The 57,671-nt window shown below is 64.3% G+C and carries 50 protein-coding genes (1 of these 50 running past the window's edge); 21 read left to right on the plus strand and 29 right to left on the minus strand.

Annotation, left to right across the window (positions count from 1 at the left end; translation table 11 throughout):
• Nucleotides 1-51: 51 nt before the first annotated feature.
• On the minus strand, nucleotides 52-528 hold the full coding sequence (locus FM113_RS04955; RefSeq protein WP_087012118.1) for a RidA family protein: 477 nt from the start codon (nucleotides 526-528) through the stop codon (nucleotides 52-54).
• Nucleotides 529-533: 5 nt separating this feature from the next.
• On the minus strand, nucleotides 534-704 hold the full coding sequence (locus tag FM113_RS17860; protein WP_254908873.1) for a DUF4177 domain-containing protein: 171 nt from the start codon (nucleotides 702-704) through the stop codon (nucleotides 534-536).
• A 110-nt stretch (nucleotides 705-814) separates the two neighbouring features.
• Between FM113_RS17860 and FM113_RS04960 the strand changes: the two genes are divergently transcribed.
• The 3 genes from FM113_RS04960 (at nucleotide 815) to FM113_RS04970 (ending at nucleotide 7,052) form a co-directional block, all read left to right on the plus strand.
• Nucleotides 815-3,436 (plus strand): transglycosylase domain-containing protein, encoded by a 2,622-nt coding sequence (locus tag FM113_RS04960; RefSeq protein WP_254908874.1) that lies wholly within the window; start codon nucleotides 815-817, stop codon nucleotides 3,434-3,436.
• 64 nt (nucleotides 3,437-3,500) lie between these two features.
• The gene (locus tag FM113_RS04965) at nucleotides 3,501-6,128 is read left to right on the plus strand and encodes a transglycosylase domain-containing protein (RefSeq protein ID WP_254908875.1); all 2,628 of its coding nucleotides are present in this window, start codon (nucleotides 3,501-3,503) and stop codon (nucleotides 6,126-6,128) included.
• 3 nt (nucleotides 6,129-6,131) lie between these two features.
• Nucleotides 6,132-7,052 (plus strand): metallophosphoesterase, encoded by a 921-nt coding sequence (locus FM113_RS04970; RefSeq protein ID WP_087012122.1) that lies wholly within the window; start codon nucleotides 6,132-6,134, stop codon nucleotides 7,050-7,052.
• 260 nt (nucleotides 7,053-7,312) lie between these two features.
• Here FM113_RS04970 and pgm read toward each other — a convergent pair whose 3' ends face one another.
• Nucleotides 7,313-8,953 carry a phosphoglucomutase (alpha-D-glucose-1,6-bisphosphate-dependent) gene (gene pgm / locus FM113_RS04975; protein WP_087012124.1) on the minus strand — a complete coding sequence of 547 codons (1,641 nt, stop codon included), beginning with the start codon at nucleotides 8,951-8,953 and terminating at the stop codon, nucleotides 7,313-7,315.
• Between the two features lie 75 nt (nucleotides 8,954-9,028).
• On the opposite strand from pgm, the gene FM113_RS04980 reads away from it, so the two are divergent.
• Nucleotides 9,029-9,820, plus strand: a complete 792-nt coding sequence (locus FM113_RS04980; protein WP_087012126.1) for an HAD-IIA family hydrolase — start codon at nucleotides 9,029-9,031, stop codon at nucleotides 9,818-9,820.
• Nucleotides 9,821-9,855: 35 nt separating this feature from the next.
• Here FM113_RS04980 and FM113_RS04985 read toward each other — a convergent pair whose 3' ends face one another.
• The gene (locus FM113_RS04985; protein ID WP_176387082.1) at nucleotides 9,856-10,863 is read right to left on the minus strand and encodes an Lrp/AsnC family transcriptional regulator; all 1,008 of its coding nucleotides are present in this window, start codon (nucleotides 10,861-10,863) and stop codon (nucleotides 9,856-9,858) included.
• Nucleotides 10,864-11,027: 164 nt separating this feature from the next.
• Between FM113_RS04985 and FM113_RS04990 the strand changes: the two genes are divergently transcribed.
• The 8 genes from FM113_RS04990 to FM113_RS05025 all read left to right on the plus strand — a co-directional run bounded on the left by FM113_RS04990 (nucleotide 11,028) and on the right by FM113_RS05025 (nucleotide 20,545).
• Nucleotides 11,028-12,494, plus strand: coding sequence for an amidase (locus FM113_RS04990; protein WP_217895956.1), 1,467 nt, complete (start codon nucleotides 11,028-11,030; stop codon nucleotides 12,492-12,494).
• Nucleotides 12,491-13,570 carry an ABC transporter ATP-binding protein gene (locus FM113_RS04995; RefSeq protein ID WP_087012130.1) on the plus strand — a complete coding sequence of 360 codons (1,080 nt, stop codon included), beginning with the start codon at nucleotides 12,491-12,493 and terminating at the stop codon, nucleotides 13,568-13,570. Before FM113_RS04990 ends, FM113_RS04995 begins: the two co-directional genes overlap by 4 nt.
• Nucleotides 13,567-14,532, plus strand: coding sequence for an ABC transporter permease (locus tag FM113_RS05000; protein WP_087012132.1), 966 nt, complete (start codon nucleotides 13,567-13,569; stop codon nucleotides 14,530-14,532). The genes FM113_RS04995 and FM113_RS05000 overlap by 4 nt, the downstream gene beginning before the upstream one ends.
• Nucleotides 14,529-15,323, plus strand: a complete 795-nt coding sequence (locus tag FM113_RS05005; RefSeq protein WP_087012134.1) for an ABC transporter permease — start codon at nucleotides 14,529-14,531, stop codon at nucleotides 15,321-15,323. The genes FM113_RS05000 and FM113_RS05005 overlap by 4 nt, the downstream gene beginning before the upstream one ends.
• 3 nt (nucleotides 15,324-15,326) lie before the next feature.
• Complete coding sequence (locus tag FM113_RS05010; protein ID WP_087012136.1) at nucleotides 15,327-16,448, plus strand: PotD/PotF family extracellular solute-binding protein; 1,122 nt, start codon at nucleotides 15,327-15,329, stop codon at nucleotides 16,446-16,448.
• Nucleotides 16,449-16,556: 108 nt separating this feature from the next.
• On the plus strand, nucleotides 16,557-17,681 hold the full coding sequence (locus FM113_RS05015) for a PotD/PotF family extracellular solute-binding protein (protein ID WP_087012139.1): 1,125 nt from the start codon (nucleotides 16,557-16,559) through the stop codon (nucleotides 17,679-17,681).
• 105 nt (nucleotides 17,682-17,786) lie between these two features.
• Nucleotides 17,787-18,968 carry a CaiB/BaiF CoA-transferase family protein gene (locus tag FM113_RS05020; protein WP_087012141.1) on the plus strand — a complete coding sequence of 394 codons (1,182 nt, stop codon included), beginning with the start codon at nucleotides 17,787-17,789 and terminating at the stop codon, nucleotides 18,966-18,968.
• 5 nt (nucleotides 18,969-18,973) lie between these two features.
• Nucleotides 18,974-20,545 carry a carboxyl transferase domain-containing protein gene (locus FM113_RS05025; protein ID WP_087012143.1) on the plus strand — a complete coding sequence of 524 codons (1,572 nt, stop codon included), beginning with the start codon at nucleotides 18,974-18,976 and terminating at the stop codon, nucleotides 20,543-20,545.
• Between the two features lie 11 nt (nucleotides 20,546-20,556).
• Here FM113_RS05025 and FM113_RS05030 read toward each other — a convergent pair whose 3' ends face one another.
• Nucleotides 20,557-20,832: a hypothetical protein gene (locus FM113_RS05030; RefSeq protein ID WP_087012144.1), complete on the minus strand. Its 276-nt coding sequence runs from the start codon at nucleotides 20,830-20,832 to the stop codon at nucleotides 20,557-20,559.
• 152 nt (nucleotides 20,833-20,984) lie between these two features.
• On the opposite strand from FM113_RS05030, the gene FM113_RS05035 reads away from it, so the two are divergent.
• Nucleotides 20,985-22,055: a hypothetical protein gene (locus FM113_RS05035; RefSeq protein ID WP_087012146.1), complete on the plus strand. Its 1,071-nt coding sequence runs from the start codon at nucleotides 20,985-20,987 to the stop codon at nucleotides 22,053-22,055.
• Between the two features lie 49 nt (nucleotides 22,056-22,104).
• Here the strand turns inward: FM113_RS05035 and FM113_RS05040 are convergent, their stop codons facing one another.
• From FM113_RS05040 to FM113_RS05060, 5 genes are read right to left on the minus strand one after another with little or no spacing between them, the layout of a single operon-like run.
• Nucleotides 22,105-23,538 carry an amidase gene (locus tag FM113_RS05040; protein ID WP_254908876.1) on the minus strand — a complete coding sequence of 478 codons (1,434 nt, stop codon included), beginning with the start codon at nucleotides 23,536-23,538 and terminating at the stop codon, nucleotides 22,105-22,107.
• Between the two features lie 15 nt (nucleotides 23,539-23,553).
• On the minus strand, nucleotides 23,554-24,351 hold the full coding sequence (locus tag FM113_RS05045; RefSeq protein ID WP_087012148.1) for an ABC transporter ATP-binding protein: 798 nt from the start codon (nucleotides 24,349-24,351) through the stop codon (nucleotides 23,554-23,556).
• A 54-nt stretch (nucleotides 24,352-24,405) separates the two neighbouring features.
• A complete protein-coding gene (locus FM113_RS05050; protein WP_087012150.1) occupies nucleotides 24,406-25,248 on the minus strand; it encodes an ABC transporter permease in 843 nt (280 codons plus the stop codon).
• Nucleotide 25,249: 1 nt separating this feature from the next.
• Entirely contained in the window at nucleotides 25,250-26,053 is an 804-nt protein-coding gene (locus FM113_RS05055) for an ABC transporter permease (protein ID WP_254908877.1), read from the minus strand.
• 26 nt (nucleotides 26,054-26,079) lie between these two features.
• Nucleotides 26,080-27,087 (minus strand): ABC transporter substrate-binding protein, encoded by a 1,008-nt coding sequence (locus FM113_RS05060; protein ID WP_176387083.1) that lies wholly within the window; start codon nucleotides 27,085-27,087, stop codon nucleotides 26,080-26,082.
• Nucleotides 27,088-27,250: 163 nt separating this feature from the next.
• On the opposite strand from FM113_RS05060, the gene FM113_RS05065 reads away from it, so the two are divergent.
• Complete coding sequence (locus FM113_RS05065) at nucleotides 27,251-28,228, plus strand: Lrp/AsnC family transcriptional regulator (protein ID WP_087012154.1); 978 nt, start codon at nucleotides 27,251-27,253, stop codon at nucleotides 28,226-28,228.
• A gap of 23 nt (nucleotides 28,229-28,251) precedes the next feature.
• On the opposite strand, the gene FM113_RS05070 is transcribed toward FM113_RS05065, so the two are convergent.
• The 11 genes from FM113_RS05070 to lysA form a co-directional block, all read right to left on the minus strand.
• Nucleotides 28,252-29,445 carry an amidohydrolase gene (locus FM113_RS05070; protein WP_087012262.1) on the minus strand — a complete coding sequence of 398 codons (1,194 nt, stop codon included), beginning with the start codon at nucleotides 29,443-29,445 and terminating at the stop codon, nucleotides 28,252-28,254.
• Nucleotides 29,446-29,616: 171 nt separating this feature from the next.
• Nucleotides 29,617-30,402 (minus strand): sulfite exporter TauE/SafE family protein, encoded by a 786-nt coding sequence (locus tag FM113_RS05075; protein ID WP_087012156.1) that lies wholly within the window; start codon nucleotides 30,400-30,402, stop codon nucleotides 29,617-29,619.
• A gap of 72 nt (nucleotides 30,403-30,474) precedes the next feature.
• The gene (locus tag FM113_RS05080; protein WP_254908878.1) at nucleotides 30,475-32,013 is read right to left on the minus strand and encodes a gamma-glutamyltransferase family protein; all 1,539 of its coding nucleotides are present in this window, start codon (nucleotides 32,011-32,013) and stop codon (nucleotides 30,475-30,477) included.
• Complete coding sequence (locus FM113_RS05085; RefSeq protein ID WP_254908879.1) at nucleotides 32,003-32,734, minus strand: FadR/GntR family transcriptional regulator; 732 nt, start codon at nucleotides 32,732-32,734, stop codon at nucleotides 32,003-32,005. Before FM113_RS05085 ends, FM113_RS05080 begins: the two co-directional genes overlap by 11 nt.
• An 80-nt stretch (nucleotides 32,735-32,814) precedes the next feature.
• On the minus strand, nucleotides 32,815-33,534 hold the full coding sequence (locus FM113_RS05090; protein ID WP_217895957.1) for an ABC transporter ATP-binding protein: 720 nt from the start codon (nucleotides 33,532-33,534) through the stop codon (nucleotides 32,815-32,817).
• On the minus strand, nucleotides 33,531-35,390 hold the full coding sequence (locus FM113_RS05095) for an ATP-binding cassette domain-containing protein (RefSeq protein WP_087012162.1): 1,860 nt from the start codon (nucleotides 35,388-35,390) through the stop codon (nucleotides 33,531-33,533). Before FM113_RS05095 ends, FM113_RS05090 begins: the two co-directional genes overlap by 4 nt.
• A gap of 3 nt (nucleotides 35,391-35,393) precedes the next feature.
• Nucleotides 35,394-36,299, minus strand: coding sequence for a branched-chain amino acid ABC transporter permease (locus FM113_RS05100; protein WP_087012164.1), 906 nt, complete (start codon nucleotides 36,297-36,299; stop codon nucleotides 35,394-35,396).
• Nucleotides 36,300-36,371: 72 nt separating this feature from the next.
• Entirely contained in the window at nucleotides 36,372-37,529 is a 1,158-nt protein-coding gene (locus tag FM113_RS05105; protein WP_140393288.1) for an ABC transporter substrate-binding protein, read from the minus strand.
• A gap of 25 nt (nucleotides 37,530-37,554) precedes the next feature.
• On the minus strand, nucleotides 37,555-38,052 hold the full coding sequence (locus FM113_RS05110) for a RidA family protein (protein WP_217895958.1): 498 nt from the start codon (nucleotides 38,050-38,052) through the stop codon (nucleotides 37,555-37,557).
• Between the two features lie 235 nt (nucleotides 38,053-38,287).
• A complete protein-coding gene (pyrE, locus tag FM113_RS05115; protein ID WP_087012170.1) occupies nucleotides 38,288-38,842 on the minus strand; it encodes an orotate phosphoribosyltransferase in 555 nt (184 codons plus the stop codon).
• A gap of 17 nt (nucleotides 38,843-38,859) precedes the next feature.
• Nucleotides 38,860-40,194, minus strand: a complete 1,335-nt coding sequence (gene lysA, locus FM113_RS05120) for a diaminopimelate decarboxylase (protein ID WP_087012172.1) — start codon at nucleotides 40,192-40,194, stop codon at nucleotides 38,860-38,862.
• A gap of 86 nt (nucleotides 40,195-40,280) precedes the next feature.
• On the opposite strand from lysA, the gene FM113_RS05125 reads away from it, so the two are divergent.
• A complete protein-coding gene (locus FM113_RS05125; RefSeq protein WP_087012174.1) occupies nucleotides 40,281-41,969 on the plus strand; it encodes a CdaR family transcriptional regulator in 1,689 nt (562 codons plus the stop codon).
• A gap of 28 nt (nucleotides 41,970-41,997) precedes the next feature.
• A complete protein-coding gene (locus tag FM113_RS05130) occupies nucleotides 41,998-42,810 on the plus strand; it encodes a Sir2 family NAD-dependent protein deacetylase (RefSeq protein ID WP_087012176.1) in 813 nt (270 codons plus the stop codon).
• A gap of 12 nt (nucleotides 42,811-42,822) precedes the next feature.
• On the opposite strand, the gene FM113_RS05135 is transcribed toward FM113_RS05130, so the two are convergent.
• On the minus strand, nucleotides 42,823-43,860 hold the full coding sequence (locus FM113_RS05135; RefSeq protein ID WP_087012178.1) for a YeiH family protein: 1,038 nt from the start codon (nucleotides 43,858-43,860) through the stop codon (nucleotides 42,823-42,825).
• 82 nt (nucleotides 43,861-43,942) lie between these two features.
• Here FM113_RS05135 and FM113_RS05140 point away from each other — a divergent pair, with 82 nt between their 5' ends.
• Nucleotides 43,943-44,866 (plus strand): LysR family transcriptional regulator, encoded by a 924-nt coding sequence (locus FM113_RS05140; protein ID WP_087012180.1) that lies wholly within the window; start codon nucleotides 43,943-43,945, stop codon nucleotides 44,864-44,866.
• A 160-nt stretch (nucleotides 44,867-45,026) separates the two neighbouring features.
• On the opposite strand, the gene FM113_RS05145 is transcribed toward FM113_RS05140, so the two are convergent.
• The gene (locus FM113_RS05145; protein ID WP_087012182.1) at nucleotides 45,027-46,403 is read right to left on the minus strand and encodes an NAD(P)/FAD-dependent oxidoreductase; all 1,377 of its coding nucleotides are present in this window, start codon (nucleotides 46,401-46,403) and stop codon (nucleotides 45,027-45,029) included.
• Nucleotides 46,404-46,601: 198 nt separating this feature from the next.
• Here FM113_RS05145 and FM113_RS05150 point away from each other — a divergent pair, with 198 nt between their 5' ends.
• Nucleotides 46,602-47,273 carry a TetR/AcrR family transcriptional regulator gene (locus FM113_RS05150; RefSeq protein ID WP_217895959.1) on the plus strand — a complete coding sequence of 224 codons (672 nt, stop codon included), beginning with the start codon at nucleotides 46,602-46,604 and terminating at the stop codon, nucleotides 47,271-47,273.
• Between the two features lie 78 nt (nucleotides 47,274-47,351).
• Here FM113_RS05150 and FM113_RS05155 read toward each other — a convergent pair whose 3' ends face one another.
• Genes FM113_RS05155 through FM113_RS05165 form a run of 3 tightly spaced genes read right to left on the minus strand, consistent with a single transcriptional unit; the run spans nucleotide 47,352 to nucleotide 50,064 of the window.
• The gene (locus FM113_RS05155) at nucleotides 47,352-48,155 is read right to left on the minus strand and encodes an amino acid ABC transporter ATP-binding protein (protein ID WP_087012184.1); all 804 of its coding nucleotides are present in this window, start codon (nucleotides 48,153-48,155) and stop codon (nucleotides 47,352-47,354) included.
• Nucleotides 48,152-49,132 (minus strand): amino acid ABC transporter permease, encoded by a 981-nt coding sequence (locus tag FM113_RS05160; RefSeq protein WP_087012186.1) that lies wholly within the window; start codon nucleotides 49,130-49,132, stop codon nucleotides 48,152-48,154. The genes FM113_RS05155 and FM113_RS05160 overlap by 4 nt, the downstream gene beginning before the upstream one ends.
• A gap of 2 nt (nucleotides 49,133-49,134) precedes the next feature.
• The gene (locus FM113_RS05165) at nucleotides 49,135-50,064 is read right to left on the minus strand and encodes a transporter substrate-binding domain-containing protein (RefSeq protein WP_087012188.1); all 930 of its coding nucleotides are present in this window, start codon (nucleotides 50,062-50,064) and stop codon (nucleotides 49,135-49,137) included.
• A gap of 164 nt (nucleotides 50,065-50,228) precedes the next feature.
• Here FM113_RS05165 and FM113_RS05170 point away from each other — a divergent pair, with 164 nt between their 5' ends.
• On the plus strand, nucleotides 50,229-51,779 hold the full coding sequence (locus tag FM113_RS05170; RefSeq protein ID WP_254908880.1) for a CdaR family transcriptional regulator: 1,551 nt from the start codon (nucleotides 50,229-50,231) through the stop codon (nucleotides 51,777-51,779).
• A 249-nt stretch (nucleotides 51,780-52,028) separates the two neighbouring features.
• Here the strand turns inward: FM113_RS05170 and FM113_RS05175 are convergent, their stop codons facing one another.
• The 3 genes from FM113_RS05175 to ubiE form a co-directional block, all read right to left on the minus strand.
• On the minus strand, nucleotides 52,029-53,402 hold the full coding sequence (locus FM113_RS05175; protein WP_087012193.1) for an FAD-dependent oxidoreductase: 1,374 nt from the start codon (nucleotides 53,400-53,402) through the stop codon (nucleotides 52,029-52,031).
• Between the two features lie 94 nt (nucleotides 53,403-53,496).
• Entirely contained in the window at nucleotides 53,497-54,507 is a 1,011-nt protein-coding gene (locus FM113_RS05180; RefSeq protein ID WP_087012269.1) for a polyprenyl synthetase family protein, read from the minus strand.
• A gap of 41 nt (nucleotides 54,508-54,548) precedes the next feature.
• The gene (gene ubiE, locus FM113_RS05185) at nucleotides 54,549-55,556 is read right to left on the minus strand and encodes a bifunctional demethylmenaquinone methyltransferase/2-methoxy-6-polyprenyl-1,4-benzoquinol methylase UbiE (protein WP_254908881.1); all 1,008 of its coding nucleotides are present in this window, start codon (nucleotides 55,554-55,556) and stop codon (nucleotides 54,549-54,551) included.
• 120 nt (nucleotides 55,557-55,676) lie between these two features.
• Between ubiE and FM113_RS05190 the strand changes: the two genes are divergently transcribed.
• A complete protein-coding gene (locus FM113_RS05190) occupies nucleotides 55,677-56,990 on the plus strand; it encodes an isochorismate synthase MenF (protein WP_087012195.1) in 1,314 nt (437 codons plus the stop codon).
• Between the two features lie 149 nt (nucleotides 56,991-57,139).
• Nucleotides 57,140-57,671: the 5' portion of an Abi family protein gene (locus FM113_RS05195; protein WP_176387085.1), read on the plus strand. The gene runs 107 nt beyond the window's last position; only the first 532 of its 639 coding nucleotides appear in the window; the start codon lies at nucleotides 57,140-57,142; the stop codon falls past the right edge of the window.

Raw genomic sequence — 57,671 nt, forward strand, 5'->3', positions numbered from 1 at the left:
CGGAGGACAAACCCCGTCAGAACGCGTTCACAACCTCACGGGGAACTACACCTAGTCCTCGATCTTGAAGACGAACTCGATCTCCACGGGGGCATCGAGCGGCAGCACGGCAACGCCAACGGCCGAGCGCACGTGAATGCCGAGGTCACCAAACACGCGGCCGAGGAACATCGACGCCCCATTGGCCACGGCGGGCTGCCCGGTGAACGACGGATCCGACGCCACAAACGCCGTCACCTTGACGACCTGCGCGATACGATCCAGCGAGCCGACCACACCGCGGACCGCGGCGAGAGCGTTCAGCGCGCAGAGCTGTGCGAGTTCCTCAGCGCGCTCCGGGCTTACGAGGCCCTCACCCACACCAACCTTGCCCGTCTCGGGCAGCGTCCCCTCGACGAAGGGCAGCTGCCCAGCCGTGTAGACGTAGTTCCCGTCGCGGAGCGCGGGGACGTAGGCGGCAACTGCCGCGGGTACCTCGGGGACGACAAGTCCGAGTTCGCTCAGGCGATCCTCAATCACAGACGACATATGGGTTAGGCCTTCTTTCGCTTCATGTATGCGACGTTCCCGCCGGCCGGTCCCTCGATGATCTGCACGAGCTCCCAGCCCTGCGCACCCCAGTTGTTCAGGATCTGCGCTTCACTGTGCAGCAGCAGCGGGGTCACGAAGTACTCCCACTGCGCCATATCGGACGTTTCACTCACGTACGGATCTCCCTCGGGATTCAGCCGGATTGGTCCGGTTCGGTCAGGTACGCGACAGATTTTTCCGCACAATACGCGGATTATCAGTAATGTCGCCTACGGTCGATTGTATGACTAGGACGTCTTCCGCGTACGAGCGCGTGCGCTCGGTCAAACCACGGAGCGCCGGCGGGGCCCTCGGCGGGATCCTTGGTGCCGTTGCCATGAGTGCGATCGCCGGTGTGCTTGTCACCGCAGCGGTCACGCCCGTCGTCGCGCTCAGCGGGACGGCAGCGAACTCCGCCATTGAGATTTTCGACAGTCTCCCGAACCACCTGGAACCGGGGCGACTCGCGGAACCCTCCACCCTCTGGGCTACCGCTCCGGACACGACTGTCTACAAGCTCGCGGAGTTCTACGATCAGGATCGCGAGATGGTGGGCTGGGATGAGATTTCCCAGTTCGTGAAGGATGCTGCGGTCGCGGAGGAGGATCCCAGGTTTTACACACACGGCGGCGTCGACATGCTCGCAACTGCGCGTGCGGTGTTGCAGAACGCGGCCGGCAAGGACCTCTCGGGTGCCTCGACGATCACGATGCAGTACGTCCGGAACGTTCTCATTCAGGAGGCCTATGCCATCCCGGATAAGGAGGCCCGCGATGCCGCGTATAAGGACGCGATGCGGCAGGACCTGGATCGCAAGTTGAAAGAGATGAAGCTTGCGATCAGTATCGAGAAGAAGTACCCGAAGGACGAGATCCTGCTCGGCTACCTCAACATCGCCCTGTTTGGCCGCACAATCTACGGCATCGAGTCCGCGGCGCAGTACTACTACAGCACCTCCGCGAAGGATCTCTCACTCGCGCAGGCCGCAAGCATTGTCGCGATCGTAAACAACCCCTCGATCTACCAGATCGATGTCCCCGAAAACATTCCCGCGAATGAGGAACGTCGCAACAAGATCCTCGGCAGCATGCTCGGCCATGGGAAGATCACACAGGCACAGTACGACGAAGCGAAGGCAACCCCCGTCGAACCCGTGATCAAGCCCCGCGTGGCTGGCTGTGTGGTCGCGGAGCAGAACTTCGGCGTAGGCCACTTCTGCGACTACGTGCAGCGATACATCAAGCTGGACCCGAACTTCGGCGAGACTCCCGCGGAGCGGGAGTTCAACTTCAGTCGCGGCGGCTATCAAATTTACACAACGATCGATCTCGATATGCAGGCCGCCGGCAACGAGGCGACCCGCAATAACGTCCCCGCGGTCATGGATGGAATCGACGTCGGATCCGCCTCCAGCAGTGTGCAAGTGGGGACCGGCCGCGTGCTCACGATGGTGCAGAACCGGCCCTTCAGCAACGTCCCCGAGGTACTCGAATCGGACCCCAGGTTCTCCGCGATCAATTACAACACCGACTACGAATATGGCGGATCCGGCGGCTTCCAGGTCGGTTCGACGTTCAAGGCGGTAACGCTCGCAAACTGGATCCAGGATGGTTTCTCCGTGCGCGACATAGTGAACGTCAACAGCCGCACAGTGCAGGAGAACTCTATTCGCGCCTCATGCATGACCGACGGCGTCTACGGCTTCGGTTCGTTCCCGTTCACGAACGATAACGAGGGAACCCGGGGCAACCAGACTGTGCTCACCGCGATTGCCAAGTCTGTCAACGGTGGCCTCGTGTCCATGCAGCAGAAGATGGATCTCTGCGCCACCTTCGAGACCGCGAAGAAGCTCGGCATCCACCGCGCCTCCGACCAGACCAACGAGGACCTGCCCACCTACGGCACTCGCGAACTCTCGATGGTCCCCTCGAACGTCTACGGCGGCATCGACGAGATCGCCCCGATCACCATGGCGGCCGCGTACGGCGCCTTTGCGGGGGACGGCACCGTCTGCACCCCGGTCCCGATCGACCAGATCGTCGGTCCCGACGGCGAGCAGGTACCGTTCACCGGCAGCACCTGCACGCAGGCACTCACCCCTGAGGTCGCTGCCGGAGTGGCCTATTCGCTTGAGTACACCGTCAACAACGGACTCGCGGGCCATGCCCGCTCCGCGTACGGCACCCCGCACCTCGCGAAGACCGGCACCACTGATTTCGTGCGCGACAACTGGACCGTGGGCGCGAGCAGCACGGTCGCCACGGCGACGTGGGTCGGCAACGCCGGTCCTGTGCAGCTGTGGGATGGCACGTGGGACCGCGTATCCACCCAGGGTTTTGGTGGCCTCATGTATGCCGACCAGCAGATCTGGCCTGCGATCATGAACACCGCCGATGGGAAGTATGGCGGTGAAGCTTTCGCGGAGCCTGTCGCGTCCTCGATTCAACAGAAGATGGTGACGGTCCCCGAGGTGAAGGGCAAGTCCTTTGAGGAGGCAGTCAGCATGCTCACGCAGGTCGGTTTCGACGTGGCTGAGGGCGGCGAAATCGACTCTTCGGTGCCACGCGGCCAGATCGCCGCGTCAGATCCGGTCGCGGGTGCGTCCGTTCCCCAGGGCTCCGCGATCACAATCTTCCGCAGCAACGGCGACGCCGCTCCCGTGCCTGCGGGCCTTATTGGAGCGACAGGCAATTCGGCGAAATCCACACTGAATGGTGCAGGATTCCCTTCCGTGGACTTCGTCTGTGAGGACGGGGGCAAGGCGGATCCGAAGAAACACAAGGTGGTTTCTTCGGTACCCGAGAGTGGGAGCGAAGCCCGGCTCAGTGGCACCGTGACGCTGAATCTCGACTGCGGAAAGCGCTAAACGGAAGCTGAACGAAGGCCCGCGCGGCAGTGATTTTCAGCTAGATCGCATACGCTTGGATGTTATGACCCGACAGACCCCCCAGTTCTCGCGCGTGCGCTCGCTGAAGCCGCGCAGCGCGGGTGGAGCCCTCGGAGGCATCCTCGGCGCCGTCGCAATGAGTGCGATCGCCGGCGTGCTTGTCACCGCAGCCGTTACCCCGGTCGTCGCGCTCAGCGGCACCGCCGCGAACTCCGCGATCGAGATTTTCGACAGTCTCCCGAACCACCTCGACCCCGGTCAGCTCGCCGAGCCCTCGACGCTGTGGGCAACCGGATCGGACGGTGTCGACTACAAGCTCGCCGAGTTCTACGACCAGGATCGCGAGACCGTCGCGTGGGATGACATTTCCCAGTTCGTGAAGGACGCCGCGGTCGCGGAGGAGGATCCCCGGTTCTACACGCACGGTGGCGTTGACATGCTCGCCACCGCGCGTGCGGTGTTGCAGAACGCGGCCGGCAAGGACCTCTCGGGGGCCTCAACGATCACGATGCAGTACGTCCGGAACGTCCTGGTCCAGGAGGCATACGCCATCCCCGACGAGGCCGAACGCAAGAAGGCGTACAAGGACGCCATGCGCCAGGACATGGACCGCAAGCTCAAAGAGATGAAGCTTGCGATCAGTATTGAGAAGAAGTACCCGAAGGACGAGATCCTGCTCGGCTACCTCAACATCGCCCTATTTGGCCGCACAATCTACGGCATCGAGTCCGCCGCACAGTACTACTACAGCACCTCCGCGAAGGATCTCTCGCTGGCACAGGCCGCAAGCCTCGTTGCGATCGTGAACAACCCCTCGGTGTACCAGATCGACGTGCCGGAGAACGTGCCCGCGAACGAAGAGCGTCGCAACAAGATTCTTGACAGCATGCTCGGCCACGGCAAGATCACGCAGGCGCAGCACGACGATGCAAAAGCGACCCCGGTGGAGCCTGCCATTAAGCCCCGCGTCGCCGGTTGCGTCGTCGCGGAGCAGAACTTTGGCGTAGGCCACTTCTGCGACTACGTGCAGCGCTACATCAAGCAGGACCCGAACTTCGGCGAGACTCCGCAAGAGCGCGAGTTCAACTTCAGCCGCGGCGGGTACCAGATCCACACCACAATCGATCTCGATATGCAGGCTGCCGGCAACGAGGCGACCCGCAACAACGTCCCCGCGGTCATGGAGGGCATCGACGCCGGATCGGCCTCGAGCAGCGTCGAGGTCGGCACTGGGCGTGTGCTCACGATGGTGCAGAACCGGCCGTTCAGCAACGTCCCCGAAGTACTCGAATCCGACCCCGCGTACTCTGCGATCAACTACAACACGGACTACGAATACGGCGGCTCGGCGGGCTTCCAGGTCGGCTCGACGTTTAAGGCCGTCACACTTGCCGAGTGGATCCGGACCGGCCACTCAGTGCGTGATGTGGTCAACGTCAACAGTCGTACCGTGCAGGAGAACTCGCTGCCTGCCAAGTGCATGACCGATGGCGTCTACGGCTTCGGATCCTTCCCGTTTACGAACGATAACGAGGGAACCAAGGGGAACCAGACCGTGCTCACGGCGATCGCGCGATCAGTCAACGGTGGTCTGATCTCGATGCAGCAGAAGATGGATCTCTGCGACACCTTCGAGACCGCGAAAAAGCTCGGCATCCACCGCGCCTCCGACCAGACCAACGAGGACCTGCCCACCTACGGCACCCGCGAACTCTCGATGGTCCCCTCGAACGTCTACGGCGGCATCGACGAGATCGCCCCGATCACCATGGCGGCCGCCTACGGCGCATTCGCCGGCGACGGCACCGTCTGCACCCCGGTCCCGATCGACCGCATCGAGGACACGAACGGCGAGGAAGTGCCGTTCACAAAGAGCACCTGCTCCGAGGGCCTTGCCCCGGAGGTCGCTGCCGGTGTTGCGTACGCGCTCGAATACACCGTGAACAACGGTCTCGCGAGCCACGCACGCTCGGCCTACGGCACCCCGCACCTCGCGAAGACCGGCACCACCGATGACGTTGTCGACAACTGGACCGTGGGTGCGAGCACCCGCGTCGCGACCGCGACATGGGTGGGCAACGCCGGCCCCGTGCAGAAATGGGACGGCACCTGGGGTCGCGTCTCCACGCAAGGCTTCGGGGGCCTCGACAAAGCCGATACCTATATCTGGCCCGCCATCATGAATACTGCCGACTCGAAGTACGGCGGAGAAGCATTCCCCGAACCCAACACGACCTCGACCCAGGCCACGATGGTGGCCGTACCCGAGGTGAAGGGGAAGACCTTCGAAGAGGCCTCCTCGCTGCTCGCGCAGCAGGGCTTCAACGTCAGCGACGGTGGCGAGATCGACTCCTCGGTCGCCAAGGGACTCATCGCGTCCTCCGACCCGGCATCCGGTTCGTCGATTGCTCAGGGTTCTGGCGTCACGCTGTATCGCAGCAACGGCGAAGCCTCCCCCATCCCGGACGGGCTCGTCGGAGCCACGGGCAACGCGGCCGAGTCCACGCTCAAGGGCGCAGGGTTCTCAAACGTTGACTTCACGTGTGAGGCCGGCGGCAAGGCCGACCCGAAGAAACACAAGGTCGTCTCGGTCAGCCCGGAGAGCGGCACGGAGGCCCGAGTGAGCGGCACCGTCACACTGACTCTCTCCTGCGGGAAAGACAAGGACTGACCTATGGCACGGTGCGGGGCACACCCCGCCGCGATCGCTCTCGGAGCGGCCGCGGCGGGTGTCGCCGTCTGGTCAACCCTGATCGAACGGCGCCTGTTTACGGTGCGCCGGCATACCCTGCCGGTGCTGCCCGAGGGGGCTGCCCCGATCCGGGTCCTGCAGCTCTCCGACCTGCACCTGGCACCGTGGCAGTCGAACAAGATCGATTGGGTGCGCTCGCTGGCCGAGCTGCGACCCGACCTCGTGGTCCTCACGGGCGATCAGATGGGGCACCTCGAGGCACGGCACGCGCTGCTTCACGCGCTGCGCCCCCTGCTGGAGCAGACCCCCACCGTGTTCGTGCACGGCTCGAACGACTACTACGGGCCGAAGTTCAAGAACCCGGTGAAGTACCTGCTCGAACCGAGCCGGCTCAGCACTCGGGTCCCTGATATCGACAACGTCGCACTCACCGCGGGCCTCGAATCCCTCGGGGCGATCAGCCTGAACAACACGGCCACGCGGCTCGAACTGCGCGGCACCACGGTCGAACTGCTGGGCCTCAACGACCCGCATATTCGCTATGACGATGCCGCCGCGATGCGGACGGCGCGGGCCGCGCTCGGGGACACCGACCCCGGCCTGCGGTTGGGCGTTGTCCACGCCCCCTATCAGGAGCCGCTCGGCGCGCTGCTGAGCGAGGGCAGCGACGTGATCCTGGCGGGGCACACGCACGGCGGTCAGGTGCGCGTGCCAGGTGTGGGCGCGCTCACGTCAAACTGCGATCTGCCGACCGGGCAGGCCCGCGGCCTCAGCGTCTGGTACGACGCACACCGCTCTGCGTTCCTCAACGTGAGCGCGGGCCTCGGCAACTCGATCTACGCGCCTGTGCGCTTCGCCTGCCGACCCGAGGCGTCCCTGCTCACCCTCGAGTCGCCCCGATAGCTCAGGCGAACTGGCTCCGGCAAGCCCCTTCGGCTCGGGTGGCCGGGGTTGACCCGGGAGAGTCCGGACTGTCTCGGTCTCCCCAGCGCTCAGCCGCCCCGCTCGCCGCCGCACAACCGGCAGGAGATTCACGAACTCGCAGGAGATTTTCGCCCGAATACGCGCAACTCGCGTGAATCTCCGTGGCGTTCGTGACTCGGCGGGGCCGCCCGGTGTGCGCCTGAGCAGGCTTCCAGATACGAGCCCCGCGAGCCGCGAGCCTAACCGAGCACGCGGGCGACGAGCGCCTGCGCGGCCTCCTGCACGAGAATGAGATGCTCGGCGCCGCGGAAGGACTCCGCGTAGATCTTCATCACGTCTTCGGTGCCCGAGGGGCGGGCAGCAAACCAGGCGTGATCGGTCTGCACCTTGAGCCCGCCGATGGCCGCGTCGTTGCCGGGCGCGCGGGTCAGGATCGCGGTGATCGGGTCCCCGGCAAGCTCGGTATCGGTGACGTCCTCCGGAGCGAGGGCCCCCAGGCGGGCCTTTTGTGCGGGAGTGGCTGGCGCGTCGATGCGAGCGTAGCTCGGCTCCCCGAAGCGGGCGACGAGCTCCCGGTACCGCGCCGCGGGCGATTGCCCGGTCACAGCCTGAATCTCGGCGGCGAGCAGTGCGAGCAGGATCCCGTCCTTGTCGGTGCTCCACGCGCTGCCGTCGAAGCGTTGGAACGAGGCCCCCGCGCTTTCTTCCCCGCCGAACACGACGGTGCCGTCGGCGAGGCCGGGCACGAACCATTTGAAGCCCACGGGAACCTCGAGCAGTTGCCGGCCGTGGGCGGCGACAACCCGATCGATGACCCCGGATGACACGAGCGTCTTCCCGATTCCTGCGGTGACCGGCCAGTCAGGGCGGTGCGTCAGCAGATAGTCGATCGCGACAGCAAGGTAGTGGTTCGGGTTCATCAGCCCGTCGGCGGTGACGATTCCGTGCCTGTCGGCGTCGGCGTCGTTGCCCGTGATCAGGTCGAACTCGCCGCGGAACGCGTCGACGGTGCTCATGACGTGTACGGAGGACGGATCCATTCGAATCTTCCCATCCCAGTCGAGGTGCATGAAGCCCCACTGCGGGTCGACGCCTTCTCCCAGCACTGTGACGTCGAGGCCAAGCCTGTTCCGGATCGCGGCCCAGTAGGCGACGCTCGCGCCGCCTAGCGGGTGGGCGGCGAAGCGGATCCCTGCTTCGCGGATCCCGGCCACATCAATCACTGAGACGAGGTCGTCCACGTAGCTTCCCAGGAAATCGTATGTGGCCGAGGCCATGACCGCCGCACCCGTGGCGCGCGGGATCGTACCGGCGCCCACCGCGAGCAGCTCGTTCGCGCGGGCGGCGATCCAGTTCGTCGCATCCGTATCGGCTGGGCCGCCGTGGGGCGGGTTGTACTTGAAGCCGCCGTCCGCGGGCGGGTTGTGGCTCGGCGTGACGACAATGCCGTCGGCGCGGGCCGAATCATCTCCTGCGAGCCCACGGTTGTGGCGCAGGATCGCGTGGCTCAGCGCCGGGGTCGGGACGAACCAAGCGTCCCCCTCTCCCGCCGCGCGCCGCACGTCGACATCTGCGGCGAGGAGCACCTCGACTGCGGTGCGTTCAGCCGGCGCGGAGAGTGGGTGGGTATCTGCCCCGATGAACAGCGGGCCGTTGATCCCCTGCGCGGCCCGGTACTCGGCGATCGCAGCACTGATCGCGGCGATGTGCGCGTCCGTGAACGCTCCGGTGAGTGCTGACCCGCGGTGCCCCGAAGTGCCGAACACCACCCGCTGGGTGGGATCATCGAGATCCGGCGTCGTTTCCGCGTATGCGCGCAGGAGCCCCGCGACGTCGATCAGGTCTTCAGGCAAAGCGGGAGTACCGGCGCGTTCGTGCATGCTCTCATCCTCCCATGACCGGGTGGGCGCGGCGCAGGCCACCCGCTGTTCATGCCTGCGGAGTACGCTAGGCATATGACCGAGAGTGTGATCCACGCCCGTCGCAACGACATTGAGTGCTGGTTGACCGACATGGACGGTGTGCTTGTCCACGAGAACCGCGCGATCCCGGGGGCCGCCGAGCTCCTGGAGTCGTGGCGCGACACGGAGACCCCGTACCTCGTCCTCACGAACAACTCGATCTTCACGGCGCGGGATCTGAGCGCCCGGTTGAAGAGCTCCGGGATCGATGTACCCGAGGATCGCATCTGGACAAGCGCCCTCGCCACGGCAGCGTTCCTGAAACAGCAGAAGCCTGGTGGTTCAGCGTTCGTGATCGGTGAAGCCGGGATCTTGACCGCGTTGCACGACGCGGGCTATGTGATGACGGAGTCGAACCCCGACTTTGTTGTGGTGGGCGAGACGCGCAACTACTCCTTCGACGCGATCACCAAGGCGATCCGGCTGATTAGCCAGGGGGCTCGCTTCATCTCGACGAACCCGGACGCGACGGGGCCGAGCCCCGAGGGTCCGCTGCCCGCCACGGGCGCGATCAATGCGTTGATCACGAAGGCCACCGGTATGGAACCCTACATCGTGGGCAAGCCGAACCCGATGATGTTCCGCTCGGCGCTCAACAAGATCGGCGCACACTCCCACAACACGGGCATGATCGGCGACCGGATGGACACCGACATTGTCGCGGGCATGGAGGCGGGGCTCCACACGGTGCTCGTGATGACCGGAATTGCGGACCGCAGCGAGATCGAGCGGTTCCCGTTCCGGCCGGACGAGGTGCTCGGCTCAGTGGCAGAGCTGCTGAACTAACCCACATCGACCGGGCCCCACCACCACACTCCAAGCTAGGCGACCACCGCGTTGTCCGCGGTCTGCAGCACAACGTCGCTGCGCTTGTAGTGAGTCAGGATCGGGCTCGCCGTGATGCGCGTCGCCACCGAGGCAAGCCGTTGGTCCAGGCGTCGCAGCGTCTCGTGCAATTCGAGGTGACTTTCCAGCGTGAGGAGTGCGTGCACCGTCCGGGTGCCGGGTGCTTCAGCGGCCCAGCGGGTGCGCCAGTCTTCCGCGAGCAGGGTCGCGACCTCGTCAAGCCGTGAGACGGGGGCTTCGACGGTGAGGCTCGCTTCGAGGGGGAAGCCCAGCAGCGCCGGATCGATCACCGCCCGGATGCTGAGGTAATCAGACTGCTGCAGCTGGAGCACGCGGCGCCGCGCCGTGGGCTTCGCGATGCCGACCTCTGCGGCGATTGCGTCGATGCTCAGGCGGCCGTCGATACTCAACAGCCGAACGATCTCACGGTCGACATGGTCCGGCAGCGAGATTGGTGCTGTTCCGATGTTTCGGGACGCGAAGAGCGCTTGGGCCTCGTTTTCTCCCAATTGCTCCAGTTGCTCGGCCGAGAGAATGTTCGGGTGCCACCCGCGTACCGTGCGCCGATAGCGGCCGAGAAAGGCGAAGGAGTAGTTGGTGATCGGCTGCTCCGCGAGCTCCTGCTCGATAAATGCGGCCCGCGCGTCGCTGCGCAAGTAGCACTCGGACACCACCGCGCTCTGATCGGCGAGCGTCGCTACCCAGAGCGTCTCCGGTCGGCGCGCAAACCAACTGGCCACGCTGGCAAGGTCCGACGGCGCACACTCGAGGCGAGCGAACTGTCCGATTCCGCGGTCCGACAGCGTCGGCTGGGAGAGCGCGCGCACGTGCACGAGCCCCTGCTCCAGAAGCCGCGCTCCGCGCCGCGCCACCGTGCGCTCCTGCATTCCGGTGACCTGGGCGATTTGACGCCAAGATGCGCGCCCGTTTCGGAGCAGTGCGGCGCAGATCTCCCGATCAGCGCTGTCCAGAGGTTCGTGCATAGCCATCCTTCCCTCGTACGGGGAGCCTATCCTGCGTCGGTGTAATTTCTGGACGCTAGCGTTTGGTTGGGTTGACAAAGTAGCCAAAGTTGACGATCATGAATTCCATAATAGGCAAGTCAGGACGCAAACGTTTCTGATTTTGCTCATTCAAGGAGGAATGGGTGACCGATTTGGACATGGACCTGTGCCGCGCCAGTGCGCGCGACCAGCTTGCCGCGATGCGGCGGGGCACGCTCTCAGCCGTCGAGCTGCTCCGCGAGACGCGAAGTCGCTACGACGAGGTGAACCCCCGGATCAATGCGGTGGTCACGACGGACTTCGCTGCGGCGGAACTCGCTGCCGCGAACTCGGACCGTCGGCGCGCGGCCGGACAGGCCCCGCGCCCGCTCGAGGGGCTGCCCGTCGCGGTGAAGGATCTGGAAGAAACTGCCGGAATGCGGACGACCTTTGGGTCGGCGCTGCACGCCGATTTCGTGCCCAGCCAGGACAGCCTGGTGGTCGAGCGGCTCCGTGCCGCGGGCGCTGTCATCTACGGGAAGACCAACACCCCCGAGTTCGGCACCGGATCACACACCTTTAACCGAGTTTTCGGCACCACAACAAACCCGTACGCCCCGGCCCATAGCGCGGGTGGCTCGAGCGGCGGCGCCGCTGCGGCGCTTGCCGCCGGGCTCGCCTCGGTTGCAGACGGCTCAGACATGGGCGGGTCACTCCGGAACCCAGCCTCATTCTGCAACGTCGTCGGGCTGCGCCCGTCCGCGGGACGTGTGCCGAACTGGCCCACGCGGGACGCCTGGGACACGCTCGCCACGAACGGGCCGATGGCACGCACTGTCGGCGACGCGGCACTCCTGCTCTCGGTGCTTTCGCCCGGTACGGAGCGCACCCCGATCAGTTTCCCCGCGCCCACGTCCGCCGAGATCGCACCACTCGACGCACCCCTTCGCGTGGGGTGGAGCCGCACGCTTGACGGCCTCGACATCGCGCCCGCGGTCACTCAGGTACTCGAAGACGCCGGACTGCCAACGTTGCAGGTCCTGGGCCATCACGTCACCGATACGGAGCCGGAGCTCGCCGCCGCAGACAGGGTCTTCCGTGTGATGCGTGGGATCGGCTTCGCCCATAACTACGCCCACCTCCTCGACAGCCACCGCGAAGAGCTGGGTGCCGAGCTCATCGCAAACACCGAGGCAGGCATGCAGTTAGGCCTCGACGACTATCTTGAGGCCCGCGATCAGCGCACGCGGATCTATGGCCGGATGGCCGCGCTCTTTGAACGTATCGATGTGCTTGCGGCACCCGTCGTCACTGTGCTGCCGTTCCCCGCGGAGCAGCGGTGGCCCAGTGAGATCAATGGCGTGCCCCAGCAGGACTACCTCGAGTGGATGCGGGCCAGCTGGCGGATCACGGTCACCGGGTTTACCGCGATCAGCGTGCCGTGCGGGTTCAGCCCGGAAGGGCTGCCCGTCGGAATCCAACTCATCGCCCCACCGCGGCACGAAGCCCGGCTCCTCGCATTGGCCGCACAATTCGAACGCGCGCGCCCAGCCTGGCGCGAGACTCCCCGGATTTTGACGTCACCCACCCCCACACTCTCCCCCCTCGAAGAAACGGAGGCGCTTCGATGAACACCCCTGCTGGCGCGACCCTGTCTGTCCACCAACTCACCAAGGAGTTCACCACCCCCGAGGGGACGAACTTCGTGGCCCTCGACGGGGTCAACCTCGACATCCGGCCCGGCGAATTCTTTGTGCTGCTCGGGCCATCCGGTTGCGGCAAAACCACACTGCTCCGATCCATCGCGGGGCTTGAGCAGCCCACCGAGGGCGAAATCTGGCTTGGTGAGAACCGCATCGATCAGCTTCCGCCCTACCGTCGGCGCGTCAACACGGTGTTCCAGGCGTATGCCCTCTTCCCCCATCTCACCGTGCGCGAGAACATCGCTTTCGGCCTCGAGATGGAGGGGAAGAAAGCGAAGTCGCCAGAAGTTGTGGCGCGTGTGGATGAGATGCTCTCCCTCGTCGGGCTGAGCGAGCACGGTTCCCGCAAGCCATCCCAGCTGTCGGGCGGCCAACAGCAGCGCGTGGCACTCGCCCGCGCACTCGCAAAGCAGCCCGATGTGCTGCTGCTCGACGAACCCCTTTCTGCGCTGGATCTGAAGCTCCGACGCGAGATGCAGACCGAGCTCAAGCGCATCCAGATCGAGTCCGGCATCACCTTCGTGTTTGTCACCCACGACCAGGAAGAGGCCATGAGCATGGGCGACCGAATCGCGGTGTTCAACCGCGGCGCGATCGCGCAGCTTGGCGAGCCCCGAGAACTGTACGCGGAACCCGCGAATCGATTCGTGGCCGAATTTATCGGGGAGATGAACTTCGTCGAGGTGTCCCCCACGGCTGAAGGGCTGCGCACCGCGGCCGGAGCGATTCTCCCGGAGCAGTCGCTCACCGCCCCGCTCACGGGTGCCGAGCCGGTGACCGTCGGGATCCGGCCGGAGCATCTCCGGGTCGCCGCAGGCGGGCCGCTCGCGGGCGAAATCGTGGCGTCCCAATACATCGGCACGGATCTCCGGCTTGGGGTTCGGGTCGGCGGTGCCGCAGACATCTGGGCGCGCGTCGACGCAAACTACGCCGGGCCGAGCCGGATCGGGGATCAGGTCGCTCTGGAGGTTCTTCCGGGAACCGCACGGGTGGTGCGGGCATGAGCGCGCCGACGCACCACACGGTGCCGGTCGACCTCAAGACCGCCGAGCAGTTCCGCAAGACCCAGTGGCGCCGCCCGGGCAGTGGGTCCACGGCGCTCGCGTGGCCGGGGCTCATCCTGGGGATCGTGTTCGTCGCGATCCCCGTGCTGCTCGTGATCGGTTACTCGTTCATGAGTAAGGCCCCCGGCGGCGTCGGAGTTGCCGGGCCGATCTCCTTCGATAGTTGGAGCAAGCTGCTTTTCGAGGAGGATTTCGCGGGGAACCGGAGCTTCAACCCCCAGTACCTCACGATCTTGTGGCGCTCCGTCTGGATGGCCGCGCTCACCACTGTGCTTGCGATGCTGCTCGCAATTCCCACCGCCGTGTGGATCGCGACGCGGCCCGCACGCATGCGGAATGCACTGGTACTCGCGGTCACCATTCCGTTCTGGACCAACACACTGATCCGGACCTACGCCTGGATGATCCTGCTGAATGATCAGGGCCTCATCAACAACGGCATCTCGGCGCTCGGGCTCACCCCGTTGCCACTGTTCCCCAGTCCCTTCGCCACCGTCGTCGGCCTGGTCTACGTGTTCGTTCCGTTCATGATCCTGCCCATTTACACAAGCGCAGCGAAGTTCGACTTCCGTCTTGCCGAGGCCGCCTATGACCTCGGGGCCACCCGGTGGCGCGTGATCACCCGCGTACTGATTCCGAGCCTTCGATCGGGAATGCTCGCGGGCAGCCTGCTCGTGTTCGTGCCCGCGCTCGGCGCCTTCATTCAGCCCATGCTGCTCGGAGGCGCGAAGCTCGACCTGATCGGCACCGTGATCCAACGGCAGTTCAAGGACTCAATGAACTGGCCCTTCGGCGCGGCGATATCCGTCGCCCTCCTGCTTCTCACACTGATCGCACTCCTGGGATTCGCGTTCGCTGCGAAACGGCTCTCGGCCCAGGGCGAGAAAGCGAGCCTGCTATGAAACAGCGCGCGTTCAAGGCGCTCAACGCCTTCCCCGGGTTTGCCGGGATCGGAATCGCCCTGCTGCTCTTCCTGTATCTCCCCCTCATTGTCGTGATCGGGTATTCCTTCAACGCCAACAACATCGTGATGGTGTGGGACGGCTTCAGCCTCGACTGGTACACGCGGGTATTCGAGTCCGAGCCGATCCGGCGCGCGTTCATGAACTCGCTCCTGATCGCCGTGTGGTCCACAGTGCTCGTGCTCATCCTCGCGATTCTCGCCGCGGTGGGGCTTGTGGGCATGAAACGACGAGGTGCCGCGTTTGTGAACGGCCTGCTCTCTGCGCCGTTGATCCTGCCCGAGATCGTGCTCGCGATCGCGATCCTCAGCCTGTTCGCTTTCGTGAAAGTTCCGCTCGGGATCCCCGCCATGATCGTGGGCCACGCGGTTGTCGGTCTACCCTTCGCGCTGATGACGATCCGGTCGCGGCTCTCGGAGGCTGACTGGAGTCAGTTCGAAGCCGCGGCGGATCTCGGCGCGAATGAGCGCCAGATCTTCCGTCGCATCACACTGCCCATGCTGACACCCGCAATCATTTCTGGCGGCATGCTCAGCTTCATCGTGTCGATGGACAACTTCATCATGTCCTTCTTCACTGCCGGTCCCGGCTCAACTACTCTTCCGCTCTACATCTGGGGGTCTCTCCGAGTGGGCCTCACTCCGGAGATCAACGCACTCTCGACAATGATCCTGGCCGTCTCGGTACTGGTCCTGATCCTGTCGCAAGTGGTCACCCGAAAGAAAGGCTGAACCATGAATTCTGTGAAAACCGGGGCCTCGCTGCGCACCACCCTGACGGCAGCCGCCGGGGTCGCGCTCCTCCTCGGGACGAGCGCCTGCAGCGCTTCCTCGGCACCCGCGGATTCCCCATCGGATACGGCCGGAGCTTTCCCGGAGTCCGGATCGGGCGAACTGAACTACTTCAACTTCACCAATCTGATCGATCCCGAGGTGCTTGAGAAGTTCACCGAAGACACCGGCATCACGGTCAACGTCGACACGTTCTCGTCTGCCGAGGAGATGGTCGCGAAGGTAAAAACAGGCTCGGCGACGTACGACGTCATCACCTTGACCGACTTCGTCTCAGAAGACTTAATCGCGAGCGGTGAAGTCATGCAGATCGACGCGACCGCCTGGCCCAACGGCGGGAACATCGAAGACGACGCCCTCGATCCCTACTACGACGAGGGCCGCAAATACACAATCCCGTTTAGCGAGGTGTACAACGGCATCGGCGTGAATACCGCCGAGGTCACCGAACCTGTCACGAGCTGGGCCGACTTCTTCGCTGCCCCTGCCTCCGCCCGCGGCAGCATCGGTATGCACGACGATCAGACCTTCATTATCGATGGAGCACTCCTCGCGACCGGTGGCGAGCCCTGCACGAGCGATGGGGAGGCATACCAACGCGCCTATGACCTGCTCGAATCTTTTAAACCCAACATCAAGATCATCAGCTCCGACGGCACCATCGACCGCCTCGCGGGCGAAGAGACCACGCTGTCGACAATGTGGAACGGATCGTTCACCCGTGCTCAGGCGCAGAACCCCGACCTTGCGTACGTGTTCCCGACCGAGGGCTACCTCTCCGGTGGGAACAGCCTCGCGATCTTGGAAAACGCGCAGAACCCCGACAACGCAAAGATCTTCCTGAACTGGATGCTCGACCCCGCCAACGCGGCACTGAACGCGAACTGGATCAAGTACTACGTGCCGCTCAAAGGCATCGAAGCCGAACTCGACAAGCTCGATGCCGAGGGGGCTGCCGTCATCGTTCCTACAGCCGAGGAGAAAGCTCGCGGCACGGTCCAGGTCCCCTGCTCCGCCGACGTCAAGGAGCAGTACGACAAGCTCTGGACGATGTTCAAGGGCTAACCGCTCGGCGTACTGGGGCCGCAGGGCCCCAGCACGCAACTCCCGTCTTCTCTCACAGTCTGACCCGCAGTATTCCCTCCCTCATGTTTGTCGCACGAAAGGTTTCTCATGTTGTTCTCACACACTCGCGCACCGTTGCGCGTCACCCTCACCGCAGCAGCTGGCATCGCCCTCCTCGTGGGAGCAAGCGCCTGCAGCGCGTCCACGCCCACGGACAGTTCCGGCACATCCACGGACGCCGCCGCGTTTCCCGAGTCCGGATCGGGCGAATTGAACCTCTTCAACTTCACGAACTACATCAACCCTGATGCGCTCACGAAGTTCACCGAGGACACGGGCATCACGGTCAACGTGGACACATTCTCGTCCGCCGAGGAGATGGTCGCAAAGGTGAAGACCGGATCCGCTACGTATGACGTGGTATCGGTGTCCGACTACGTGACCGAGGACCTCATTGCCAGCGGCCAGTTGCTTGAGATTGACGCCACCTCGTTCCCCAATGGGGGCAACATTGCAGAGGCCTTCGTGAATTCCTACTTCGACGAGGGACGCAAGTACACCACCCCGTACGCGGTGGTATACCAGGGGATCGGAGTCAACACTGACGCCGTGTCCGCCCCCGTCACGTCCTGGAAAGACTACTTCTCAGTGCCCGCGGGGTCCGAGGGCAAGATCAATCTGCATGACAGCCAGACCATGGTGATTGACGCGGCGCTGATGGCGACCGGGTCCGAGGCGTGCACCAGCGACGGCGAGGCCTACCAGAAGGCCTTTGACCTGCTCGAACAGTTTAAGCCGGACATCAAAATCATCAGTTCGGACGGCACGATCGACCGTCTCGCGGGCGGTGAGACTGTGCTCTCGACAATGTGGAACGGCTCGTTCGCCCGCGCCCAGGCGCAGAACCCGGCGCTCGAGTATGTGTTCCCCGAAGAGGGATTCATGATGGGTGCCGACAATCTCGCGATCCTCACGAACGCGAAGAACCCGGACAACGCCAAGATCTTCATGAACTGGCTCTTGGAACCAGAGAACGCGGCGCTGAACGCGGACTTCATCAAATACACCTCCCCGATCACCGGCATCGAGGAGTTCCTGGCCGAACCGGGCGAGGGTGACGCCGCCGTCGTCATTGCCGACGCAGCCACGATGGAGCGCGCGCACGACCAGAAGCCGTGCTCCGCCGAGGTCAAAGAACAGTACGACAAGCTCTGGACGATGTTCAAGGGCTAGAGCGTTCGAGGTGGCGGCGGCCCGAGCGCGCCTCGGCGCCACCGCCGCCACGGAGGGGCCGCCCGCCCCCTCCCGACACTGTCACTTTCGATGAGAGGATTCACCATGTCAGAGGGTTCGTTGGATGGTGTGGTCGTGATCGATCTCAGCCGAGCACTCGCAGGCCCGCACGCCGCGCAAATGCTCGGCGACCTCGGTGCTCGCGTCATCAAGATCGAGTCTCCCGGCAGCGGCGACGACACCCGCTCCTGGGGTCCCCCCTTCGTTACCGGAGCCGACGGCCACCCCTACTCCACCTATTTCTTGTCCTGCAACCGCAACAAAGAATCCATCGCACTGGATCTCAAAAGCCCGGACGGACAAGACACGCTCCGCCGGTTGATCGCCCGCGCCGACGTGGTGATCGAGAACTTCCGCACCGGAGTGATGGACCGCCTGGGCTTCAGCACCACGACGCTCGCATCGCTCAACCCTGGCCTCGTGCAGCTCTCCATCACCGGCTTCGGACACGACGGCCCCGAAAAGGATCGCGCCGGCTACGACCAGATCGTGCAGGGCGAAGCCGGGCTCATGTCACTCACTGGCCCCAGCCCCGAGAACCCTCAGCGCGTCGGCACCCCCATCGCAGATCTCCTCGGCGGTATTCACGGCGTGGTCGGCGTGCTCGCCGCGCTCGTGGAACGCGCTCGGACCGGGACCGGGCGTGTGGTCCGCACCTCGCTGCTGTCCTCGATCGTGGGCGTGCACGCCTTCCAAGGCACCCGGACCACCGTCGCGGGTCAGACCCCGCACGCGCAGGGCAACCATCACCCCTCAATCGCCCCATATGGGCTCTTCCCCTGCCGCGACGGGCAGGTGCAAATCAGCGTCGGCAGCGAACGCCTCTGGGCGGCACTGTGCGCCGAGTTCGGCCTCGACCCCGACACCGAGGGACTTGCCACCAACCCCGAACGAGTGGCGAACCATGCCCGCACCCTCGCGTTTGTCACTGCTGCCTTCGCAGACCACGACGCAGCCCCGCTCCTCGCCCGGCTTCGCGCCGCCGGAATCCCCGCCGGGAAAGTGCGCACCCTTCCCGAGGTGTACGCCTGGGATCAGGTCCAGTCCCAGGGGCTGCTCGTCGATGTCGACCATGCAGAGCTCGGCACGATCACTCTCCCTGGACCATCGATCCGGTTTTTCGACATTGATGACACCCACGAAACCGAGCGCTCCCGCACCAGCCACACCGCCCCACCCACCCTGAACCAACACGAGGCCCAGATCCGGGCCTGGCTCGAGGACTGACCACAATGACTACGCCCCCCACTCCAGCACAGCCTGCTCGCCGTCCGCGGCTGTCTGCTCACGAGCTCATCGACATCACTGCCGACCCGGGCAGCTACCTCAGCTGGGACACCGCGCCCGTGGAGCCGGATCTCGGCCCCGCCTATGCGGCAGAACTCGCCGCGGCCGCAGCACAGTCAGGGGTCGACGAGTCCCTCATCACCGGCGAGGCGCGCCTCGACGGGCGCCGCGTGGTATTGATCGCGAGCGAGTTCCGCTTCCTCGCCGGATCGGTCGGAGTCGCTTCCGCCGAGCGGTTTGTGCTCGCGATGGAACGTGCCACCGCCGAGCGACTCCCCGTGCTCGCCGCCGTCGCCTCGGGCGGCACCCGAATGCAGGAGGGGACGGTTGCGTTCGTGGCGATGGTGAAGATCGCCGCCGCGGTTGCCGCGCACCACGCTGAAGGACTGCCCTACCTCACGTATCTCCGTCACCCCTCGACCGGGGGCGCGCTCGCCTCGTTCGGATCGCTCGGCCAGGTCACGGTCGCGGAGCCCGACGCGCTCGTCGGCTTCCTCGGGCCGCGCGTGTACGAGGCACTGTACGGAGAACCGTTCCCCGCCGGGGTGCAATCCGCGGAAAACCTCGCGCAGCACGGCATTATTGACGGCGTCCTCCCGCCGGCAGAACTCCGCGAGGTGATCGTCCGCACCCTCCGGCTCTTGGAACGCCCCACCCACGCAGAACTTGTCGCCCGCGCTGGCAACCCCGGCACCGCGAGCACGGCCCCTCCGGGATCGACCGCCACCTGGCACTCCATCACCCGCACCCGCGACCGCGCACGTCCCGGACTCCGCGAGCTCCTCCGCCACGCCGCAACCGACGTAGTCCCGCTCTCCGGCACTGGCCAGGGCGAGCGTGATCCCGGGCTCTCCCTCTGTCTCGCCAGGTTCGGCGGCATCCCGTGCGTCGTGGTGGGCCAGGACCGCCGGGCCCAACGCTCGCACGCTCCCCTCGGCCCCGGAGCGCTCCGCGCGGCACGCCGCGCAATGCACCTCGCAGAGGAACTGCAGCTCCCACTTGTCACAGTCATCGACACTCCCGGTGCCGCGCTCTCACAAACCGCCGAGGAAGGCGGACTCGCCTCCGAGATCGCCCACTGCCTTGCCGACCTTGTCACCCATCACAGCCCCACGCTGTCGGTTCTGCTGGGAGAGGGCACCGGCGGCGGCGCGCTCGCGCTCCTCCCCGCCGACCGCACTCTCGCAGCGGAGCACGCCTGGCTTTCCCCGCTCCCACCCGAAGGGGCGTCCGCGATCGTCTACCGAGACACCAGCCATGCCCCGGAACTCGCCGAGCAACAGGGCGTCGCCTCCGCGAACCTCCGCGACCACGGAATCGTGGACCGCGTCATCGCCGAGTTTCCCGACGCCGCTGCCGAACCCCGAACGTTTTGCGCCCGCGCTGGCGACGCGATCGCTCAGGAGCTCGCCGCTCTCAGCATCCAACGCCCGGAGTACCGCCGCATCCTGCGGCACGAACGCTACCGGCACCTCGGGCTGGCCCCCCGCACGCCTCCCGCGGACGTCGAGAGGTGAGCCGGCCCCGGTCAGAACTCCGGCAGCTCTGTCAGCGTCGCAGCCCCGGCAGCGCTGCCACGAGCGCGCACGTACTTGGGTGAGGCCTGCACCACGTCAACGGATGACCTTGCGGCACCGTCACCAACAAACGCAGCACCCTTCTGGGATTCAAGCCACACGATGAGTGCGTGCTTGCCCATCTCACCTGAGGCGTTCGAGGCGGTATCGCGCCACTGCACCTGACTGATTGTTTGCTCGCTCTTCGGGGTGCTCCCGTAACGGACATGGGTGATTTCGATACTCATCACAGATACTCTCGTCTCGGCTACGTGCCCGGATCCGGGCGTCGTGATGAGTATCCCCGGGACCACCGACAAACTCGGCGAAACCAGCTGAGTTAGGCTCAATACCCGGCGAGTCGCGCCATTCGACGACTCTGCGATCCCCGGAGGTATCGATGCCCACTGCGAACGAAATGCTGAGCGAGGCAGACTTCGCGACCCTGATCCGTATCGTGACAGAGTCGACGGTGGTGAAGGCCGCACCCGAGATGCTGCGCACGCAGGGCACGCTTGCGCCCCTCGGGATCCACGGCAGGATCGACGCTATCGCGAACGCGCTCCTCGCTGACGCCGGCGCACGCTTCGACGATCTGTGCGCAGCGCTGCTCGTCGTACCCGAGTTCACGGGGTGGGCGACGCTCGCGGTGAGTGAGGCCGCGGCTCGGCGCAGCGACGGCGATCTGGATTTGGCGCTGGACCAGGTACGCCAGCTCACCCCGCTCATGACGAGCGAGTTTGCTGCCCGGACAATTCTGCTCAATCACCGCGACGCCGCGCTCCCGACAATCGTGGGATGGGCACACGACCCGGACGAGCATGTACGGCGGCTCGCTTCGGAATGCACGCGCCCACGTCTCCCGTGGGGCGCTCGCATGGATGAATTTGCCGCCGATGATGCGCCCACTCGACAGATGCTTGATCACCTCCATGACGACGAATCCGCGTACGTGCGCCGGTCAGTGGCAAACCATGTCAACGATGTGAGTCGTTTGAACCCGGAGCGCGCGATCGCCCAGACACGCTCCTGGGATGTTAGCCCTGCCGCTGCCCAGAGCGTTCGGCACGCACTCCGCACGCTGATCAAGCAGGGCCACCCCGACGCTTTGCGCTTGATCGGTGTCGACAGCGAGCGACGAATCTCGGTGACCGGACCTCTCGTGCAGCGCACCGCAATCGCGCTGGGGGAATCGCTCACCTTTGACTTTGAAATCCGCAACGATGAACCGGACACCACACGTGTGGTGGTCGACTACATCGTTCACTTTGCCAAGGCAAATGGGAGCACGCTGCCGAAAACGTTCAAACTTGCGGCGCGGACCCTTGCCCCTGGGGAGCGCTGGCATTGCACGCGCACCCATCCGATCGTTCCCATCAGCACCCGGAGGTACTACACCGGGCCGCACCAGATCCAGCTCCAGGTGAACGGACGGCTCGGAGACCTCACGGAGTTCACCCTCACTGTGTAAGCGGAGACATGCTCGGACTTGGCTCCGCTCGATCACCACCCAACGAATATCACCTCTGCACGGGTTCGATCGCCCCGAGCCGCGGAGGGACCCGAGCCCACCGCGTGCGCTGCTCGTAGGCGTAGGCGGCACGCAGGAGAAGCGCATCCCCTCCGTGCGGGGCGACCAACTGCACGCCGACCGGCAGCCCCGATCGGGAGAACCCTGCGGGGAGGGAGAGTGCGGGAACGCCCATCGCCGAGACGACACACACGGATCGCATCCAATCGAGGTAGTCTCCCATCGTCTGATCCGCCACCCGGGTGGGCCAGTTCTCCTCCGCCGGGAACGGGAGCGTCTGCGCGGTCGGCGTCAGCCACAGGTCAAAGCGTTCGAAGTACTCCCTGGTGCGTGCTTCGAGCCGAGTCCGGGCACGTGTGAGCTCGTGAATCTCTGCCCGCGTTTGACTGGTCCCCAGGGCGACGTTCTCCCGCACCTCGGGTTTCACCTGATCCGGGTGTGCACGAACCAGCTCCCCCCACCCGAATTCGTAGTCGAACGCCCGCGTCTGGCGGAAGACCGCATCCGCTTCCGACAGATCCGGAGCAGCCTCTTCCACTACCGCCCCAGCCTCCGCGAACACCGCGAGCGCCTGTCGTGCAACCCGCACCACTTCCGGCTCGACCGGGATCCCGAGCCCGAGATCGGGGGCCCACCCGATCCGCAGCCCCGCCACACCACCAGCGAGTCCGACACGGAAGTCGCGGCCTGACTCCGGAATGGAGGTCGGCACGCGTGGGTCCGGCCCGGAGAGCACCGTCATCATGAGGGCCAGATCCGTGACCTCGCGCGCCAGTGGTCCAGTGCGGCCTAGCCACATCCACGAATTCGCCCCGGGACTCGGAATCCGCCCTAGCGAGGGTCGGAGCCCCAGGAGATTACAGAACGCGGCGGGGATCCGGAGCGAGCCGCCCATGTCGGATCCGTCGCCAACAGCCTGAATCCCCGCTGCGATGGCCGCTGCGGCACCGCCGCTCGAGCCACCCGCGCTGCGCGAGGGGTCGTAAGGGTTGACCGTCGTTCCGAACAGCGAGTTGTAGGTGTGCGCGCCGGCTGCGAACTCGGGGACATTGCTTTTTCCCGTGAGTACCGCCCCGGCCGCACGCATCCGCCCCACAATCAGACTGTCCTCGGCGGGGACGACGTCTTGCAGTAGGGGCGAGCCCCAAGTGTTCGGCATCCCCGCGGTCTCGTTTGTGTCCTTGTTTGTGAGCGGAATCCCGTGCAGTAGCCCGAGTTCGCCGCCGGCGGCCTGTCGCTCGTCGGCTGCGAGCGCCTGCGCCCACGCAGAATCGCGGTCTTGAAAGATCACGGCGTTGAGCGTGGGGTTCACCTCGTCGATCCGATTCCAGTGCGCTTCGAGCGCCTCGCGTGCTGAGAGTTCACCCGCTCGGATCATGCGGGTCAATTCGGTTGCGGAGAGCCAGTTCAGTTCGACGGTCACGGTGCTCCTGGGTTTCTACGCGGTGGCCGGTGCCGCAGGGATGGCACCGGCACGGATCAATTCAAAAATCTCGGTGCGCAGCTCGGTGAATTCCGGTAGCGCGCGCGTCGTGATTTGGTCGCGCGGTGTGGGCAATGTCACGTCGATGCTGCGGGTGACCACCGCCGGTCTGTGCCCCAACACCACGACCCGATCAGATAGGTAGACGGCCTCGTCAATATCGTGGGTCACGAGCACAATCGTCATCCCGAATTCGTCCCGGATCTTTAGACACAGATCTTCGAGTTCGAATCGGGTCTGTGCGTCCACTGAGGCGAACGGTTCGTCCATCACGAGCACTTCGGGTCGGTACGCGAGGGCACGCGCGATCGCGACACGCTGCTGCATGCCCCCGGACAGCTGCCAGGGGAACCGATCGGCGGCCTGACTCAGGCCCACTGAGGCCAGCGCTGTGCGGACTCGCGTGTCTGCCTCAATCGCGGGAAGCCGCAGGTGGTGCAGCGGTAGGCGAACGTTCTTCTCGACGGTGAGCCAGGGCATCAGCGACCGCGTGTACTCCTGGAATACAAGCGCCATCTCTTCCGGTGGCCCTTCGATTGGCTTCCCGTGGATCTCCGCGGTCCCAGAGGTGATGCTCTGCAGGCCGGTCAAACACTTCAGCAGGGTGGTCTTTCCAATCCCAGAGGGGCCGACGATCGCGACGATCTCTCCGGCGTCGACGGAAAACGTGAGATCGGCGATGATCTGCACGTTGGATCCGGCAACGCTGTACGACTTTGACAGTTGCTCGACGACGAGCTGGGGGTGGGACATGGTGTTCTCCGATTTCACTACGGTCAGCGTGCAGAGGGGTGGTCGGCGGCCGCGCTAGTCCGCGGCGGCGGCTTTCTGGGAGCCGAGGTACCAGGCGAGGGCGCGCCGCCGCACAAGGGTGAAGCAGAGATTTGCAAGGAATCCGAGGATGCCGAGTAGCAGAATCCCGGCCCACATGCCGCGCACATCGAAGCTCTTTTGTGCAAGGAGTGTCAGCGCGCCGATCCCGCGCGCCGCCCCGAGCATCTCGCTCGTGATCATCACGATGAACGCCACTTGCAGGCTCACCAGCGCTCCGGCGAAGATCTGCGGTGAGGCCGCAGGCAAGTACACTCGGCACAGTCGCTCCCACGGGGTGAGCCGGTACACGCGTGCCGTTTCGAGGAGGAGCGGTTCGGTGCCGCGCACACCGTCGATCGTCGAAATCAAGATCGGGAACAGCGAGGCCAACGCAATCGCGAAGATCCGGACCTCGTTTCCGAACCCCATCGTGGCAACGAAGATGGGGAGCAACGCGACGGCGGGAATTGAACGCACGAACTGCACGATCGGATCGAGGATCCAAAACAGCGGCTGGATGAGGCCCAGCATGACTCCCAGGACGATCCCCACAAGACACGCGATCAGGTAGGCGGCGAGGAAGTTGCCGACGCTCGGGAGCACATCGCTCACGAACTTGTCGAACAGCCACAGCTGCTGGAACTCGCTGACGATGTCGCGCAGCGGGGGAAAGTACGGATTCGTCGATCCGAGTGATCCGAACCACCAGACAACAAGCAGGACGCTCGGGACGCCGATTTCAAGTGCCAAGAGAAGCGGGCGCTGGCTCCGCGCCTGCTTAACCCGAGCCTGGGTCCGAATCACAGTGGTTGAGGGGGCGAGCTCGCTGCGTGCCATCTCAGCTCTCCTTTCGGTACGAACTGTGCCAGTGCAACAGCCGGCGCTCGCCTCGGGCGGACACTGCCTGAACCAGCAGCCCCATTACGCCAAGCACCAGCACATAGGCAAAGATGTCTTCGTTACGCCCGGCGATCTGGGCGACAGTGAGGGAATTGCCGAGGCCGGGGGCCCCGCCCAGCATTCCCGCGACCACCGCCATGATCAGGGTGACCGGGGCCGCGACGCGCATCGCAGTCCCAATGTACGGTGAGGCCCCGGGAAGGATGACGCGCGCCAGTATTTCGCCACGCTGTAGCCCGAACGAGCGCGCCGTATTGATCATGACCGGGTCCACCGATTCCACACCGGCGGCTGTTTGCGCGGCGATCGGGAGCATCACACCAAAGATCACCAGAAACACCCCCATCTCTGCGGTGGGCCCGAGGACCAGCATGGCGAGCGGCAGAATCACGATCGCAGGAATGGGCCGGAGGAATTCGAGGATGACTCGAGTGGCGGCGTGTGCCACCCGAGACGTGCCTACGAGGACGCCGAGGGCAATACCCACGACCGCTGCGAGAATCCACCCCAGCAGGGCGATCCCGAGAGTGGTTCCGGCCTCTGCCCAGAACGACCCTTGGCTGAGGAGCATTCCGAGTGCCTGTGCCACAACCGGGACACCCGGCAGGGCGGATGCCGAGTCGATCTGCACGGCTCCCCACTGCCAGGCGGCGAGCAGGAGGACGATTCCGAGTACCCCGAGCAGCGCCGGGACGAGCACGCGTGTTCTCCCGCGCGCGACCTCTTGAGTGGGTGCCGACATGGCCATTCCTCTCCAGTTGCAGCGAACTAGTTGGCGGACGCGGTCAGCACCTCAGAGACGTCGATTGGGGCGTCAAAGAATCCGATGTCGACAAGCTTCTGGTCAACCTCCGCGAGCTGCTCCGGGTCGATCTCGCTGGGCCAGTAAGACTGGGGCATCTCGGCCGGCGTCAGCTTGAGCCCGGCGCGGTCGATCACGTGCTGTTTCGCTTTGTCCAGGTTGTCGCTCGCCCAGCCGGCCGACTTCGCGATCCCGCGCTGGAACGCCGCGACCGCCTCGGGGTTGTCTGTGGCCCAGGACGTTGAGGCAGCCCATCCGGTCGTGGCCGAACCGCGCGGAAAGAACTCCACACTCGGGTTCATTACCCGTGCCATGCCCGCAGCATCAGCCTCGAGTGAGAACGGGCTGACGAGGAAGGCCGCATCGATCTGATCGCTCTTGAGTGCCTCGAGTGCGGGAACGAAGCCCAAATTCATCCACTCGATATCGTCCGTTTCAACACCCGCCTCGTGTAGGACCGAAGTGATGGTACCGTCCGGCTGCCCTTTCAGCTCGGGAACCGCGATCTTCGCGCCGGCGAGGCCCTGGAGATCAGTGATGCCGCTGCCCGGACTCGTGTACACCCCCACAGAGGTGAAGTCGCGCTGCTCCTCCCGGCTCGCGTCTTGGGCGTCGGGGTTGATCCCGTCGGAAGCCGCGATCAGGGTAATGGGAACATTCTGGCGTGCCATTTGCAGTGCGGAGATCGTGGGTACGAACGCGAGTTCCAGCTTGCCTGCTTGGAGGGCGGCTGTTGCCGCGGCGATATCAGGCAGGTCTACGACCTCGACATTCAGCCCCTCATCTGCGAAGAACCCTTCCTCGATCCCCATGTACAGGGGTTCGGCGGCGATCGAGTTCTGGGCCTGGACCCGGATCGTGACGGGCTTATCGCCCGCGGCGCTCTCCTCCGCGGGTGCGGTGGAGGAACACGCCGCGAGGGTGAGGGCCGCTGCAGCGGCAAGGCCCCCCATGACAAACTTGCGAATCTTCATTGAGTGCAATCCTTCTGTGGGTGGCGGGCGGGGACGTGCACGCGCTGGCCTCCGGAAAACCCATTCGACCGACGCTGGTTGAATCAGCCTCCACAATATGCTCAGGTGACCCATCTCGTGTCTAGCTGTTGAGTTTCTGAAGGAATCAGCAGATAATGTTGCCATGAATGCCATGAAGGTGTTGGATCAGCTGGATCGCCAGATCGTCGCCGCACTCCAGGTCAACGGTCGGGCAGGATGGCGCCGGATCGCATCGGTTCTGGACGTTCCCGAGCGCACGGTGGCAGCGCACGGTGCCGAGCTCCTCCGCACGGGCCAGGTCCGCATCACCGGATTCACGCTGCTCCCGCAGGGCGGCGTCCTCGACAGCGCGATCGCGAGCGTCCGATGCCTGTCGGGAATGAACCGCATGACCGCGACCGCGGCGGCGGCTCGGGCCAACTCGGTATTCACCTATCTCACAACCGGCGACGCGGATTGCGTGTTCGAGCTCATCAACGAACGCTCCCGCTCACTGTCGGTGCTGCTCGACGAGCTTCCCGGCCTCCCGGGGGTCGCCGGAGTCGACACCGCGACGATCCTGCGCCTCTACAAGGGCATTCACCAGTGGCTCCCGGGGATCCTTGACGACGCTCAGGTCCGCGCGCTCACAGATCGAGAACAGCGCTGGGAGCCAACCGGTGCGGTCGAACTCGCCCCGCTCAGCCGCGAGGAGCAGGAGATCGCCCGTTTGCTTGCGCTCGACGGTCGGACCACCATTGAGGAGCTCGCCCGCGCGACCGCGCTCTCGCCGGCGTCAGCGCGCCGCCGGCTCGCGCACCTTCAGGCAAGCGGCCGAATATTCGACCGCGCGGTCATCGAGCCGGCCGCGCTCGGTTTCCCGGTCGAGGCGATCCTACGCATCCGAACCTTCCCGGGACGCACCGAGTCCGTGGCGAAGCGACTGACCCAGGTCCCCGAGGTTCGCTACCTTGCGTTCACCACCGGGCGTCATCAGCTCTTCGTCGACATCGCGTGTGTTGACCACGCCGCGCTCGCGGACTTCCTGATGCGCGCGGACTGGACCGAGGACGCCGTGGAAGTCGACACCTCGATCGTGCTGCAGGCGATGAAACGCAGCGGTCTCCGAATGGATGTGTAACGAGCGCCTCGGCACCCAGTGCCTCACTTCCCCAGCGCGCTCCGCAACACACTCACCGCGGCGCGCACCCCCGTACCGAGCGTTGGTTCCATGACCGGCAGGAAAAACGGTGAGTGATTGACTGGCGGGTTCTCGGTTCCGGCCGGGTAGGCCCCAAACACCCAGTACACGTTGGGGACGCCGGCCCCGGCTGCGAGCCAGCCAAAGTCCTCTGACCCCATCGCCGCGGGAAGTTCTGCCACTTGGCTCTCGCCGAGCTCTCCTCGCAATGCCGTGCGTACACCCTCGGTGGCGGTGGGGTCATTGAACAGCAGGGGGAAGCGGTACATTTCTTCAATTTCGGGGGCCGGTGCGCCGCTGGCCGCGGCCTCGGCGTCAAGAATCCGGGTAATCGCTGCCAGGACCTGGGCGCGGGTCTCGTCCGTGAGTGTGCGGATGTTCAGTGTGAACTCCGCCCGGTCCGGAATGATGTTCTCTTTGAGGCCAGCGTGAAACGTACCGCACGTCAGCACCGCAGGCTGCTGCGGCGCGAGCTCGCGCGACACAATCGTCTGCAGCCGCACCACCATGTGGGCCCCCAGCACGATGGGGTCGATGGCGTCCTGCGGCTGCGAGCCGTGGGATTGGCGTCCACGGACAGTCACCCGCAGTGAGTCCGCCATCGCCATCGCACTGCCCGAGGCGATCCCCACGGTTCCCGCGGGAATCTCGGAGACGACGTGCTGCCCAAAGACGATCTCCGGCACCGGGGCCCGATCCCACAGTCCATCGGCCACCATCGCCGCGGCCCCCTCGGCGGTCTCCTCACCGGGCTGGAAGATCCACACAATCGTGCCGCGCCATTGGGCATGCTCGCGCTGCATGATCCGCGCCGCGGTGAGCGCTGCGGCCACGTGCGTGTCGTGGCCGCAGCCGTGCATCACAGGAACAGCAGTGCCGTCGGGCAGGGTTCCGGTCGCCACTGATCGGTAGTCCGCCGGGGTGTCTTCCTGAATGGGCAGACCATCAGTGTCCGCCCGGAATGCAACTACGGGACCGGCCCCATTGCGCAGGATCGCGACCACACCGGTGCCCCCGCAGCGGAAGTGCTCGATGCCCAGCTCTTCGAGCTTGCCCTCGATGAATGCTGCCGTCTGGTGCTCCTGCATCGAGAGCTCTGGATGCTCGTGGAGGTGCCGATAGCTTGCGTGCAGCTCGGCCTGTTCGGATTCCAGCATGGTCGTGGCAGACACTGAACGCTCCTGGGGTGTCCGGACTGGCGGGATGCCCCGCACCGCACGGCCGCGCCAGTCCGGCCGCGGGGCCGCGACCTCGCTGGCACGGAAACACTCGGTGAATCCAGCCTATCCGGGGCGCTGATCTACACGCCAGGCCCTGACCCCGCGACGCTACTTCTTTTTCCGACCCTGCACGGTCTTGAAGAGCATCTGACCCAGCACAAACGCGAGCAGCAGCGAGAACGCCACGTTGGACCAGAACGGCGGAATATGCGTAGCGATCACCGAGCCCAGCGGTGAGAGCACGCTCGCTGCGATCCCCAAAATTGCGGCAGACCGCAGGTCGACATTGCGGCGCCGCGCGTTGCCGATGGTGCCCGAAATCGAGCCGGGAATCAGCATGATGAGGGAGGTGCCCTTGGCGATCAGATCGCTCGCCCCGAAGAAGAACATCAGGACGGGAACGACGACGACACCGCCACCCACGCCGAGTAGCCCCGAGAGCACGCCCGTGACGAGGCCGGTCACCACAAGCAGGGTGAGGATGAGTGCACTCTTCTCGATCTCCGCGTCACGCTGCGGGACAACAAACCACAGACTCACCACGACTACGGCAAGGAAGCCCATGAACAGCCAGCGCAGGAACCCGGTGGGCACGCGCGAGAGCAGATAACTCCCGATCTGAGCACCCACGATGACGCCAAGCGCGAGCGCGATCGCCGCGACCCAGTCCACATTGCCCTGGATCGCGTAGCCGATGCCGCCCACCACGGCGGCAGGCAGAATCGCCGCCACCGAGGTACCGGCGGCAAGCCGCTGCTGGAACCCGAGGAACATCACGAGCATGGGCACCAGTACAACTCCGCCACCGATCCCGAACACCCCGGAGAGGAGGCCGGTCAGTGCACCGAGGAGGGCAAGAACGAAAATACTGGAGCGGGGAGGGGTCTGAGTCATGGAACGTCGATTCTGCGAGTGCGTGCGTGGAGCGAGACTGGGGCGAGGCGGGCGCCGTGCGGCCCGCCTCGCTCAGCTCGGGGCCTGCACGACCACGGCAGAACCGTCGGAACGGGGGTCGCTTGCGGCTTCGTACCCTGCGGGGGTCACCCGGATGAGATTCGAGTGGCCAAGATCTTCGGTGAGGGGCGGCACCACGGTGACCGGGAATCCGGCGGCCGCGATGGCCCGTTGTGTCTCTGGGGGAACGTCAGCCTCGGCCATGACAGTCGCGGGACCGTCCCCCGGCCACTCCTCGACCATCCACCGGGGCGCGTGGGTCGCCTGCTGCGGTGTCGCACCGGCGAGCGAACGCAGGAGCAGCTGCGCGTGGATCTGTGGTTGAGCGGCCCCGCCCATGGTGGCGGGAACCCAAGCGATCTCGTCGTCGCGCAGGATCAGGACCGGCATCAGCGTGTGCCGGGGACGCTTGCCCGGCCCAAACGCATTCGGAGATACCGGATCAAGTGCGAAGGAGGTTCCCCGGTTCTGAAACAGGATCCCTGTCTCAGGCTCAAGGATGTGCGCACCGAAACTCCAGTACACGGAATTGATGAAGGACACGGCCCAACCGTCATCACTGATCGCAGCGAAGCCCACCGTGTCGCCACTGGCCTTCGCGGCACCAGCGACGGGCCACTCGGGCGCGGGAAGCTTCACGAGTTCTTGTCCCGTTGCGCCGCCGTGCCGCGGGTCGGCAAGGTGGCTGGCGCGCAAAGAGTTTGCGTGGTGGAACGCGAGCGCGAGTTCGCCCGCGCCCGCGCCCAACGGATCCGTGATACCCGTAGCAACGGCTTCCAGTGCGCGAAGCAGCATGAACCCGGATGTATTCGGCGGACCGGTGACTACCCGATGCCCCTCGAACTCGCCCTCGAGCGGCTCGGCCCAGTATCCCTGGTAGTCGCGCGCGTCCTGCTTCGTGATCTGTGAGCCCAGGGCTTGCAGGCCAGCGATCCACAGGTCCGCAGTCTCGCCCTCATAGAACTCGGCAGACCCGCCCGCGGCGATCCTGCGGAGCGTACGGGCGAGCGCTGGCTGGACGAGCGGAGCACCCTCCGAGATCGGTTCCCCTCCCGGGTAGAACACCTCACGAGCGCCCGGATCCTGCTCGAGCGATGCGCGGTCTTCGAGGAGCGCTGCGGCCACGGACTTCGAGTTCGGGAAGCCCTGTTCCGCGTGGCGGATCGCGTCGGTGAAATGCTCCGACCAGGGCCGCGTCGCCCCGAGTTCATGCAGCGAGTTCCAGCCGCAGATCCCACCCGGCACCGTCACCGTGTCGATTCCGCGAAGCGGGAGCGCCTCGCCGTGCTTTTCGCGGAGCGCGTCGAGCGTCTGCCCGGCAGGTGCGGCACCGGTGGCATTGAGAAAGCGAATCTCACCATCGGGGCTCCGCACAAGGGCGACGAGATCACCGCCGAGCGCCACGTTGTTCGGATACACAACGCACAGCGTCGCCGCCGCAGCGAGCGCGGCGTCGATCGCGTTTCCGCCGGCACGCAGCGCCGCGGCACCGGCCTCCGTTGCGAGGTGATGCGACGTCGAAATCGCGCCCCCGGTCACCTTACTGATCACTACCATTCGCCTTTACCCTCACCATCGAGTTGCTGACTGATGCTCGCGCGATCTCGCGACTAATGTCGTACACGTGTGCGCGCGCTTCTTCTTCCGCAAGCGCCCCATCTCCGGCGGCAATCGCCTCGTAGATACGCCGGTGCGCGACGCTTGAGGCCTGCCGCCGAGCCTTAGTCTGGTAGCGGCTAGCCCTGCTCGGCGCGATCTGATTCGCGATCTGCTCGTTGATCAAGGACAGCAAGGGGTTGTGGGTGTACTGCGCAATCGCCTGGTGGAACGCGCGGTCCAACTCGGCGTATCGCTCCTTAGTGACGTCGACTTCCATCGCCTTCACCAACTCTTCGAGTTGGATGACGTCCCGTGGCTGCGCCCGCGCAGCGGTGATTCGCGCGATGGGCGGTTCCACGATTGCGCGCAGTTCCATAATGTCGGTGAGTTCCGATCGCATTGACGAGAAGGCTTCAATGACGTCTTCCGACGCTCGTGATGTTTCACCCGGTGCCAAAATGATCGTGCCTCGACCCGGCCTACGGTCGATGAGCCCCCGGTTTTCGAGCTCGCGCAGCGCCTCACGAACCGATACACGAGACACGCTCAGTAGCTGGGCGAGCTCTCGTTCCGCTGGAAGCTTCTCTCCCGGAGTCAACTCACCCTCGAGAATTAACCGTTCAAGATCGACCGAAAGACGGTCGGGCACGGAGAGTGTTTCTCCCCGGCTCATCGAACCCCAGTCCATAGTGTTCACCCATTCTCAATCTGTTGCCTCGGCTCAACCCGCACCTGCACGCCTGGTTGACGCGGCTAACTTGCCGCTCCAGGACTTTTCCCGAAGTAGGCCTCGTGGAGACGCTCGTCGTCAAGCATCACACGTGCATCGCCACCGCCAGAGAGGGTCCCGGTTTCCATCAGGTACCCGCGGTGTGCAATTGATAGCGCCATCCTGGCGTTCTGTTCAATGAGCAGCACACTCGTTCCCGCGGCATTGATCTCACTAATGATCTCAAACATTTGAGCCACGATCTTCGGCGCGAGGCCCATTGAAGGCTCATCGAGCATCAGCAATCTAGGTTTCCTGATCAGCGCGCGTGAAAGCGCAAGCATCTGCTGTTCGCCGCCCGAAAGCGTTGCCGCCGTTTGATGCTTCCGTTCTTCCAACCTCGGAAACCGCGCGAAAGCATCTGAGATCTCCGACCCGAGGTCCGTAGTTGCACCCCAGTGCGCCACCTGCAGATTCTCAAGTACGCTCATCCGGCCAAAGATGTGCCGCCCTTCTGGGACCAGGGAGAGTCCCCGTTTCACCCGCTGCTCAGCGCGCAGATGTGCGACGGGAGATCCTGCAAGTTCGATATCGCCACGGTGCTTATTCAGTCCGGCAACGGCCCGGAGCAGACTACTTTTCCCAGCCCCGTTTGCACCGACCACCACAACGAGCTCGCCTTCGTCCACGTGCAGGCTGGCGTCCAGCACCGCACGAACCACTCCGTAGCGCACATTCAAGTCACGAACTTCAAGCATCTTCATGCTGCATCACTCCCCAAATAAGCCTCGAGCACGGCTGGGTTCGTACGAATCTGCGCGGGCGTGCCATCCGCGATAATGACTCCGTGATCGAGCACCACGATCCGGTCGGAAACCCCCATGAGCAAGTCCATGTCGTGCTCGATCAAGATGACGTCGATTCCATGCTCCCGGATCCGGGCGATAAGCGTGGAAAGATCACGTGTTTCGCTTTCATTGAGTCCGGCCGCCGGTTCATCGAGCAGAAGCACCTTTGGTCGCGTCATCAGGGCACGGGCAATCTCCACTTTTCGCTGTTGATATGCGTCAAGTGATGATGCCCGCCGATCACGACACTCCCACGCGTCAACGAAAGCGAGCACCTCCTCGGCTTCTTCGACCGTAAAGCGCTCGCTGCGCCGCACAAAGGGGAACGGGGAGAGGAACTTCGGCACGAATCCGGCGAGCCGTGCGTGTCCACCAACCAGGAGGTTTTCGAGAACCGTCATGTCCCAAAAGAGCCTGACCGTCTGGAACGTCCGCGCAATCCCCCGCGTCGACACGGCGCTCGATTCCAACTTCTCGGTCCGTTCGCCGTACAACTCGACGGTGCCGGACGTAGCTCGAGTGACCCCTGATATCGCGTTCAACAGAGTGGATTTTCCGGCACCGTTCGGCCCCATGAGTCCTAGCACTTCTCCGTGCCGCAAATCAAACGTCACCGACTCCAGCGCGGTGAGACCGCCAAACACCTGCTTCATCTCGCGCACTTGCAGTACGGGAGTTCCCGAAGCGACTCCGGTGAGATCCGCTGCCTGGACCAGATCCCCCACGGGAGGAATGCTGCCACCGCGGGCGCGGGTCAGCTCCAAACGTTTGGACACGATCCCTCCTGGTCGCAGGATCATCAGAACCACAACAATCAGAGCGAGGAGCCCTGTGCGAAACTCTGGGTGCGCTTGGATGAGCGGAATGTCCTTTGCCACCGCCTGGAAGAAGATCCAGAGCACCGCCCCGGTAATCGGTCCCCACAGTGTCCCTGCTCCGCCAAGGATCACGAGGCTCAACACGATGAAGTTGTCCTCGAGTGTGAAGCTATCTGGGTTGACGAACTGATTCATGTGCGCGAAGAACACTCCGATCACCCCAGCTGTCGCGGCCCCAACCACGTAGGCCAGAAGCTTGTACCGTCGCGTTCGGATCCCGATCGAGGATGCGACAAGTTCGTCTTCTCGGATGGCAACCCAGGCACGACCAACCGGTGATGCGATGAGCGAGGCCAGCGCGACAACCAAGATCACGACAACCGTCAAGATGATGTAGTAGGTCGTTGTGGGGGCGACCATCCCGCCGTCTACAAAGTTGAGGGGCGGAATATTGCGAATGCCCACCGCCCCACCAGTGAATTCGGTCCAGTTGATTGAGACGATTCGCACGATCTCCCCGAACGCAAGCGTCATGATCGCGAGATAGTCTCCGCGAGCACGCAGTGTGGGGTACCCAATAATGGAGCCCGCTATCCCGGCAAAGACGATAGCGGCGACGATGCTAATGGGCAGTACCCAGGCGAGAGCCGCGGGGTTTTCCGCAAGCATGGGCCCGAATGTACTGACCGTAAAGATTGCCGCCGTATAAGCCCCAACGATAAAGAAAGCGATGAAGCCGAGGTCGAGCAGCCCGGTAAGTCCGACGAGGATGTTCAATCCGGAAGCCAATGCAACATAGACCAGCGCGAGAGCAGCGACTCGGATCCATTTGTCCCCGGGGAGTACCAGAGGTGCCAGCAGGCCGAGGACCAAGAAGACCCCGGGCCAGAGCCAGCGGTGAAGCCCCAACTCTGGCTTGATGACCACAATTGGAGTGGTGTGTGTATTAGACATGGTTTAGACCTTTTGTACCTCTCGTCGGCCGAGCAGGCCCTGCGGGCGAAGCCACAGGATGATCACGAGAATCCCGAACGCAATGACGTCTCGATAGGCGGACCCCTGTGGCACGTATGCCGCAGCGAACTCCTCGCTGATTCCCAGCACCAGTCCCCCAACAAAGGCCCCGGGAATACTGCCGATTCCGCCCAGAACCGCAGCAACAAGTGCTTTGAGCCCGGGGAGAAAGCCCATCGTTGCGGCTGCAAAACCATAGCGTTGCGAGTAGAGCAACCCTGCGATGGCAGCCATTGCTGATCCCAGAACAAATGTCGTTGAGATCACTCGATCAACGCCGATGCCCATGAGCCTCGCCGCGTCCTTGTCTTCGGCGGTCGCCCGAATCGCTCGACCAATTGGGGTGAATCGAATCACTGCCCAAAACGCGAGAGTGACAAGCACAGCGACGGTCAACACCACCACGTCGATTCGCTGCACGCGAGCTCCCAGCACAATGAGCGGTTCACCAAGGTCCGGACGTTGCACCGGAACCTGAGCCGCACCGAACAGGAAGGTCGCGACAGCGCGCAGAAGCATAGACACGGCAATTGCGGTGATCAGCATCGAGAGAATCGGTGCATTTCGCAGTGGCCGATACGCGATTCGCTCGATCAACCATCCGATGAGTGAACCCACGACCACGCCGATCGCGATAGCGAGCCAGGCCGGGAGCGCGGTACTGTCAACGGCGTTGCCCGCGATCATTGTGTGTGTCTGCCCGGCAACGAGCGCTCCGAATGCGCCAAACATGAAGATCTCGCCGAAGGCAAAGTTCACCATTCCGAGTACGCCGTACACGACGCTGAATGCGACGGCGAGGAGGCCGTAGATCCCACCGACCGCGAGTCCATTGATGATTTCCTGCATCACTTGTCTCCGTAGTGAGTAGTAAATGGGGAGTGCCCTAGCGGGTGCCCGGTTGGGTCACCCGCTAGGGAACTATTCAGTAATCACAGCGAACTTGCCGTCTTCGACCCGTTGGAACGTCAGTTCGCCGACTCGGTTGCCCTCGTCATCGAAGCTGATGTTCCCGGAGACTCCAGCAAAGTCCTTGGTACCTCGGATCGCTTCAGCGACCTCGGCTCGATCCGTTGACCCAGCGGACTCAATCGCGTCGGCAACGACATACGTTGCGTCGTAGGCGAGCGCGGCCCAGGAACTCGGTTCTTTGTCGTACTTCTTGCTGAAGCTCGACACAAACCCCGAGGACTCAGCTCGTGGATCGCTTGCAGAGAATGCTGCGTAGACCTCAACGCCTTCCGCGTTCTCGCCCGCGAGGTCGATGAACAGGGGGCTTGCCGCGCCATCGGAGGCAAAGATCGGAAGGTCTGATCCTGCATCACGGATCTGGGTCACGATCTTGCCGGCTTCGGTGTAGAACCCTCCAATGAACACTGCATCGGGGTTGCCCTTGAGCGCCGTATCAACCGTGCTGCCAAAGTTGACGGTCCCGAGTTGGTAGGCCTGTGAGCTTGTAACCTCACCCCCGGCCTCCTCGATTCCTGCGGTGAAAGCGTCCGCGACTCCCTTGCCGTAATCATCCTGCTGGTACAGGACCGCAACCTTCTTCACCCCGCGGTTTTCTGAGACGAATTTGGCCGCTTCAGCACCTTGATATGCGTCGGTGAAAACCGTGCGGAAAAACACGTCGCTTGCCCCGCTGAGTTCGGGCGATGTTACTGCGGACGCGACAACGGGCAGCCCGCACTGCGTGTAGATCGGCAAACCCGACAGTGCGACGCTGGAGAAGCTGAATCCCAGCACGGCTGGCACATTGGCGTCGTCACAGAGTTCCTGTGCAATCACCGGTCCATTCGCGGGCTTCCCCTCGTCGTCGATCACTTCGGTGGAGAGGTCTCGGCCAAGCACTCCGCCGTCGGCATTGATCTCTTCAATGGCAAGGTCGATACCCTCGCGCATTTCCAGACCGTAGCTGGCAAAGTCGCCCGAGAGCGTCGCCGTGTACCCCAGTGGGATCGCGCCTTCTGGGGCTTCGCCGCCTTCGCCGCCGTCTCCGCCACCGGAGGAGCACGCACTCAGTACAAGCAGTGCAGCTCCCGCGGCGAGCGCAAGACCGGCGGTCTTCCTACTTCCCATGATGATCACGTCCGCCGGTGATCGATCAGTCGATCGTCTCGATTGTCATCCAGTTCTCGAAGCAGTGGTTCGCTGCGAGAGAGGTGACGCCGATCGTTGCGCGGCCGCCGAGACCAGCTTCGTCTCCGAAGACATCTCGGAACAGATCCGTCGCTCCCGACGAAACCAGGTTGACATCAACGAAGTCGGGCGCGGAGACGACGAAGTTCAGAGAGTTCACGAGACACTTCACGTTGTCGAGCGATCCCAGAGCAAGTCGCATGGTACCGAGGCAGTTCAGCGCGGTTCGGCGAGCCGCCTGGTAGCCCTCTTCAATCGTCACCTCGGCACCCAGGCGACCTGCGTGAATCGGCTGACCGTTCTTGCCGAGCGCGTCTTCGACGTGCCCTGAGATGAACAAGAGGTTTCCGGTCTTATGGAAAGCCTTCATCGAACCATAGAAGGTTCCGTGGTAGCCGCCCTGCGTGTAGTCGGGGATCTCAAGACCAAGCTCTGCGACACGGGCTTCAAACGAAACAGACACCATTATCTCCTTCATACATCTCTACGTTGAGTGTTGTACATCGGTTCGCTTTAGCCAGTTGGTCTGACCAAATGACCGACTGATGATGATGCTAGCAATCAGGCTCCGCCAAGGGAAGTGTTTTCAAAGCGAAAGATCTTCGCCGGAATATTGTTGGGTCTCAACAACACCGAAGCCCGGACGCAACTGCGTCCGGGCTTCGGTGTTCATGGGCGGCGTTGCCGCGTCTCACGAGTTACTGCGGCAGCAGCCCGAGATCGTCGAGGCCGATTGCGTACCGGTACTCGTAGCCTGCCGCTTCGATCCGCTCGCGCGCGGGAGCCTGACGGTCGACAACCACGGCGACCGCCGCGACAATCGCGCCGACCTTCTCGAGCGCTTCGATCGCCTGCAGCGGGGAACCGCCCGTTGTCGAGGTATCCTCAACCACGATCACGCGCTTACCCTCAAGGTCCGGGCCCTCGACCTGGCGGCCACGGCCGTGGTCTTTCGGAGCCTTCCGCACCACAAACGAGTCGTAGACCTCACCACGGGCTACGCCCTGATGCATGATCGCCGAGGCGATCGGGTCCGCACCCATCGTGAGACCGCCGACGGCGACAACGCCATCCACATCGGCGATCAGGTCGAGCATGACCTGACCGATCAGGGGTGCCGCACGGTGGTCCAGGCTCAGCTTGCGAAGGTCGATGTAGTACGTCGCCTTTTTGCCGCTCGTGAGCGTGAAGTCGCCGTGAAACACGGCCTCGCTGGTGATGAGGTCGATGAGCTGTTCGCGCGCGGTCGTCATGCCCGCAATTCTACCCGTCAGCTCGCGTCAGCCTCGCGAGCGGCCTCGATAGCGGGAGCGTGCAGGCGGAGCAGATCTTCGTAGGTCTCACGGCGGGCCACCACACGGGCGTCACCGTCCGCGACGAACACGATCGCGGGACGCAGGGCACCGTTGTAGTTGTTCGCGAGCGTGTACGAGTACGCACCGGTGGTAGCAAGCACCACGAGGTCCCCCACGCGAGCCGCTGGCAACTCCGCACCGTCAACGAGGAGATCGCCGGATTCGCACTGCCGGCCCACGAGCTGCACGTTTTCCTCCCACGGCTCCGTGACGCGGTTCGCGAGCACAGCTTCAAAGCGCTGGTCCGTGAGCGCCACGTCGAGCATGTCCGCCATGCCGCCGTTCACTGCGACGAAGGTGTCGCCTGTGTGCTTCACGGAGAGCACGTCGTACAGGGTGACACCCGCACGAGCCACGATCGAGCGGCCCGGCTCGATCATGATCCGGGCACCCTCAGGCAGGTGCTCGCGCGCAGCCGCAACGATCGCATCCAGGTACGCATCCACCGAGGGAGCATCGTCAGCATAGGTGTACTTCACGCCGAGGCCACCTCCGACGTCGTAGGTGCGGAAGGTGCCCGCGGTTGAAATTTTCTCCACGGCCTGAGCAAACTGGGCGGTGTTGAGGATCTGTGAACCGATGTGGAGGTGCACGCCCTCGAAGTCCATCAGCGGGTGCGCGTTCATGCGCTCGATCGCCCGCAGCGCCTGGTCCATCGGGAGACCGAACTTCGACTTGTCGCCGCCGGTCGCCTGGGAAGCATGGGTTTCAGCTTCAACTCCGGGAATGACCCGTAGGAGCAGCGCCTGCGGCTTCGTGAGGAGTCGCTCCAAGCGGTCCAACTCATCCTCGTTGTCAACGATGATCGCACCGATGCCAGCCTCCAGCGCCATCTGCAACTCGGCGTCCGACTTCGCATTGCCGTGGAAGTGGAGTTTCGCCGGGTTCACTCCTGCGGCGAGCGCAAGCTGGAGTTCCCCACCGCCCGCGATATCAACGGAAAGGCCTTCCTCGTGGGCAAGTCGATACATGCCCACGATGGGGAGCGACTTCGAGGCGAACAGCACCTCGGAGTTCGGCCAGCGCTCCGCGAGGCCATCAACGAAGCGCCGGATCTGGCGGCGAAGACCTGCCTCATCGAAGATGTGCAGTGGTGTGCCGTATCGGGCGGCGAGCTCCGTGACGGAAACACCACCGATTGTCAACACACCCTGTGCGTCGACTCCGGATTCTTCCGGGAGCACGTCCCACAGCTCGCCCAGTCGGGTTCCCTCGGGTGCGGGCTGCGTTGCGGGGGTGTTCTGGGCCATAGTGCTCTCCTCGATCGTGATGCGTCGCTTCCAGCCTAGGGAACAACCGGCCGTTCTACATTGGAGTTTTCCTATATATTGGACGCATGGAGTCCAAGAATTCTCCAATCTCATCGGGGCTTGCGCCGGTGTCTGACGCGGTCACCCTCGGCGATGTCCTCGCGGCGGTCGGGCACGATACCGTCACCCCGCTCGGGGCCTTCGATCCGGCGCAGCACATCTCAGGATCCGAGTTCTACGACGCTGTTGACGGCTTCCCCGCGGAACCCGGCATGATGCTCCTCGCGCCCTCCGCCGGGCAGCTCTCGGTTGCGGAGCTCGGGGAGCTCACTGCTGCTGCGGGGTACCACGGGGCGAGCGCCCTGGCCCTCAAATGCTCGGACACGGAGGTTCCCTCCCTGGCTGCCCTCGCTGCGGTGAGCGGTGTCCCGATCCTTCGCGTGGCGGATCGGGTGAGCTGGCGGATCTTTGACGCGGCAGTAACTCAGGCATTCGGCGGGCTGGACCAACACGGGGGCGCTCATCGCGACCACCGATCTGAACCGCTCTTTGCACTCGCCAACGAGCTCGCGGCGGCCTTTGGCGGATCCGTTGCCATCGAAGACCTCAGTCGTCGGATCATCGCCTACTCCGCCATCCCGGGGCAGCTCATTGACGGGCTCCGCACGCAGGGAATCCTCACTCGCCGCGTCCCCGACTCCCCGCTCAATGACGACCAGTACCGCACCGTGCTCCGCACCGACGGACCAGTCGTGTACCCGCAGCAGGATGATGATGCGCCACGCGTTGCGATGGGGATCACGGCGGGCACGCTCCCCCTGGGCACGATCTGGATCATCACCGCACAACCGGACTCCACGCTCACTCCCGAGCAGGATGCTCGTGTGCGGGCCGCGGCCACCGTAGCAGCCGGGCACATGCTGGATGATCTGCGAACCCGTCAAGGGAGCCAGCTGCCTCGTGAAGAACGGTTGCGCACGATCCTCGCGGGGACAAACGTCACCGGTTCCGAGTTTGCCGAGCTCGGGCTCCCCGAGGACCGGGGGGCCACCGTACTTGCGTTCGCCGTTGAAGGGGACCGTGGGCCGCTCGCGCTCGCGCAGCTCCGCTCAGCCGTCGCCCGCCACCTGGCGCTTCGGCACCCCGAAACGGTGACCGCGATTCGCGACCGCACCACCTACGCCGTCCTCGCCCGCGACGAGCGGGAGAATCCCTCGTCGCTCATCGTGCCGCTGCTCCCTCTCCTTGACAGGCTGATCGGGCCGGGCACCCGGGTCGCGATCCCCGGCACCGCACACCGTCCGGGCGACGTCGCCGAACTGCGCCAGCTCGCCGAACGGCTCCTCGCGACCGCCGCGCGCGCCGGCGCTGAGCTGACCGAACGCATCGTGACACTCCCGGCGCTGCGCTCCCGGCTGCTGCTGGAACGCGTCGCGAGCGTACTCGATGACGCACCAGAACTCGCCGCCCCCGAGATCCCTCGTCTGTGCGCCGACGAGCCCAGCTACGCTGCCACGGTACTCGCCTGGTGCGAGCACTCCGGCAATGTCGCCCGCACTGCGCGGGAACTCGGCGTACACGAGAACACAGTTCGCCACAGGATCCGTCAGGCCGAAGACGCATTCGCCGTGCCACTACACTCCAGCGACGATCGGCTCACGACGTGGCTGCAGCTCCGGATCGAGTTCGCTGACGGCGTGCCGCACCACAGGAATGCTACGGCCCGCACAGCGTTGTCTCCAGAGGTGCGGCACACAGGAGACCACAACGCGTAGGCTGCACACCAGAACGAAGGGGGACCGGATGAACCAGGTCGCAGAGCTCGCCGCACTATTCAGGGAGGGGCCCGTGGCGGTCCTCACCGGTGCCGGCATCAGCACAGATTCCGGCATCCCGGACTATCGCGGGGCCGGGACGCCGCCGCGCACCCCCATGAGCATCGCGCAGTTCACCGAGGATCCCGCATACCGGCAGCGGTTCTGGGCCGGCGCGCGCGTGGGAGCGGACCCGCTCCACACAATCTCCCCTAATCCGGGGCACCTGGCCCTCGCGCGCCTCGAAGCCGCAGGCCATGTGGACGGCGTGATCACCCAGAACGTCGACGGACTGCACCGCAAAGCGGGATCCCGCACCGTCGTTGAGCTGCACGGCAGTGGCTCCGCGATCCGCTGTGTCGACTGCGCGGCCAGGTGGACGCGCGCCGAAGTGCTGCACTGGTTCGACGTCGCCAACCCCGGCTACGCCGAGGCGCAGGCCGGGGCACCTCTGAATCCCGACGGAGATGCGGAGGTGGGCGATCTCGCGGGTGTTCGTGTGCCGCGGTGCCCCGCCTGCGGGGGCATGCTGCGCCCCGACGTCGTCTATTTCGGCGAAGTGGTGCCGAGCCCCGTTTTCGCGCAGGCCGAAAAACTCGTGAATGAGGCGAGCGCACTCCTGTTCGCGGGGACCTCGCTCGCCGTGAACACCGGTGTGCGCCTGCTGCACCGCGCTGAGCGGCGCGGGATCCCGGTCGCCGTGATCAACCGCGGCCCTACGGCCGCCGATTCCCGGGCAGCCGTGCGCATCGAGGGCGGCACCAGCGAGTACCTCAGCGAACTCGCCGAGCTGCTGGACTAGCCACTCACGTTCCTACAACGCACCGGTGAGCGCCATGACGCCCAGCGTGGTGGCGGCGACGAGGGTGGAGAGAATGCCGCCCAGGATCAACGGGCGTAGGCCGGCGGAGTGGATCGCACGCAGATCCGTTGACATTCCGATCCCAGCAAGCGCGGTCGCTACGAGGAACACGCTGATCTGCGTCAGGATGTCTGCAGAAGCCGGGGCAACCGCCCCCAGACTGGTAAGCGTTGCAACAACGAGGAATCCGATCAAGAACCAGGGCACAAGCTTCAGGACACGGGCGGGGGTCATGCGTTCGGCGGTGCCAGATCGACGCCCCTCCATGACCGCGAGACCGACACTGATCGGGATGATCATGAGCGTCCGGACGAGTTTCACAACGACCGCGAAACCGAGTGCTGAGGCGCTGAACACGCTCGCGGCAGCGACCACCGAACTCGTGTCGTTTACCGCGGTGCCCGCGAACAGTCCGAACGCGTGAGGATTCATCCCGAGCGCGTGCCCCAGTGCTGGGAACAGGAGCACCGCGAGAATGTTGAAGAGGAACACAGTCGAAATGGCGTAGGCGATATCCGCGCTTTTCGCCCGGATGACGGGTGAGATTGCGGCGATCGCCGAGGCTCCGCAGATCCCGGTTCCCACGCCGACAAGTACGCGCAGGTCACGGTCAACGCCGAGGGCCCGGCCGATGATCCATGCACCCAATAGGCACACAGTCAGTGACGAGAGCATGACGGGCAGCGACTCAAGCCCGACGCTGACGATACTCGCGAGCGAAAGCTGCGCGCCGAGCAGCACCACCGCACACTGCAGCACGAACTTACTCGCATAGCTGATTCCCGGAGCCAGCCCCGCGCTCGGCCTCCGCAGCAGGGAGACAAGCACGCCCATCACGACAGCCGGGATCGCCGAACCCACAAGCGGAACGAACCCGCCGATCACGGTTGCGACGGCGGCAATCGCCGCGCAGAGCAGCGTGCCCGGGAGCACCTCGATACCGCGGGCGGCAAGGCGATGGGGCAGGGTGGGCAGGGGTGCGACCTTCATGCTTCCAGTGTGTCGCGTCCCGGCACACTCGCGGAACGGGTACCTCGTGAGGGGATCCAATCTAGGGTTGTATCCTGTGTGCATGCGTTCCCCGGACCTCTCTGACCTCCGCTGCTTCGAGGCGGCGCTGCGACTCGGCAGTCTGTCCGCTGCAGCACGAGAACTCGGCGTCACCCAGCAGGCGGTTTCCGCCAGACTGCGCGGCCTGGAGCGCCTCACGGGCGGCCCGCTTGTACACCGCTCCCCCGCTGGGGTAACCGCTACGCCGGACGGCGACGCGGTCCTCGCCTGGGCACGAGAAGTCCTCGACGCGGCGGCACGCCTCGACGAGGGAATCGCCAGCCTCGCGGGCGGCACCCGGCGAACCCTCCGCATCGGCGCGAGCCAAACCATCGCCGCGCACCGGTTGCCCAGCTGGCTCCTTGAGCTCCGGCGGGCGCAGCTGGATCGGGGCATGGACCCGAGTGACATCGCGTTGCGCACCGCGAACAGCACCGAGGTCGTGGCCGCGGTCCGGGCCGGCGAGCTGGACCTCGGCTTCATCGAGACGCCCGACGCCCCGCCGGGCCTCGGGAGCGCAGTGGTGGGGCAGGATCAGATGGTCGTCGCGATCGCCCCGGAGCACCCCTGGGCGAGCCTCACGTCCGTGCCGCTCGCGGAAATTGCAGCCACGCCACTTGTCACCCGCGAGGCGGGCAGCGGAACCCGCGCGGTCCTCGACACCACAATCGCCGCACACGTGGCGCACCCCGCACACCAGCCCGCACTTGTCCTCGCGACCGAGGCCGCCGTGCGCAGCGCCGTCGCGCAGGGGGTCGCCCCCGCGGTGCTCAGCGAACTCACTGTGCGCGACGACGTGCGGCTCGGGCGCATCGTGGCACGCCCCCTCGGCCCAGAGCCGCTTCTTCGCCCGTTCACTGCGGTGTGGCGCGGTGGGCCGGGCGATCTGAGCGGCACTCGGCGCGAACTCGTGGCCCTTGCTGCCCGCGGCCGGGCGGACTCCTGATCCAGCTACGCCGCAGGTCCCATATGCCCAGGATGCCCAGTTGGCCAGGCACCAGCGCCGTTCTCTTGCGTTCTCAAGCGCTTCTCGATCGAGCAAGTCGTCCGCCCAGAAACGGGTCTGGCTGAAGCGTCGTGAAGCACGGCCCCGCCGAGGAACGTGATCAGCTGCGACTCGGCCCGACCCCCGCAGCGCTCACGGCGAGTGCGGCCGCTCGTTCCCCCATACGAATGGCGCCGTCGATGTGGGTGTACCCCAGTCCCGCGATGTCAGAGCACGCGAAGTGGATGGGCCCCACCGAGGATCGCACCAACTCTGCGTAGCGCGTAATGGCTCCGATGCTGAAGCTCGTGCCGTACGCACCTCGGGTGTACTCCTCATTGATCCAATCACTCTCGTAATAAAACGCGGGCTCCAACGCTTCCGCCCCAAAATACGATGAGATGGATCCTAGGATCGCCTGTCGCCGTTCATTCTCGCCGAGCGCGTACATCGCGTCTGCCTGCCGGTCCGACACAAACCCGACGAGCGTGCCACCCGGATAATCAGGTGCCGTGTTGTCGTAGGTTTCGTGCACGATCTCAGACGGCCCATACGTAGTCCCCGACAACCCCTGCTTTCGCCAAAAGGGCGCGTCATAGAACGCGTGCACTTTGATGACGTTGCCCATGGAGAAATGTTGGAACATCTGCTGCTTCTTCGGGGGAAGCGGGGGCGTGAACTCGATTCGGGAGACCAGATGAGGGCCGAGCGCAACGATGACTTCGCGGGCTCGCACGCTCAACCCGTCGGCTTCGACGCGCACGCTGTCACCGTCAACGGCGACACTTCGCACATCCGTTTCAAGGTGAATCCGTTCAGCACCAATCTCTTGAGCCAGTCGTTCAGGCACGCGATGCATCCCGCCGAGCACACGTTCGTTCAACACTAGGTCCAGATCGGCGAGGTCTCGGAATCCTCCGGCACTCGCGGCCATCACGAGCGCCGCCAGAAGAGAGAAGTGCGCTGCGGGCTTAGTGAGCATGCCACCCGCAACGAAGGGCGAGACGAAATCGATCGCCTCAGCGTTCGGGGTCTGAGATTCCAGCCACCCACCGAATGACACGGCATCAAGTTCTTCCGCCCGGGGGTGGGACCACGGCTCGAGCGGATCAACCTCCTGCGAAAGCTCCTCCAGCGCATCAATCAGGCGCTCAATCTCACCGAGAGTCTCCTCAGCAAGTGGTGGCAGTTCCGTGGCATGGCGTACAAGCTGCCCCTGCCCGTTCACGTAGAGATCGTCTCCTTCTCGGTACCTCGGGTACTTTTCAAGGCCGAGTTCCTCGATCAGATTCAAGAGGCGCTCCTGATCCGGTGCGATCCACTGCCCACCGACCTCAATGAGGAACCCATTGCTGAGATCGGATTTCACCCGCCCGCCCACACGGTCCCGCGCTTCAAGTACCACTACTTCCCGATCAGCTTGCCGCAGACGATACGCGGCGCTCAGCCCGGCGACGCCTGATCCGATCACCACGACATCGGTGTCAATGTGTTTCATGGGGTTGCCTCCGTTGGCTCTGTAGATCGCGCAGATGCGCTGGGCAGAAGTCTGGCTCGCCCACGCCGAAACGCGCCCGGTTTTGCGTGTCTTGTTTATTTTCCGCGTTCTCTACCCAGATCCCTGATGGCAGATATAGCATCAGTCCATCAGGCGACACGTACCCCGCAGGGTCAATGTTCATTAAAGGAGAACTGCTTGTCCATCGAGCCTGCGCGTCGCGGCCGCGGCCGCCCGCGTTCCCCAGTCCTCACGATGCCCCGAATCACCTCCGCGGCCTCCAGGCTCGTGCGAAGCCAGGGGCTCTCTGCGCTGACGATGCGCGCGCTGGCGACCCGACTCGGGGTATCGGTCGGGGCGCTCTACAATCACGTCCCTTCTCGCAGCGCGGTCCTAGCGCTGCTCCAGGAAGAAATCAGCACGCAGCTCAGCCTGTCCGGGTTCGGTACCTCGTCACTTCGAGAGGCCCTGGCGCAGTGGGCGGGGAGCTACCTCCGATATCTGCGGGCCAATCCGGCAATGGTCGAGGTGATCGTTGCCGTCCCGGTCTCCCATACGGTGCGCACTTCCCACATGTACCAACGAATTGTCGCGGCGTTTCGGGAAGCTGGCTGGTATGACCGAAGCGTGATCCCCTCGCTCAGCGCAATCGAGACATTCATTTTTGGCGCTGCCCTTGATTCCTCTGGGCCCGACAACGTGTACGCCCCTGTTCCGAGCGGTGCAACCGCAGCGCTCAGCGACACCCACCGCGCGTTCTCCGAACTCCTCACCGAAACGGGTGCACGCGAACGTGATCTCGTCTTCCAGTTGGGCCTCGACGCGCTCCTCACCGGTCTACAGCATCGCTGGGGCGCGTACTCGGCGTAACTGCAGGCTTGCCCGCTCTGGGATGCATGTACGCATTCCAGAACGGGCAAGCTGGCCACACTCATCCTCAACGAACGGCTACTGCACGCTTTCCAGGAAGCTCCTTGTCCGCAGCCGCTGCGGATTGTCGAGCACCTCATGCGGTGGACCCGATTCCACGACAATCCCGCCGTCCATAAAGACGACCTGATCGGCAACGCCGCGAGCAAAACCAATCTCGTGTGTCACAACGATCATCGTCATACCCTCACGCGCGAGTTCTCGCATCACGTCTAGTACGTCACCCACCAGTTCCGGATCGAGCGCCGATGTCGGCTCGTCAAACAGCATGAGCTTCGGGTCCATCGCGAGCGCCCGGGCAATCGCAACTCTCTGTTGCTGCCCACCCGAGAGTTGCGCTGGATAGTGCTGAGCGAAATCCGCAAGCCCGACGCGATCGAGGAGCTCGACCGCACGTGCACGCGCTGCCGCACGCGGCTTTCCGCTCACCCCGATTGGTGCCTCCGAAATATTCTCCAGAGCCGTCAAATGCGGGAAGAGGTTGAACTTCTGAAACACCATCCCGATACTTTGCCGCTGTTTCGCAATTTGACGGGGAGTCATCTCATGCGACTTGTTCCCGGACTGTCGGTACCCGATGAGTTCGCCGTCCACGATGATCCGTCCACCGTCAATGGTCTCCAAATGATTGATGCACCGGAGAAGCGTGGATTTCCCAGACCCGGAAGGCCCCAGCAACACGGTGACCGATCCTTCGGGCGCCCCCAGCGAAATGTTTCGCAGCACTTCATGAGCCCCATAGCTCTTCCGGACGCTGCGGATCTGCACCAAAGGATCGCCACTCACCACGTTCACAACCTCGTGTGTCTCGCTCATGGTCATTCTCCGATCACCTGCACTGCGTTCGTTGGAGGCGCGGGATCAGGCCCCGGCCTCCGCCGAGCGATGGCTCCTTGGAGCCGTTGGAAGGGCGTGGGAGGCAAGTTGCGTGAGGTGCCTCGACCAAAGCGACGCTCCAGGTAGTACTGCGGGATCGACAACACGCTGGTCATGAAGAGGTACCAGAGACTCACCACGATGAGCATCTCTACCTGCTTGAGGTTGTACGCAGCGATCATTGACGACTGTGTGTAGATCTCGAGCACAGCGATCACCGACAGCAACGATGTGTTCTTCAGCATCGAGATCAATTCATTGCCCATCGGAGGAATGATCACTCGCATTGCCTGCGGGAGCAGGACCCGCCGGAAGGTGTAAAGGGGTGACATCCCTAGGGAGTACGCAGCTTCGCGTTGCCCTTCATCCACCGAGATCATTCCTGCACGAACAATCTCCGAGGAGTAGGCCGCCTGATTCAGCGTAAGCGCAAGTAGCCCCGCAATGAACGGAGTGATGAGTGTGTTGGTGTCAATGGACCAGAACACAACGTCAGTGAGCGGAATGCCCAAACGAATCCGATCGAACAAGAGGCCAAGATACCCCCACAGCACGATCTGGACCAGCAGGGGTGTCCCCCGGAACGCCCACACATAGAACCAGGCGACGCTGGAGAGCACCGGATTCGACGACAGCCGCATCGCGGCCACCAGAATGGCGAGCAGCGTCGATACCACCATGGAAATGACTGTGATCAGGATGGTGAGCAGGGCTCCCTCAACGATCCGAGGGTCGAAGACAAACTCGCCCACCACTCCGAAATCCAGGTTCGGGTTGGTCACCACAATAGTGACGAACCACACCAGGAGCAGGATCACCACTGCGGCACTGATCCATCGCCACGGGCGCCTGAGCGGAATGGCGTCGACATCGTCCTGCGTGGACATTGTTTGCGCGCCAGGGCTGGAGTGCCGGTCAACCATAGTCACGAGGTTGCCGTCCCTTGATTCACCTGTGCCTCTTCGACGCCGTAGTCCTGGATGTCGTATCGCGAGGTGAGCTTCTCGTAGCTGCCTTCTTCGATCAGGGACTCAAGCGCCGCACGTACCGCTTCAACCAGTTCCGTGCGGTCCTTCAGGATTCCAATTCCGCTGTACACCGGATCGAAGCCGCGTGGGTTCTCAGCGTCCTGAACGATATCAAACGTCGCGCCGTCGTCCGTCGTCTCTGCGATGTACCGTGCTGGAATGGCATCGGCAACGTACGCGCTGCTCTTGCCTGCACGCAAGGCCGTGACCGCGTCAAGATCGGCTGGCAACTCCATCACGTTCACACCACAGTCCATGGCGCGCAGCAGATCCCCCTGCACGGTCGCCTTCTGTACCGAGACGGTCTTTCCACACAGATCGCTCTGAGTATTGATGGAGTCCGGGTTCCCGGCTTTCACGACAATAGCGAAGCCCCCGTGCGTGTAGTTCACAAAGCTCAACGTCTTTTGCCGCTCAGGCGTATCGTTCATGCCCATCATGATCATGTCGTTCTTCCCTGCCTGCAACGACGCCACAGCGGTGTCGAACACGCCCTTGTTCAAGGAGATATCGAGGTCGAGCTTCTGGGCGATCAGGCGCCCCAACTCGGGATCAAACCCGATCTCTCGGTTGTTCTCACCGAACATCGACATGGGCGGGTACGGGATCTCCACGGTGACGTCGAGTTTGCCCTTCTCTGCGACATCGTCCGGGAGCAGAGCCACGAGTTTCGGATCCGCCGTGGTCGTAATCTCGTCTCCAGCGGGCAAGTTTCGCTCGTTTGATGGCGTGGTGGTTGAAGCTTCGGCTCCCCCATTGGAGCATCCGGCGAGCCCAAGTGTGATAGCAGCGAGGGCGGCGAGCATGATGAGAGGTGTTTTCTTCATGGAGATCCTTCGTCGTTGGAGGATAGGTGCAGAGGGTGAAGAACTCTGTGGGGGCCACGATACGCGCGCGAATGCTTCCCTGGTTTGGAGTTTCCGAATAAGTTTGGGGAATGGAGTATTCGGATTCTCTAGTTCGGGGCACTGATGGGGTTGAACTGAGTACGTTGCTCACAGAACTTGGTTCTCAGACGGCGCGGCTTCTCGGGACGATCGCAGCCACGGTCGTCGTCCGAGGAATTGAGTACTACGACGCTCTTGACGACCTCCCAGCTGCCCCAGGCCTCATTCTCCTTGCACCGTCCATCGCAGGAATCGAGGGAGCAGGGTTTGACGAGCTCACCATGCAAGCCTCACGGCTGGGATTTGCTGCGGTCGCGGTGAAGTGCAAGGAAGCGGACTCAGCCCGACTTGCAGGAATATCGTCCGCGAACCAGGTCCCGCTAATTCGCGTCGCAGATCACGTCAGTTGGCGACACTTTGAAGCGCTCCTGGCACGCGCCATTGGAGACAGGGAACACGGCGAGCAGGTCCAGGCTGAGCCGGGTTCTGAGCTGCTCTTCACCCTCACCAACCAGTTGGCAAGTTTCTTCGGTGGCTCGGTGGTAATCGAGGATCTGGAGCGGCGGGTGATTGCTTATTCCTCGGTGCCTGGGCAGCTCATTGACCGGCTCCGCACACAGGGAATTCTCGCGCGACGAGTGCCCGACTACCCGTTCAACGACGACGAATACCGCATGCTACTCCGTTCTGAATCAGCGCTCAAGTTTCCGCGCATCGGCGACGAAGAGCCTCGCGTTGCTTGCGCAATCCGGGCCGGCTCCCTTCCGCTCGGAAGCATCTGGGCGATCGACGCCTCAGGAGAATCCCCGATCACAGCTGAACAGGACGAACAAATACGAGCTGGCGCAGCAGTTGCCGCGGCGCAGATGATGGACGCACTTCGCATCCACAAGTCACGTCAGCGCCCCAGAGAAGACCGCCTCCGAACTCTCTTGGAGGGGACCGAGATCGACGGAGCTGAACTCGCTGAACTGGGGATTTCTGAAGAACGGGGTGGCGCGCTGTGTGCCTTTCAAGTCGGTAACAACGTCGAGCATTCAAGCACGGCCCAGCTGCGATCCGTCGTGCAGCGCCAACTCGCGCTGCATCGCCCAGAGGTCGTGACTGCAGAACGGTCAGGTCGCGTCTACGCACTTGTCGAACACGAAGCGACCAGCCCGATCGCAGATCTACTCCTCCCTATATTGCCCCTGGCAGACAGGCTCGTGGGGCCCGGCGTCCGAATCGCCGCTCCCGGACTCGCGCACCGCTCCGCTGAGGTTGCGCCACTCAAAGAATTGGCCGATCGACTTTTCGACGCCGTTACAGACTCATCAGAAGCGCGTTTCCTCACCGTGGAGGAGTTCCGGCCTCAACTTATCTTCGCGCGCACCTCCGAGTTCTTCGCTGGCGAGCCGGAACTCCGCGCTCCGGGCGTGGAGCGCTTGATCCAAGACGAGCCTCGCGTCGCAGAAGCAGTTAGTGCGTGGCTCAGTTGTTTCGGCAACATTGCACGAACCGCCCGCATGCTCGATGTCCACGAAAACACAGTCCGCTATCGCATACGGCGCGCAAACGAGCATTTTGGGCTCAGTTTCACGGATGTCGACGCGATGTTGGCACTCTGGCTCCAGATCCGAAGCACGCGTCCGCCGCAGAATCCACCTCAGGAATGAGAGGTCCGGGGCGTCAATCTGGTGCACGCCGCGCTCACGCTTAGGGCGGAGATTCACGATCCGGCAAGAGATTCTGGCGCGATTTCGGCCAGTGGCGCGTGAATCTCCTACGGTTTCCACGCGCGGCACCGAGGGGCTGAGCCGGAGAACGGCGGACTCCGGGAACCGAAAATGAGTGCCTGGCAGCCACAAGCAGTACGGCACCCCTCCAGCGGAGGGGTGCCGTACTGGCAGAAGCAAAGTCCGCAGCTACTCGGCGCGGGAGATACGCGTCATCTCGTCACGGGGCACGACCTTGACTCGGGTACGCCCCTCCTCGGCACCGAGCGCGAGCTCGTGTTCATCGAGGCGGTGCCAACCGTCGATCGTCGTGTAGGGCACATCGCGTTCGTGGAGCAGGGCCGGGATCGCCTCACTCTCGGCGACCTCAGGCTGCCACCAGCTTGCCTGATCCTCCATGAGGCACTCCAGCGTCTCCATCGCGTCGGACTTCGTGTGACCGATCAGGCCCACGGGACCCCGCTTGATCCAGCCTGTCGCGTAGATGCCAGGAATCTGGGCACCTTCGAGATCGAGCACGCGCCCCTGCGCGTTCGGGATGACGCCCTTGGCGTCGTCGAACGGAATCTCGTCGAGCGGCGACCCGAGGTAGCCAACGGCGCGGTAGAGCGCCTGCATCGGGATGACCTCGAACTCGCCGGTGTCGATCACGCCGCCCTCGCCGTCGGGTGCCGTGCGCTCGATCTTCAGTCCAGCCACCCGACCGTCCTCAACGACGACCTCGACGGGCTTCGACCAGAAGTGCATGTGCAGGCGGCGGGACGCGCGCTCGCCGCTCGCCTCACGCTCAACCTGCTCAGCTCGCCACTTGTCCATGATCCGAGTGATCACTGTGATCTGCTTGTTCTTCGCGAGCACCTCGTCGGCGTAGGCGTCCTCGCGATCAAAGTCGCGCTCATCGACGATCATGTCCACATCGCGGACCTCGCCAAGCTCGCGCAGCTCAAGCGGCGTGAACTTCACGTATTTCGGGCCGCGGCGGCCAAACAGGTGCAGCTCCTGAATCGGGTTATTCTTGAGGCCCTCGTAGACGTTCTGCGGGATCTCGGTGGGCAGCAGGTCGTCGGCGTGCTTGATGAGCATGCGCGACACGTCGAGCGCGACGTTACCGTTCCCGATCACGCCAACGCTCTCAGCCTCGAGCGGCCAGGTGCGCGGCACGTCGGGGTGACCGTCGAACCAGCTGACGTAGTCCGCCGCACCGTAGGACGCTTCCGCGTCGATGCCGGGGATGTTCAGGTTTGCGTCACGGATCGCGCCCGTGGAGAAGATCACGGCGTTGTAATGGCGCTTCAGATCCTCCAGGGTGATGTCGCGGCCGTAGCGGACGTTGCCGAAGTAGCGAATCTGACCGCTGTCCAGCACATCACGGAGTGCAGTGATGATGCCCTTAATGCGCGGGTGATCCGGCGAGACACCGTAACGAACAAGCCCGTACGGTGCGGGGAGCTGCTCAAAGAGGTCAATCTCGACCTCGAAGTCGCGTTCGGCTTTCAACAGCAAATCAGCCGCGTAGATCCCCGCGGGACCAGCCCCGACAATTGCCAGTCGCATCTTGCTCATCGCACTCCTATGGTTCAGTCATGCCGCAGCCGGTATCATCCGCGCGGCCCGTCAAAATGCCGATCCCGCGCGTGCTGGTGCGGGATCAGCGAGCCTAGCCTTCGCGCGTGACGATGGATTCGGCCATGCGCTCAAGCGCGCGCTTCACCGAAGACTTCGGCAGCACATCGAGCGCGGTCACGGCCTCTGCGGCCCAGCGCCGAGCGGTTGCTTCAGTCTCCCGAGTGACCTCGTGGCCGCGCAACGCTTCAACGGCGTCGTCAAGGACGCCAGCATCGGCACCGCCCGCAATCGCGGCAACACCCGCCTCGATCTGCGCCAACAGCTCGGCATCTTCGCCGCCGGCCGCAGCGCGCTGCTGCAGCAACAGGAGCGGCAGGGTTGCCACGCCCGCACGGAGATCCGTGCCGGCGCGCTTGCCGGTCTGCTCCTTCTGCGGGGAGAGATCAATCACGTCGTCGATGAGCTGGAAGGCCACGCCGATCCGCTCGCCGTACTCGGTGACCGGGTCAGCGAACTCTGCCGGCCCGTCGCCGAACATCACGCCCATACGTGCGGCGGTCGCGATCAGCGCACCGGTCTTGTCCGCGAGGACCTGAATGTAGTGCGCGATCGGCTCGTCCTCGGGCTGCGGACCGACGGTCTCGTGCAGTTGCCCAAGGCACAGCCGTTCAAAGGTCTGCGCCTGGAGCAGGATCGCTTCCTCGCCCATCCCCGACACCAGCGACGAGGCGCGGGCGAACAGCAGGTCCCCCGCGAGAATCGCGACCGAGTTGTTCCATACTGTCTGCGCAGCGGGGACGCCCCGGCGCAGCTTCGCATCGTCCATGACGTCGTCGTGGTACAGCGAGGCGAGGTGCGTCATTTCGATCGCCTGCGCAGCTCGCCGCACAAGTTCGTTTGGTCCGGCACCCAGTTCACTCGTGAGCAGTGTCAGCATGGGCCGGATCCGCTTGCCGCCAGCACTCATGAGGTAGCGCGCCGGTGCGTCCGCAACCGGGGACGCAAACCGCAGGTGTTCAAGCAGACCTGCTTCGATGAGCTCCAGTTGCTCCTGCAGCAGCTTGGCGTGCTTGCGATCCTGCGCGCCGCGGAACAACCGCATCGGGAGTGCCTGGGTGGCGGTGTCTTCCGCGAGAGGGCGGATCACGGGGTACCTCCGGTGGCGTCGGACGAGCCGGTCTCGGTCGTCGAGGGCTGGGGCGAGGCAGCGGGTTTTTTCGCGGCCGGTTTCTTCGCAGCAGGTTTCTTCGCAGCCGGTTTCTTCGCAGCAGCGGGCTTCGACTCAGCGGGCTTCTTCGCAGCCGCGGGCTTCGACTCGGCGGCAGACTTCTTCGCCGCAGCGGGCTTTGCCGTTTCGGACTTCGCCGCCGCTTTCTTCGCCGCGGGCTTCTTCGCGGAGCCCGGGGCCTGCTTCGCGGCGGCCTGCTTCGCGGCGGGGGCCTCGCGCGGCACAAAGCCACGGTGCAGGGCCACGATCCCAAATGTCAGGTTCCGGTACGCGACACGCTCAAAGCCAGCCTCGCGCAGCCATCCGGCGAGCTCCTCTTGCGTGGGCCATGCCTCGATCGACTCGTTGAGGTAGCGGTACGCTTCGGCAGCTTCCCTGTTGATCGCACCGGCGATCCTGGGCAGCACGTTGCGGCCGTACCACGCGTAGGGGCCGCGCACGATCGCTGCGGGCGGGGTTGAAAACTCGGCGATCACGATCCGGCCGCCGGGCTTCACGACGCGGTGCATCTCGGCGAGCGCCGCACGCGGGTCACTGATGTTGCGCAGGCCGTAGGAGATCGTCGCAGCGTCAAAGCTGTTGTCCTCGAACGGAAGCGCCATCGCGTCCGCGTGCACGAACTCGATGAGCTCATTCCCTGCGTGCCGCTTTCGGCCTTCCGCAAGCATTCCCTCCGAGAAGTCCGCGGCAACAACATGGGCGCCGTGCGCGGCGAGCGCGGCAGACGACGTCCCGGTCCCCGCAGCCAGGTCGAGAATGCGCATGCCCTTGCGGGGGGCCACGGCTTTGGTGGTGGCCACACGCCACAGCCGATCGTTGCCTACAGTCAACACATCGTTGATGAGGTCGTACCGGGGGGATACCTCATCGAACATGCTGGAAACGTCGGCGGCGTGCTTGGTCGCGGTGTCGGGTCGGATCACCCCCCTATGGTAGCCCGTCTCCCCTGTGCGCTGAGCGGATATAGCGTGCGGCTTGCCCGGATTCTCCCCGGGCACTCAGGCGGACAGGCCCAGGTCAGCACGGAGGAGTAGATTGGTGGGGTGACGAGTGAATCCGCCGTACCCCGCTTACGTGCGGTCACGCGACCCCTCTCCGGTGCACCGGATCTGCTGTCTCTGGCGGATCCCGCGTCACCGCTCATCTGGCTGCGCGGAGACCGTGGATGTGTCGGGATTGGCGAAGCGCTCCGTGTGACCTTCCGCGGACCGCAGCGTTTTCGCGATGCCGCAGCCACTTGGCGCAGGATCGCCGAGCTTGCCACAATCGATGATCCTGTGGCGTTGCCCGGGTCTGGCCTGGTTGCACTCGGGACATTCGCGTTCGATGACGCGAGCGCCGCGGAAAGCGTGTTGATCGTTCCACAGCTCCTGGTGGCGCGCCATCGCGACCGGTGGTGGATCACCCGGGTCACCAGGCAGGCCGACGAAGACGCAGAAATCGCGAATCAGGATCCCGCCCTCCCCCTCCCCACTCCCAGTGGGGTGTGGTCCGGCGTGACCTTCGCGCCGCGCACAAACCTCGCGGATACGGAACCAGACCCCGTCGATGCCTACCTCGCGGGCGTCAGCGAGTCGGTGCGCCGGATCGCGCGCGGCGAAGTCGAGAAGATCGTGCTAGCACGGCAGATCCAGGGCCACCTCCCTGCCGGATCCGACCTCCGTGTTCCGCTCGCCCGACTTGCCGAGCGCTACCTGGATTGCTGGACGTTCGCGGTCGACGGCATTGTCGGCGCGAGTCCTGAAACGTTGATCCGGTCCACAGCGGGTGCGGTGTCGGCGCGGGTCCTCGCGGGTACGCGCGCACGGCACGCGGAATCCCCGGAACGCGATGCACAGGCGCGAGACGAGCTTCTGACGAGCGATAAAGAACAGCACGAGCACGTGTTTGCGGTGCAGAGCGTGGTCACCGCCCTGGCCCCCCACGTCAGCGAGATGCGGACCAGCGAAGAGCCGTTCCCGCTCCAACTGCCAAACGTGTGGCACCTCGCTACCGACCTTGGAGCGTCCCTGCGAGAGCGTAGTTCCGCGATCGAGCTTGTCGGCGCACTGCACCCGACCGCTGCAATCGCCGGCACCCCGACCGCCGACGCGGTCGCCGCAATCGCCGAGCTCGAACCCTTCGATCGCGGCCGCTACTCGGGTGCCGTCGGTTGGATCGACGCCGCCGGAGACGGCGAGTGGGTCATTGCGCTGCGCTGCGCGCAAGTCGATCCCGCAGCCGAAGCTGATCCCGCAAGACCGCGCCGTGTCACCGCGAGTGCGGGTGGCGGGATCGTCGCGGGCTCCGACCCGGGGCACGAATTTGGCGAGACCGTGTCGAAGTTCCGACCTATCACCGAGGCCTTCGCAGAGTAGCCTGCGTGCGCCATCGAGCGATCCCTGCGCAGCAGTCGCCTCGTCTCCCGGGAATGACTGTAGCCCCGGCGATGTGCTCAATCTTTCAGAGCAGGGATCGTTCCGGGGCTTTCACTATGATTCTATCGGGGACCAAAGGAGGTGTCCAGATGTCATACATGCCAGAAGAACAACTACTGGAACAGTGGGTCAGCCCTGAACGCCTCACCCGCTATCGTGCAGCTCGCGAGGATACCGTCGAGCTCTACATCTGGAATGCGAAGGTCTCAGCGCACCTCCTAGAGTTGATTGCGCATGGGGAAGTGCTCCTCAGGAACGCGATCCACGCCAAACTCGCCCCGCACCATGCGGATGGCAAATGGTACCGGGACACCGCGCACTACCGCTTCGCGTCTCAGGCGGAAAGAGAGATCCAGACCGCAGTGGTGCGTGCCACGCGCGGCGGGAAGCCTGAGACCGCCGGCAAGGTCGTCGCTGAACTGACTTTCGGTTTCTGGCGCTATGCCCTCAGCGCACGGTACAAGACCACAGTGTGGCCCCGCGTCAAGACCGCGTTCCTGGGCGTACCCGCCCATCTTCGCACACGTGAAGACATCGAAAGGATCGTCGTTCGGCTCCATGACCTCCGCAACCGCGTCGCACATCACGAGCCAGTATTTCACCAGTCAATGCATCAACACT

The organism is Leucobacter sp. 7(1) (assembly GCF_900163635.1).
Lineage (GTDB): Bacteria > Actinomycetota > Actinomycetes > Actinomycetales > Microbacteriaceae > Leucobacter.

Bases quoted from the DNA above. Each gene is read 5' to 3' on its own strand.
- FM113_RS04985 (WP_176387082.1), bottom strand. From the start codon at position 10,863: ATGCACGAACCTCTGGACAGCGCTGATCGGGAGATCTGCGCCGCACTG.
- FM113_RS05010 (WP_087012136.1), top strand. From the start codon at position 15,327: ATGAATTCTGTGAAAACCGGGGCCTCGCTGCGCACCACCCTGACGGCA.
- pyrE (WP_087012170.1), bottom strand. From the start codon at position 38,842: ATGACGACCGCGCGCGAACAGCTCATCGACCTCATCACCAGCGAGGCC.
- FM113_RS05015 (WP_087012139.1), top strand. From the start codon at position 16,557: ATGTTGTTCTCACACACTCGCGCACCGTTGCGCGTCACCCTCACCGCA.
- FM113_RS05000 (WP_087012132.1), top strand. From the start codon at position 13,567: ATGAGCGCGCCGACGCACCACACGGTGCCGGTCGACCTCAAGACCGCC.
- FM113_RS04965 (WP_254908875.1), top strand. From the start codon at position 3,501: ATGACCCGACAGACCCCCCAGTTCTCGCGCGTGCGCTCGCTGAAGCCG.
- FM113_RS05020 (WP_087012141.1), top strand. From the start codon at position 17,787: ATGTCAGAGGGTTCGTTGGATGGTGTGGTCGTGATCGATCTCAGCCGA.
- FM113_RS05070 (WP_087012262.1), bottom strand. From the start codon at position 29,445: ATGCTGGAATCCGAACAGGCCGAGCTGCACGCAAGCTATCGGCACCTC.
- FM113_RS05035 (WP_087012146.1), top strand. From the start codon at position 20,985: ATGCCCACTGCGAACGAAATGCTGAGCGAGGCAGACTTCGCGACCCTG.
- FM113_RS05175 (WP_087012193.1), bottom strand. From the start codon at position 53,402: ATGAGCAAGATGCGACTGGCAATTGTCGGGGCTGGTCCCGCGGGGATC.
- FM113_RS05140 (WP_087012180.1), top strand. From the start codon at position 43,943: ATGCGTTCCCCGGACCTCTCTGACCTCCGCTGCTTCGAGGCGGCGCTG.
- FM113_RS05180 (WP_087012269.1), bottom strand. From the start codon at position 54,507: ATGCGGTTGTTCCGCGGCGCGCAGGATCGCAAGCACGCCAAGCTGCTG.
- FM113_RS05005 (WP_087012134.1), top strand. From the start codon at position 14,529: ATGAAACAGCGCGCGTTCAAGGCGCTCAACGCCTTCCCCGGGTTTGCC.
- FM113_RS05030 (WP_087012144.1), bottom strand. From the start codon at position 20,832: ATGAGTATCGAAATCACCCATGTCCGTTACGGGAGCACCCCGAAGAGC.
- FM113_RS05130 (WP_087012176.1), top strand. From the start codon at position 41,998: ATGAACCAGGTCGCAGAGCTCGCCGCACTATTCAGGGAGGGGCCCGTG.
- FM113_RS04980 (WP_087012126.1), top strand. From the start codon at position 9,029: ATGACCGAGAGTGTGATCCACGCCCGTCGCAACGACATTGAGTGCTGG.
- FM113_RS05050 (WP_087012150.1), bottom strand. From the start codon at position 25,248: ATGGCACGCAGCGAGCTCGCCCCCTCAACCACTGTGATTCGGACCCAG.
- FM113_RS05160 (WP_087012186.1), bottom strand. From the start codon at position 49,132: ATGGTTGACCGGCACTCCAGCCCTGGCGCGCAAACAATGTCCACGCAG.
- FM113_RS05100 (WP_087012164.1), bottom strand. From the start codon at position 36,299: ATGCAGGAAATCATCAATGGACTCGCGGTCGGTGGGATCTACGGCCTC.
- FM113_RS04955 (WP_087012118.1), bottom strand. From the start codon at position 528: ATGTCGTCTGTGATTGAGGATCGCCTGAGCGAACTCGGACTTGTCGTC.
- FM113_RS05025 (WP_087012143.1), top strand. From the start codon at position 18,974: ATGACTACGCCCCCCACTCCAGCACAGCCTGCTCGCCGTCCGCGGCTG.
- FM113_RS04970 (WP_087012122.1), top strand. From the start codon at position 6,132: ATGGCACGGTGCGGGGCACACCCCGCCGCGATCGCTCTCGGAGCGGCC.
- FM113_RS05085 (WP_254908879.1), bottom strand. From the start codon at position 32,734: ATGAGCCGGGGAGAAACACTCTCCGTGCCCGACCGTCTTTCGGTCGAT.
- pgm (WP_087012124.1), bottom strand. From the start codon at position 8,953: ATGCACGAACGCGCCGGTACTCCCGCTTTGCCTGAAGACCTGATCGAC.
- FM113_RS05135 (WP_087012178.1), bottom strand. From the start codon at position 43,860: ATGAAGGTCGCACCCCTGCCCACCCTGCCCCATCGCCTTGCCGCCCGC.
- FM113_RS05105 (WP_140393288.1), bottom strand. From the start codon at position 37,529: ATGGGAAGTAGGAAGACCGCCGGTCTTGCGCTCGCCGCGGGAGCTGCA.
- FM113_RS05155 (WP_087012184.1), bottom strand. From the start codon at position 48,155: ATGACCATGAGCGAGACACACGAGGTTGTGAACGTGGTGAGTGGCGAT.
- FM113_RS05095 (WP_087012162.1), bottom strand. From the start codon at position 35,390: ATGTCTAATACACACACCACTCCAATTGTGGTCATCAAGCCAGAGTTG.
- FM113_RS04960 (WP_254908874.1), top strand. From the start codon at position 815: ATGACTAGGACGTCTTCCGCGTACGAGCGCGTGCGCTCGGTCAAACCA.
- FM113_RS05055 (WP_254908877.1), bottom strand. From the start codon at position 26,053: ATGTCGGCACCCACTCAAGAGGTCGCGCGCGGGAGAACACGCGTGCTC.
- FM113_RS05165 (WP_087012188.1), bottom strand. From the start codon at position 50,064: ATGAAGAAAACACCTCTCATCATGCTCGCCGCCCTCGCTGCTATCACA.
- lysA (WP_087012172.1), bottom strand. From the start codon at position 40,194: ATGGCCCAGAACACCCCCGCAACGCAGCCCGCACCCGAGGGAACCCGA.
- FM113_RS04995 (WP_087012130.1), top strand. From the start codon at position 12,491: ATGAACACCCCTGCTGGCGCGACCCTGTCTGTCCACCAACTCACCAAG.
- FM113_RS05045 (WP_087012148.1), bottom strand. From the start codon at position 24,351: ATGTCCCACCCCCAGCTCGTCGTCGAGCAACTGTCAAAGTCGTACAGC.
- FM113_RS05060 (WP_176387083.1), bottom strand. From the start codon at position 27,087: ATGAAGATTCGCAAGTTTGTCATGGGGGGCCTTGCCGCTGCAGCGGCC.
- FM113_RS05125 (WP_087012174.1), top strand. From the start codon at position 40,281: ATGGAGTCCAAGAATTCTCCAATCTCATCGGGGCTTGCGCCGGTGTCT.
- FM113_RS05075 (WP_087012156.1), bottom strand. From the start codon at position 30,402: ATGACTCAGACCCCTCCCCGCTCCAGTATTTTCGTTCTTGCCCTCCTC.
- FM113_RS05065 (WP_087012154.1), top strand. From the start codon at position 27,251: ATGAATGCCATGAAGGTGTTGGATCAGCTGGATCGCCAGATCGTCGCC.
- FM113_RS05090 (WP_217895957.1), bottom strand. From the start codon at position 33,534: ATGAAGATGCTTGAAGTTCGTGACTTGAATGTGCGCTACGGAGTGGTT.
- FM113_RS05145 (WP_087012182.1), bottom strand. From the start codon at position 46,403: ATGAAACACATTGACACCGATGTCGTGGTGATCGGATCAGGCGTCGCC.